The 44,140-nt window shown below is 50.9% G+C and carries 35 protein-coding genes and 3 tRNA genes (1 of these 38 running past the window's edge); 18 read left to right on the top strand and 20 right to left on the bottom strand.

The window, feature by feature from the left end:
- Nucleotides 1-1,572 (bottom strand): HAD-IC family P-type ATPase (locus IAE27_RS24340; RefSeq protein WP_200092912.1); only part of this gene is annotated, 1,572 nt, incomplete at its 3' end.
- A gap of 50 nt (nt 1,573-1,622) precedes the next feature.
- The gene (locus IAE27_RS24335) at nt 1,623-2,054 is read right to left on the bottom strand and encodes a universal stress protein (protein ID WP_004103525.1); all 432 of its coding nucleotides are present in this window, start codon (nt 2,052-2,054) and stop codon (nt 1,623-1,625) included.
- 538 nt (nt 2,055-2,592) lie between these two features.
- Between IAE27_RS24335 and IAE27_RS24330 the strand changes: the two genes are divergently transcribed.
- The 3 genes from IAE27_RS24330 to IAE27_RS24320 are packed head-to-tail and all read left to right on the top strand — an operon-like array spanning nt 2,593 to nt 7,702.
- On the top strand, nt 2,593-3,678 hold the full coding sequence (locus IAE27_RS24330; RefSeq protein ID WP_004103530.1) for an efflux RND transporter periplasmic adaptor subunit: 1,086 nt from the start codon (nt 2,593-2,595) through the stop codon (nt 3,676-3,678).
- The gene (locus IAE27_RS24325; protein ID WP_200092911.1) at nt 3,678-6,740 is read left to right on the top strand and encodes an efflux RND transporter permease subunit; all 3,063 of its coding nucleotides are present in this window, start codon (nt 3,678-3,680) and stop codon (nt 6,738-6,740) included. Before IAE27_RS24330 ends, IAE27_RS24325 begins: the two co-directional genes overlap by 1 nt.
- Nucleotides 6,741-6,778: 38 nt before the next feature.
- Nucleotides 6,779-7,702, top strand: a complete 924-nt coding sequence (locus IAE27_RS24320) for an acyltransferase (protein ID WP_162556706.1) — start codon at nt 6,779-6,781, stop codon at nt 7,700-7,702.
- Between the two features lie 34 nt (nt 7,703-7,736).
- Here IAE27_RS24320 and pagP read toward each other — a convergent pair whose 3' ends face one another.
- Nucleotides 7,737-8,312, bottom strand: coding sequence for a lipid IV(A) palmitoyltransferase PagP (gene pagP, locus IAE27_RS24315; RefSeq protein ID WP_064398717.1), 576 nt, complete (start codon nt 8,310-8,312; stop codon nt 7,737-7,739).
- 226 nt (nt 8,313-8,538) lie between these two features.
- Between pagP and IAE27_RS24310 the strand changes: the two genes are divergently transcribed.
- Nucleotides 8,539-9,471 carry a nucleoside recognition domain-containing protein gene (locus IAE27_RS24310; RefSeq protein WP_004103538.1) on the top strand — a complete coding sequence of 311 codons (933 nt, stop codon included), beginning with the start codon at nt 8,539-8,541 and terminating at the stop codon, nt 9,469-9,471.
- On the opposite strand, the gene IAE27_RS24305 is transcribed toward IAE27_RS24310, so the two are convergent.
- Nucleotides 9,463-10,998, bottom strand: a complete 1,536-nt coding sequence (locus IAE27_RS24305) for an alpha/beta hydrolase (RefSeq protein ID WP_162556124.1) — start codon at nt 10,996-10,998, stop codon at nt 9,463-9,465. The two genes, IAE27_RS24310 and IAE27_RS24305, sit on opposite strands and share 9 nt — an antisense overlap.
- A gap of 174 nt (nt 10,999-11,172) precedes the next feature.
- Between IAE27_RS24305 and IAE27_RS24300 the strand changes: the two genes are divergently transcribed.
- The gene (locus IAE27_RS24300) at nt 11,173-11,430 is read left to right on the top strand and encodes a histidine kinase (RefSeq protein ID WP_004113872.1); all 258 of its coding nucleotides are present in this window, start codon (nt 11,173-11,175) and stop codon (nt 11,428-11,430) included.
- Between the two features lie 132 nt (nt 11,431-11,562).
- Nucleotides 11,563-13,017, top strand: coding sequence for an AMP nucleosidase (locus IAE27_RS24295; RefSeq protein WP_200092909.1), 1,455 nt, complete (start codon nt 11,563-11,565; stop codon nt 13,015-13,017).
- A gap of 819 nt (nt 13,018-13,836) precedes the next feature.
- Here IAE27_RS24295 and IAE27_RS24290 read toward each other — a convergent pair.
- The 3 genes from IAE27_RS24290 to IAE27_RS30010 form a co-directional block, all read right to left on the bottom strand.
- Nucleotides 13,837-13,912, bottom strand: a tRNA-Asn gene (locus tag IAE27_RS24290).
- A gap of 129 nt (nt 13,913-14,041) precedes the next feature.
- On the bottom strand, nt 14,042-15,493 hold the full coding sequence (locus IAE27_RS24285; protein ID WP_064371999.1) for an EmmdR/YeeO family multidrug/toxin efflux MATE transporter: 1,452 nt from the start codon (nt 15,491-15,493) through the stop codon (nt 14,042-14,044).
- An 8-nt stretch (nt 15,494-15,501) separates the two neighbouring features.
- Complete coding sequence (locus IAE27_RS30010) at nt 15,502-15,681, bottom strand: DUF5951 family protein (RefSeq protein WP_219620557.1); 180 nt, start codon at nt 15,679-15,681, stop codon at nt 15,502-15,504.
- Between the two features lie 6 nt (nt 15,682-15,687).
- On the opposite strand from IAE27_RS30010, the gene IAE27_RS24280 reads away from it, so the two are divergent.
- A tRNA-Asn gene (locus tag IAE27_RS24280) sits at nt 15,688-15,763 on the top strand.
- A 909-nt stretch (nt 15,764-16,672) separates the two neighbouring features.
- Here the strand turns inward: IAE27_RS24280 and IAE27_RS24275 are convergent.
- The 5 genes from IAE27_RS24275 to IAE27_RS24255 all read right to left on the bottom strand — a co-directional run bounded on the left by IAE27_RS24275 (nt 16,673) and on the right by IAE27_RS24255 (nt 23,903).
- Nucleotides 16,673-17,170: a MarR family winged helix-turn-helix transcriptional regulator gene (locus IAE27_RS24275; protein ID WP_004103545.1), complete on the bottom strand. Its 498-nt coding sequence runs from the start codon at nt 17,168-17,170 to the stop codon at nt 16,673-16,675.
- A gap of 114 nt (nt 17,171-17,284) precedes the next feature.
- Complete coding sequence (locus IAE27_RS24270; protein ID WP_004103546.1) at nt 17,285-17,677, bottom strand: nuclear transport factor 2 family protein; 393 nt, start codon at nt 17,675-17,677, stop codon at nt 17,285-17,287.
- A gap of 36 nt (nt 17,678-17,713) precedes the next feature.
- A complete protein-coding gene (locus tag IAE27_RS24265) occupies nt 17,714-22,084 on the bottom strand; it encodes a non-ribosomal peptide synthetase (RefSeq protein ID WP_200092907.1) in 4,371 nt (1,456 codons plus the stop codon).
- Between the two features lie 65 nt (nt 22,085-22,149).
- On the bottom strand, nt 22,150-22,380 hold the full coding sequence (locus IAE27_RS24260) for an acyl carrier protein (protein ID WP_053065005.1): 231 nt from the start codon (nt 22,378-22,380) through the stop codon (nt 22,150-22,152).
- Between the two features lie 2 nt (nt 22,381-22,382).
- Nucleotides 22,383-23,903 (bottom strand): amino acid adenylation domain-containing protein, encoded by a 1,521-nt coding sequence (locus IAE27_RS24255; protein WP_064398710.1) that lies wholly within the window; start codon nt 23,901-23,903, stop codon nt 22,383-22,385.
- 458 nt (nt 23,904-24,361) lie between these two features.
- Between IAE27_RS24255 and IAE27_RS24250 the strand changes: the two genes are divergently transcribed.
- Genes IAE27_RS24250 through IAE27_RS24230 form a run of 5 tightly spaced genes read left to right on the top strand, consistent with a single transcriptional unit; the run spans nt 24,362 to nt 30,492 of the window.
- Nucleotides 24,362-25,531 (top strand): 3-deoxy-7-phosphoheptulonate synthase, encoded by a 1,170-nt coding sequence (locus IAE27_RS24250; protein WP_200092906.1) that lies wholly within the window; start codon nt 24,362-24,364, stop codon nt 25,529-25,531.
- Nucleotides 25,521-26,306 (top strand): SDR family NAD(P)-dependent oxidoreductase, encoded by a 786-nt coding sequence (locus tag IAE27_RS24245; RefSeq protein WP_017145607.1) that lies wholly within the window; start codon nt 25,521-25,523, stop codon nt 26,304-26,306. Before IAE27_RS24250 ends, IAE27_RS24245 begins: the two co-directional genes overlap by 11 nt.
- 18 nt (nt 26,307-26,324) lie before the next feature.
- Nucleotides 26,325-26,957 carry an isochorismatase family protein gene (locus IAE27_RS24240; protein WP_004103554.1) on the top strand — a complete coding sequence of 211 codons (633 nt, stop codon included), beginning with the start codon at nt 26,325-26,327 and terminating at the stop codon, nt 26,955-26,957.
- 23 nt (nt 26,958-26,980) lie between these two features.
- A complete protein-coding gene (locus tag IAE27_RS24235) occupies nt 26,981-28,936 on the top strand; it encodes an anthranilate synthase family protein (protein WP_227685297.1) in 1,956 nt (651 codons plus the stop codon).
- A gap of 38 nt (nt 28,937-28,974) precedes the next feature.
- Nucleotides 28,975-30,492, top strand: a complete 1,518-nt coding sequence (locus IAE27_RS24230; protein ID WP_004103557.1) for a 4-hydroxyphenylacetate 3-hydroxylase family protein — start codon at nt 28,975-28,977, stop codon at nt 30,490-30,492.
- A gap of 84 nt (nt 30,493-30,576) precedes the next feature.
- On the opposite strand, the gene IAE27_RS24225 is transcribed toward IAE27_RS24230, so the two are convergent.
- The 3 genes from IAE27_RS24225 to IAE27_RS24215 form a co-directional block, all read right to left on the bottom strand.
- Complete coding sequence (locus IAE27_RS24225) at nt 30,577-32,838, bottom strand: ATP-binding cassette domain-containing protein (RefSeq protein ID WP_016808351.1); 2,262 nt, start codon at nt 32,836-32,838, stop codon at nt 30,577-30,579.
- A 4-nt stretch (nt 32,839-32,842) separates the two neighbouring features.
- Nucleotides 32,843-34,075, bottom strand: coding sequence for a multidrug effflux MFS transporter (locus tag IAE27_RS24220; RefSeq protein WP_004113876.1), 1,233 nt, complete (start codon nt 34,073-34,075; stop codon nt 32,843-32,845).
- Between the two features lie 424 nt (nt 34,076-34,499).
- Nucleotides 34,500-35,405 (bottom strand): LysR substrate-binding domain-containing protein, encoded by a 906-nt coding sequence (locus IAE27_RS24215; RefSeq protein WP_108704838.1) that lies wholly within the window; start codon nt 35,403-35,405, stop codon nt 34,500-34,502.
- A gap of 177 nt (nt 35,406-35,582) precedes the next feature.
- Here IAE27_RS24215 and IAE27_RS24210 point away from each other — a divergent pair, with 177 nt between their 5' ends.
- Nucleotides 35,583-36,191 carry a glutathione S-transferase family protein gene (locus IAE27_RS24210; RefSeq protein WP_064344574.1) on the top strand — a complete coding sequence of 203 codons (609 nt, stop codon included), beginning with the start codon at nt 35,583-35,585 and terminating at the stop codon, nt 36,189-36,191.
- A 117-nt stretch (nt 36,192-36,308) separates the two neighbouring features.
- On the opposite strand, the gene ldtA is transcribed toward IAE27_RS24210, so the two are convergent.
- From ldtA to nac, 3 genes are all read right to left on the bottom strand, one after another.
- On the bottom strand, nt 36,309-37,232 hold the full coding sequence (gene ldtA, locus IAE27_RS24205) for a L,D-transpeptidase (RefSeq protein ID WP_004103567.1): 924 nt from the start codon (nt 37,230-37,232) through the stop codon (nt 36,309-36,311).
- 78 nt (nt 37,233-37,310) lie between these two features.
- Nucleotides 37,311-38,261 (bottom strand): HTH-type transcriptional regulator Cbl, encoded by a 951-nt coding sequence (gene cbl, locus IAE27_RS24200; protein ID WP_016808354.1) that lies wholly within the window; start codon nt 38,259-38,261, stop codon nt 37,311-37,313.
- A 106-nt stretch (nt 38,262-38,367) separates the two neighbouring features.
- Entirely contained in the window at nt 38,368-39,285 is a 918-nt protein-coding gene (gene nac / locus IAE27_RS24195) for a nitrogen assimilation transcriptional regulator NAC (RefSeq protein WP_004113879.1), read from the bottom strand.
- 329 nt (nt 39,286-39,614) lie between these two features.
- Here nac and IAE27_RS24190 point away from each other — a divergent pair.
- Nucleotides 39,615-39,690, top strand: a tRNA-Asn gene (locus IAE27_RS24190).
- Nucleotides 39,691-39,846: 156 nt separating this feature from the next.
- Here IAE27_RS24190 and IAE27_RS24185 read toward each other — a convergent pair.
- Both IAE27_RS24185 and IAE27_RS24180 read right to left on the bottom strand, forming a co-directional pair.
- Entirely contained in the window at nt 39,847-40,332 is a 486-nt protein-coding gene (locus tag IAE27_RS24185) for a hypothetical protein (RefSeq protein WP_023321256.1), read from the bottom strand.
- A complete protein-coding gene (locus IAE27_RS24180) occupies nt 40,316-41,137 on the bottom strand; it encodes a winged helix-turn-helix domain-containing protein (RefSeq protein WP_200092905.1) in 822 nt (273 codons plus the stop codon). The genes IAE27_RS24185 and IAE27_RS24180 overlap by 17 nt, the downstream gene beginning before the upstream one ends.
- An 800-nt stretch (nt 41,138-41,937) precedes the next feature.
- On the opposite strand from IAE27_RS24180, the gene IAE27_RS24175 reads away from it, so the two are divergent.
- The 4 genes from IAE27_RS24175 to IAE27_RS24160 form a co-directional block, all read left to right on the top strand.
- Entirely contained in the window at nt 41,938-42,438 is a 501-nt protein-coding gene (locus IAE27_RS24175) for a helix-turn-helix transcriptional regulator (protein WP_016808355.1), read from the top strand.
- 39 nt (nt 42,439-42,477) lie between these two features.
- A complete protein-coding gene (gene fimA, locus IAE27_RS24170; protein WP_004103576.1) occupies nt 42,478-43,020 on the top strand; it encodes a type 1 fimbrial major subunit FimA in 543 nt (180 codons plus the stop codon).
- A gap of 72 nt (nt 43,021-43,092) precedes the next feature.
- Nucleotides 43,093-43,632 carry a fimbrial protein gene (locus tag IAE27_RS24165; protein WP_004103578.1) on the top strand — a complete coding sequence of 180 codons (540 nt, stop codon included), beginning with the start codon at nt 43,093-43,095 and terminating at the stop codon, nt 43,630-43,632.
- A 76-nt stretch (nt 43,633-43,708) separates the two neighbouring features.
- Nucleotides 43,709-44,140 carry the 5' portion of a fimbria/pilus periplasmic chaperone gene (locus IAE27_RS24160; RefSeq protein ID WP_181879935.1) on the top strand. It continues 252 nt past the right edge of the window, so only the first 432 of its 684 coding nucleotides appear in the window; its start codon is at nt 43,709-43,711; its stop codon lies beyond the right edge, outside the window.

The raw sequence follows: 44,140 nt of genomic DNA, 5'->3' as shown, positions 1-44,140 counted from the left end.
CTCAAACCCTTGTGGGGTCCTCCCCTTTCCCCGGGGGGGGGGGGTTTCCCCCCCCCCCGCCACCATCCGCAGCCCTTCCCGCGCATACTCTTCGATTTTGCCTTCCCAGTAAGGCTGGTCGAGCGGCTCCAGGCCATGGTCGGTTTGCTGATGCTGGCACAGGCGGAACAGGACATCGGGCGCGCCGGTAATCAAAATCATCTCTTCATCGCCGATGCGGTACAGCGTCGACATATATTTATACTGTGAATCGAAGGGGATTTTGCTGCGCAGCTCAGTGTTGAGCGCCGGGAGCGGGACTTTCGCCGCCAGCACTTTCAACGCCCCTTCGGTCGGGCCGCCGGTAATTTTCCACAGCCCGCTTTCATCTTTAATAAGCTGACTGTCATTACACAGATCGATAGTGCGCAGATAACGTTCCAGCAGCGTGCCCGACGCAACGGTTACCGGCGCAGGCTCATCGATCGGGTGAATATTCCCTATCGGCTCGTAGCTGTCACCCTCCACCCGATAGATTCTATCGGCGGTTATCACGGCTTTCACCGTCATCTCGTTCATGGTTAGCGTGCCGGTTTTATCCGAGCAGATCACCGTCATGGCCCCGAGGGTTTCCACCGTAGGCAGCTTGCGGATAATCGCCTTCTGACGGGCCATGGTCTGCACGCCGAGCGAGAGAATAATGGAGATAATTGCCGGTAAACCTTCCGGTACCGACGCCACCGCGAGGCTAATCAACGACAGCATCAGCTCAGAAACCGGCATATCGCGGAACAGCAGGCTAAAGACAAACAGCGCGGCCATCATCACCAGGATGATGATAAAAATGGCTTTACCGAGCTTATCCATCTGCACCAGCAGCGGCGTTCGGTGTTTTTCGATATCCGACATCATCTGGTTGATATGACCCAGCTCGGTATCGCCGCCGGTGGCCACCACCAGACCTTTTCCGCCGCCCGAACTCACCGTGGTGCCGGAAAACAGCAGATTGGTACGATCGCCAAGCGGCAGCTCGCCGCTAAGCGCCTCGGTGCTTTTCTCCACCACCGTCGATTCGCCGGTCAGAATCGCCTCTTCCACCCGCAGGTTATGCGCTTCGATAACCCGAAGGTCAGCAGGGATGCGATCGCCGGCGCGGATCACGACGATATCGCCGGGTACCAGAGCGGTTGTCGGGATCGTTTCATGGTTGCCCTGACGAACGACCACCGCTTCGCTGGAAAGCATGTTGCGAATGCTCTGAAGCGATTTTTCCGCGTTGCTCTCCTGAATATGGCCGATCAGGGCGTTAATCACCGCCACGCCCAGGATCACCAGGGTATCCACCCAGTGCCCCATGACCGCCGTCAGCAGCGCCGCCGCCAGCAGCACATAGATCAGCACATCGTTAAAATGCGCCAGAAAGCGCAGCCATGCCGGCTTTCCTGCTTTTTGCGGTAGAGCATTCTCGCCGTACTGCTGCAAGCGCGCTGCCGCTTCAGCACCGCTGATGCCGTCCGGGGTACTGTTGGTGCTGGTCAGGGTTTCTTCGACGGAGAGCTGATAGAACGGGCCGCCCGGTTTTTCTGTATTCATAGTTATCTCCTCACTCCTGTATCGGAAATCAGGACAGCCTCAGGCCGTCCTTAGCGCACCACAAAAACCGGAACATGGGCATAGCGAACGATCCCTGCCGCCTCCGACCCCAGCAGATGCGTCTGAATATTCGGGTTACGCGAGCCGATTATCACCACATCCGCCTTCAGCTCATCGGCCAGTTTGGTCACTTCATCGCGAATGTTGCCGCTGCGAATGTGAATCTGCATATCGTTTTCCGCCAGCGTGAGTTTTTTAACCAGTTCAACCAGCTTTTCCTTAGAAGTATTCATCAGATAATCTTCCATTTTCCGTGCATCGGAAATAAAGCCGCGCGTCAGCACTGGAGAAAAAGCGGGAATCACGTGAAGAAGATGAATCTTTCCGGAGGAGCTTTGTGCTAGGAATTGGGCGTGGGACAAGGCCTTGTCCGCCAGACCGATTTCAAACACATCAACCGGCACGAGGATATTTTTATACATAGAGACAATCCTTTTATTACCTATAAAAAAGGTGGTGAAAACAGCCCAGGCACTGGCGCTGGTACTGAGGAGGAAATCTCAAGAACAAAATTTGCTGGACGTGTAGGTATAATTAAACGTAGCACACCACGGTTAACATGATTAACCCGCCAATTAATATATTGAAAAATATCACAGAGTCAGGCACAGCCAGACAATTCAACTGCCAACCCGGTAAAATCGTCGCCATCACCGTAATTTTTGCTCTTTTTAACATTTCTGTTTTACTGCGACTATCCTCATTATCAGTGGCTTGTTCACTTTCTGCCGCCCCACAATAATTATTATGATAAGAATTTACTTAGCTAAGCATTAGAGCTAAAGGAGGAACAATGTTCGGTTACAGTCTGTTTCGCCTGAGCCTGTTTATTGCCCTGGCAATAATCGCCTGTACGGCTACCGGGTTAATTACTTATTGGGTTGTTTCGGCCCTCGCTGAATAAACACAGCGATTGTGAATAATATGTAAAAGATAGCCTTTTACTTCGAGGGGAATACAGTGAACCGTTATTTTTCTCTCATCCCGCTTGTTATTTTAATAACAACGGCTTGCGATCGGAAAGCGCCAGAAATTACGCCGTTACCGCGGATGGTTAAGGTCGCTGAGGTGGTGGCCATCGGCGAGTCACAGCAGCGCGTATTCCCCGCCCGCATTGAGTCCGGAGACTCTACTGACCTCTCTTTCAAACGCGGCGGCCAGATCGAATCTCTTGATGTGCGCCAGGGAGCTAATGTGACTCAGGGGCAGACACTTGCCCGACTTAACGCCCGGGAAGCGCAGCAGCGGGTGAATGAGCGGCAAACCGCCGCCACCCTCGCCCAGCGGCAATTCGATCGATTCCAGACCCTGGCCGGTCGTCAGGCGATTTCAAAAGCGGAAATGGATATCCAGCGAGCCAACCGCGACTCCGCTAATGCCGCGCTAAAAATAGCCCGGGAAGAGCTGTCGCAAACGACGCTAACCGCACCGTTCAGCGGCGTAGCCGCCAACGTTCCGGTACGTAACCATCAGGTGGTCGCCGCCGGACAGCCGATTGTCACCCTGACGCGAACCGATCTGCTCGACGTGGTGTTTAGCGTTCCGGAAAACCTCTTTACTGCGCTGGATATTCGCAACGCGCAGTATCGTCCGGTGGTTAAAATTAACGCCATGCCGGATCGCCAGTTTACCGCCGAATACAAAGAACATACCGGCAGCAGCGACAGCAGCACGCTCACCTGGCAAATCATACTGACCATGCCGCGACCTGCCGACTTTCCCTCGGTCGGCGGCGTGAGCGGAACGGTGACGGTTAATCTGGCGAACCTGCCCGCCAGCGCCGGCAAAAATGCGGTCGTGGTGCCTGTCGAAGCGGTGTTTAATCCGGATAATCGCCCGCGCAACGAACCCCACGTGTGGGTGGTTCAGGGCAGCGGCGATCGGCTCCATCTGGAAGAACGCAAAGTTGGCGTGGGTCAGATCACCTCACAGGGCGTGGTGATTACCGAAGGGCTCAGCGTCGGCGAACGCGTGGTGGCGGCGGGCGTCAGCGAATTACATGCGCAACAACCGGTTCGAATCTGGACGCGTGAACGAGGTTTGTAATGGATATCTCCCGCCAGTTTATTAACAATCCAATCCGCGTCTGGCTGACTATTTTACTGCTGGGCATCGGCGGGATCTTCGCTCTGCTGAACATCGGCCGGCTGGAAGATCCGGCGTTTACCATCAAAACCGCGGTGGTGGTTACCCATTATCCCGGCGCTTCAGCGCAGCAGGTGGAAGAAGAAGTCACCCTGCCGCTGGAGAACGCGCTGCAGCAGCTGCCCTATCTCGATAACGTCAGCTCCATTTCCTCTAACGGCCTGTCGCAAATTACCGTCAACATCGCCTCGCACTACCACTCCAGCGAGCTGCCGCAAATCTGGGATGAACTGCGCCGCCGGGTTGGCGACGCCGCTCGCCAGTTCCCGCCCGGTGTCGCTTCTCCGTTCGTGAATGACGATTTTGGCGATGTCTTTGGCTTCTTCTTCGCCCTCTCCGGCGAGAGCTTTACCAACCCTGAGCTGGTTCGCTATGCCGAGCAGCTGCGCCGTGAACTGGTGCTGGTGCCCGGGGTCGGTAAAGTCGCCATCGGCGGGGCGATCCCCCAGCAAATCAACATTGATATCTCATTGGCGAAAATGGCCGCCCGCGGGATTACGCTCAACCAGCTGGCGGCGATCCTCAGCCGGTTGAACGTCGTCTCTAACGCCGGAGAAATTAAATCCGGCAGCGAATCGATCCGCCTGCATCCCACGGGCGAGTTTGCCAACCTCGACGAGCTGGGCGATCTGTTAATCAGCCCGCACGGTTCGGGAACGGCGACGCGGCTGCGCGATATTGCCACGCTCTCGCGCGGGCTGAGCGAAACGCCCTCCAGCATTTACCACGCCAACGGTCGCCAGGCGGTCACCATGGGGGTGTCGTTTATCCCCGGAGTTAACGTGATTGATGTTGGCCGTGCGCTGCAAAACAAACTGGCGCAGATGTCGGCGGAAAAACCGGCCGGGATCAACATTGACCTGTTCTACGATCAGGCGGCGGAAGTCGCCCATTCGGTCAACGGTTTTATCACCAACTTTCTGATGGCGCTGGCGATTGTCGTTGGCGTACTACTGATCTTTATGGGCGTACGCAGCGGTATTATTATCGCCCTGTCGCTGGCGCTCAACGTACTCGGCACGCTGCTGATTATGTATCTGTGGGGGATCGAGCTGCAGCGTATTTCGCTGGGGGCATTGATTATCGCCCTGAGCATGCTGGTCGATAACGCTATCGTTATCGTCGAAGGCGTGCTGATCGCCCGCCAGCAGGGATCGACGCTACTTACGGCAATTAATTATGTGATTCGCCGTTCTGCCCTGCCGCTGCTGGGGGCCACGGTGATTGCGATTCTTGCCTTTGCGCCGATTGGGCTATCGCAGGACTCGACCGGGGAATATTGTAAATCGCTGTTCCAGGTACTGCTGATTTCGCTCATGCTGAGCTGGTTCTCGGCGCTGACCATTACCCCGGTGCTCATTAAGTGGTGGCTGTTTAAGCCTCAATCTCAGCCGGTGGCGCAGGCCGATGCTAACCCGTACGGCGGACGCTTTTACCGCCTGTATCAGCTGACTCTGCAGGCCCTTCTGCTGCGCAAAACCGTCACCCTGACCGTCATGGCGGCGCTGCTGGCCGCCGCTATCTGGGGGTTTGGTGCGGTGCGACAAAACTTTTTCCCCTCTTCAAACACGCCCATTTTCTTTGTCGATCTCTGGCTTCCCTACGGTACCGATATTGCGACCACTGAAAAGATGACCAGCGATATTGAGACTGCCATTAACGGCCAGCCCGGAGTCGTCACCACCGTGGCTACCGTCGGCCAGGGCAGTATGCGGTTTATCCTGACCTACAGCGGGCAACGGCAGTACAGCAACTATGCGCAGATCATGGTGCGAATGGACGACCAGCGCAGCATTGCCGCCCTGACGCAGCATGTAGATCGCTATATTGCGCGTAACTATCCGCAGGTGAACGCCAGCACAAAACGCGTGATGTTCGGCCCTTCCGGCGACAGCGCCATCGAGGTGCGGATCAAAGGTCCCGACCCAGACAGACTGCGCCTGATCGCCAGCCAGGTTGGCGATATCCTCTCCGCAGACCCGGCCACCGATGGTGTTCGCAACGACTGGCAAAACCGCAGTAAAGTTATCCGTCCCCAGTACTCCACCGCCCTTGGGCGCGAACTGGGCGTCGATAAACAGGATATCGATAACGCGCTGGAGATGAACTTCTCCGGCAGCCGCGCGGGACTGTACCGTGAGGGTGCCGACCTGCTGCCGGTGATAGTCCGCCCTCCCGCCGCCGAGCGCCAGGATGCGAATCACTTAAATAACGTGCTGGTCTGGAGCCAAAGCCGCCAGCAGTATATTCCACTCAGTAACGTGGTCAGCGGCTTTCACCTTGAATGGGAAGATCCGCTGATCCTGCGCCGCGACCGCAGCCGCGTGCTGACGGTGCAGACCGATCCCGACCCGCTCAGCAACCAGACCTCCGGGGATATCCTCTCCCGCGTGAAACCGCAGATCGATGCGCTGGTGCTGCCGCACGGCTACAGCATCGAGTGGGGCGGTGATGCGGAAAACTCCAGCGAGGCGCAGCAGGGACTGTTCACAACCCTGCCGCTGGGTTACCTGGTGATGTTTATCATCACCGTACTAATGTTCAGTTCGCTGAAAAATGCGATTGCCATCTGGTTGACCGTACCGCTGGCGCTGATTGGCGTAACGCCGGGCTTTTTAATCACCGGCATCCCCTTTGGTTTTATGGCGCTGATAGGTCTGCTCAGCCTGAGTGGAATGCTGATCCGTAACGGCATCGTGCTGGTTGAGGAGATTGAACAGCAGAAGCAGGAAAAAGAGCAGCAGGAGGCGATTATTTATGCCGCCACGTCGCGTTTGCGCCCTATCCTGCTGACGGCGTTTACCACCGTGCTTGGCCTGGCGCCTTTACTACTGGACGTTTTCTTCCAGAGCATGGCGGTTGTTATCATGTTTGGTCTGGGTTTTGCTACTATTCTGACGCTGCTGGTTCTGCCGGTAATTTACGCCTGTTTCCACAATAAGGACATGAAGCGACAACCATGAATAGTACCGGGTTAAATATTATCAAAACGCTGGGATGCATGACGGCGGTGACCTTCTTCACCATCTACAACACCTGGGATAGCTATGATTACGACTATCACTGGATCCTCGGGTTTTTGACGTTTATTTCGACTATCGCCACGCCGCTGTTTTTTGTGGTGGCTGGTTATCTCGACTCGCAGTCCCGCCACGATTCGCAGTGGCAAATGGGCAAAATCAAAAGCGTGGTTATCGTCTTTCTGTTCTGGATGACGGTGTACTATCTGTGGGAGCCTTATCAGCGCGGCTATCTTATCCAGCCGTGGTTTGTCTTTGCGTTTATCGTGATTTACACCTTTCACCCGGTCATCGAGTGGCTCAGCCAGCGGCGTAAACTGTTTTTTGCTGCAGTTTTCTCGCTGCTGCTGCTCTCGTATGGGTACGATCTTTTGTCCGCGCTGTACCCTGATATCCATGCGCTGAGCCTGGCGCCGCAGTATCGGCTATGGACATGGCTGCTGTTTTATCTGACCGGTCAGCTGTTCAGCGATCCGCTCGTCGCCGGCTGGCTCAGGCGCGAAAAAGTGGTTAAAGGGGCGATGATCGCCATCCCGTTTATTTATCTTTTCACCTGGTTTTACGAGCGCCATTTCTTTTTCGCCCTGTTTAAGGCCGACAGAAATGCCTTCATTCTTACCGGTTCACAAATTTATATTCTGGTCGTCGCGCTGGTGATTGCGGCCAACGGCGTTCGGTTTCGTAAAAACAGCGAGTTTAAAGAGGCCGTTCTCGCCACCATCAGCAAAACGATGACCGGCGTCTATATTCTCCACTACTCCATTTTTCACCTGCTCACCGCCTTTATCCCAATTAACTCACTGGGCACCAAATTAATGCTGATTGTTCTCACGTTTATCACTTCGGTACTGATTTCAATGCTGGCGCTGTCAAATTCGGTGGTGAAAAAAGTGATTACCATTTGACGTTCGCCGATTCAGGCCATGACCGCCAGCGCATTTAAAAACCGTAGCGCAGCCAGGCAAACAGCACGTTGCCGTTATTATAGGTGCCGGGAATATAGGTGAACTGCACGCTCAGACGGCGATAGCTGGCGGAAAAAAGCGGCAAAATAATCGGCAGGGGTACGTAGTTGGCAAAGTCATCGCGGGCGGTGATCCCGGCGGTAACGCCAAGTCCCAGACGAAAATCGCGGCGACTATCAAGATACCACCCCTTCTCCCAGCCGTAGCCGATTATCGGCTGCCACTCGTTATGCGAATCCTTGAACATCATGGCGTAGAGAGAACTCCAGTTGCCCTCTGCGTTATATCTGGAAACGCCAAAACCCCCGCCCCACGGCATTTCATTATAATTATCCGTTTTCTCTTTATCGTACATAAAGCGGTTATGCCAGCTGAGAAACGGAAGATACAGATCGTAGTTTTGCGGCTCATTCCAGGTCTGCGAGACATCGTCTTTTAACCAGCTCCACCAGCCGCTGATGCGCTGCTCGCCATATATCTTCGTTTCAGCCTGTACCGAAAAGGCGAAAATAAACACAATTCCCCACGCTACCCGTAGACAACGTTGCATAGTTTTATCCTTAAAGAAAACCGCCCGGTGTTAATTCAGTTTGAGAACAAAAAACAGGCTTTGCAAATATCGGCCAAGAAATTTTGTGCGCTGGCTGGCGATAATGGCAAGTCCAGTTGCGGCCCCATTTCAGGACAGAGAGAGCCGCTGCGGTGATTTCATTTCCTTGCTGGTGGGATTATGATGACGCTAATTATCCTTTCTGTCCGCAGTGATTGAGAAATAGATGGATTTCATCAGCATTATTATGTCGGCGGGAAAAACCTCCGTCGATGTGGCCCTTTATACGCTGCTGCCAATCATGGTTGTCATGCTCATCGTAATGAAATATCTGGAAGTACGCGGGGTGCTGGATGTCATCGTGCGCTGGCTCGCGCCGCTGCTTAAGCCGTTCGGCTTAACCGGAATGAGCGCATTTGCGTTGATTCAGATGAATTTTGTCAGCTTTGCCGCCCCGCTGGCGACCCTCGCCATTATGGATAAACGCGGCGCCTCGGACCGGCAAATGGCCGCTACGCTGGCAATGCTGTTTGCCATGGGGCAAGGCAACGTATTCTATCCATTAACGCCCTTTGGCCTGCACTGGCTGGCCTCTATCGTTATCTCCATTGTCGGCGGACTGTGCGCCGCCGCGGTGACCTGGCATATCACCGGCCGCAGGCTATCGATGGTTGAAAACGCGCGGGCCGAAGCGCTGCCCGAGGCGGAACAGAACAGCCAGGGGATTATCGCCGTGATTAACAGCGCCGGCTCTGACGCGATTCGCCTGGCGCTCGGCGCGGTGCCCATGCTGATCCTGTCGCTGGCTATCGTCGGGTTTATGCAGGCGGCGGGCCTGATTGAGATGCTCCAGCGTCTGCTCCTGCCGCTGCTGCTGTGGCTGAACATCCCGGTTAACTTCGTGCTCCCGGCGCTGGTCAAATGCGTGGCTGGTGGGACGGCCTATTTCGGCGTGATCTCTGAACTCGTGCAGCAGGGAAAAGTGACCATCAGCCAGATCAACGCCTCGGCAGGTCTGTTAGTACAGACGTTTGACCTCCCGGGTATCGGTATCTTTCTGGGCGTCAGCTCGCGCTTCGTGCGCCTGTTCCGCTTCGCCGCCGCCGGCGCTATCGCCGGGATCGCCATCCGCACCGTGATGCACCTGACGCTATTCTGATGCCACCGGCTCCGGACGGAGGCAGGCAGCGACATCAGCCTGCTCGCTGCAGGCAATATGATGGTCAATTCTCACCATCATCCAGGGGAAAAACGGGTTGGAGGTCACGCGCATCAGCGTATCCAGCCCGACGCTCAGCGTCGAGGTTTCCCCACGCAAAGAGATCGTGCCGATGCTGATCCCGTAGCGATTTTTCTCCGCCGGTTCCCGGCCATAGAGCGAATCGGTCAGCGGGAACGGCACCGCCACGTGCGACAGCGAATACATATCCTGCGGCCAGGCAAGATGCAGCGGCGTCACGGTTTCGCTTCGCGTTCCGGCAAGCGTGGTGCGGGCCACCGTCTCGTAGGTGTCAGGGGCAGCGTTAGTAATCACCGTGGTGGCATAGGGCCGCGGCGCCGGCGGCAATAACGTATTCACCGCCGAATAGAGCGAGGGACGGAATAGCGCGCGTAGATTCGCCGCCTGGTTAATATCGAAAATCACCAGCTCGCTTCCGTTATCCGGCAGATAGCGATACAGCGACTCTACCACCGCCCGGGTGCTCACCGTGGAGTCCATCACCGACTGAAACGTTAACACCGGCGCCAGTTCGGAAAGCCGATGATTTTGCGCCTCCTGCACGATTTGCTGCTGCAGCGCCTGCGACAACAGCCATGACTGCCTTGCGGCCTTAACCGGGAACGAATTGTATTTATAGGGATTGAATTCCGGGACGATATTCAGCCATGCCGCGCGGGCAAAAGCCGGAAATACCGAGGGTAAACCGGCCAGTCCGGCAAAACGCGCAAAGGCGGTGACGCCAATCATCGGCGACAGCAGGATTATCTGCTGCGGCCGGCGCAGCGCTTTATCCTCCAGACTATCGAGAGCGTATTTTAGCGCCAGCGCCCCGCCGTTGGAGTAGCCAACCACGTGCAGCGGCACGTTATCCCCGGCCAGGCGCGTCGCTTCGCGCACCGCAAGACGGGTTGTCGCTATCCACGCCTCGCGGTCCACGGCGGTGAGCGCGCCCGGAGCCGTACCGTGCCCGGGCAGCCGCGGGGCGACGGCGACAAATCCCTGCTGCTGATAGCGCTGCGCCAGATAATGCACGCTATAGGGAGAGTCCGTCAGGCCGTGCAGCAGCACCACCGCGCCGCGCGGTTTGCCCTGCGGCAGCAAAATAAAGGAGCGATTCCAGTCCGGATGAAACTTATCCGGATAGACCAGGCTTTGTGCGTAAAAACGGTTAATCGCCGTTTTTTCATCGTCGCTCAGCGCATCGGTAATGTGGCTTTTCATATCGCGGAAAATCGTCGCTTCCCGCGTCTGGTAGTCAGCAAAAGTGGCGTGGTCAATCTCGCTGGCGGTCATTTCATTCGCCGTCCAGGTGTGCCAGCGGTGCAGCGCCGGGCCGCGCTGCGATTCGTAAATGCGGCCAATAAAAAAGACCACCACCACCACCAGTAGACCAATGATGGCTTTTTTCGCCATCGAGACCATTCTTAAGCCCGACTTATTCAGCAGCCGGGTAAAACGCATCATTGCCATATTTCTGTCCGAATTATCTCTTTATCCACCGGGTGGGATTATTACCCAGAGCGCAGCAGATCCTGCGATTCTCTTTTTAAACATAGACTAAACCAACTGCCTGTTCTTATTGTCAGATGAGATGCAAACAGGAATTATCGCCGGGAGTAACCGGTCAGGAATTAACAAATGGAATGGTGGATTAAAAAACTACGCGAGGCCACAACATCTACACATACCTGGGCGGTTCTGCAAAGCGGCCAGTTAACGATTGTGGCGGAACTGACTCCCTGCGCCCGGCGTCTACAGGAAGGCGATAAGCTGACGCCGTTGGCGGACGCGCTTTACTGCATTAATAACGATAAAACCCTCACCGTAAAGGTGCTCAACGCCACCCATTTTAGCGCCGATCGCTGGGCCGCTATCGTCAATGCCTCCACCGGTTAATGGATAGTATCCAGCTTCAACGGGTTCTAATCTCAGTACTTTCTTAGCTAAGCGGGGTAAATTGTCCGACGCCTGTTTCAGTCTGTGACATACTAAGCACAACGTCAGCAGAGCAGAAATAAGGAGTAGGTCATGAACCAGAAAGCCGCCAGGCTGACCCCAGAAGAAGCGCTCACGCAGCTCGAAGCGCTCTATGCAAAATCGGTCAATGCGCTGCGTAAAGCTATCGGCGAATATATTCACCATAATACGCTTCCCGATAATAGCGCCCGTGCGGAAGGACTGTTCGTTTACCCGGAGCTGTCGGTATCGTGGGACGGCTCGGAGCATAAAGCCTTAAAAACCCGGGCCTGGGGCCGTTTTACCCATACCGGCTGCTATACCACCACCATTACCAACCCTAAACTGTTTCGCGCCTATTTGCTGGAACAGCTCACCATGCTGTATCAGGATTACGATGCCTGCATTACCGTCGGGCTATCGCAGCATGAGATCCCCTATCCGTACGTGATTGATGGCTCCGAGCTCACGCTCGACCGTTCAATGAGCGCCGGCTTAACGCGTTTTTTTCCCACCACCGAGCTGTCGCAAATTGGCGATGAGACTGCCGATGGCCTGTTCCATTCCACGGAATACTATCCCCTGTCGCACTTCGACGCCCGCCGCGTCGATTTCTCGCTGGCGCGCCTGCGTCATTACACCGGCACGCCGGTTGAGCATTTCCAGCCGTATATGCTATTTACCAACTATACCCGCTACGTCGATGAGTTCGTGCGCTGGGGCTGTAGCCAAATTCTCGCTCCCGATAGCCCCTATATCGCCCTCTCCTGCGCGGGCGGGATCTGGATAACGGCGGACACAGAGGCCCCGGAAGAGGCAATTTCCGATCTGGCGTGGAAAAAGCATCAGATGCCGGCCTGGCACCTGATCACCAAAGAGGGTCAGGGGATCACGCTGATTAACATTGGCGTAGGCCCGGCTAACGCTAAAAACATCTGCGACCATCTGGCGGTGCTGCGCCCGGACGTCTGGCTGATGATTGGCCACTGCGGCGGCCTGCGCGAAAGCCAGACGATTGGCGACTACGTGCTGGCTCACGCCTATCTGCGCGATGACCATGTGCTGGATGCGGTGCTACCGCCGGATATCCCTATTCCGAGCATCGCCGAAGTTCAGCGCGCGCTTTACGACGCCACCAAGCAGGTTAGCGGAATGCCCGGCGAAGAGGTTAAGCAGCGGCTGCGTACCGGAACGGTGGTTACCACCGACGATCGTAACTGGGAACTGCGCTACTCGGCCTCGGCGCTGCGCTTTAACCTCAGCCGCGCGGTGGCTATCGATATGGAAAGCGCGACCATTGCCGCGCAGGGTTATCGCTTCCGCGTTCCCTACGGTACCCTGCTGTGCGTCTCCGATAAGCCGCTGCACGGTGAGATCAAGCTGCCGGGACAGGCTAACCGCTTCTATGAAGGGGCGATTTCCGAACATTTGCAGATTGGTATTCGGGCGATTGACCTACTACGCGCCGAAGGCGACCATATGCATTCGCGCAAGCTGAGAACCTTCAACGAACCGCCGTTCCGTTAAGCGCATAGATAACACGAGCAGAATAAACTCAGTCCGGATGGCGTGACATATTTACGCGGCCACCCGCCGGACTGAGCGTTAGAGAAAGAGAGTCATTCGGACCAGGGGATAATCACCATTACCCTTTCGCTATAAATTAAAACATTTATTTCTTTAGTGCTAACCATTTCTCTGACCGTAGCCACACTGCTTGTCTCAAAATATTATTGTGCTAATTTCCGCAATTAAAAACTGCCACGCCGATTATAAAAGTAAATATTCCATTAACATATCTATATCAATTGCCGCATGGTCATATAACGCACAATAGCAGACTGGGTAACACTTGAATTACGTCTCATAACCCCTTAAATTAATTAAAAAATTTATGTGTAACAAAACTGCCATACAGAACAGGCAGCGCTCAAGAGAGATCAAAATAATCAAAGAGTTATCTATGGCCGCTACTCTGCTATCGAATCATCATTTAATAGCGTCAGGTTACTTACAACAAATATCTTGTTACTCAACCACAACAGATAAAATTGCACATGTCGCCAATATGCAATCATGGATAAGCTTATCGGTCGCCATCAGCAATGTACTATTTTCGTAAAAGTATGGAAGACAGTTTTATGAAATTAACCATAGGGAATATCCGCCTGTTTATTTTAATAGCAACTATATTTTTCTGGACGGTCGCGATCGGGCTCGTTTCCCTTGTGGTATCCTGGTTTTAAAACCGTGTTCGAAGGCAAGGCCCCGGCGTTGCCACAATCGTGACTATGCAAGAGAAAGCAAAAAGCCCGCTTAAGTTTCCTTAAGCGGGCTTCTTAAATTTGGCTCCTCTGACTGGACTCGAACCAGTGACATACGGATTAACAGTCCGCCGTTCTACCGACTGAACTACAGAGGAATCGTTTGAACGAGGCGCATATTATCGATGACGCCCGATCTTGTCAAAGGCTGTTTGCACATTTCAAACCGTTTGCCGAAAAATCCTCCACTTTGCGCAAAAAGTAGCGTTTATCCGCTTATCACTCGCCTATTCAGCCTGCGCCTGACTCTCCTCTACCTGCAATTTGGTACGTGGATACTTCCACAGCCACCGCCCGCTGACCATTCGGCAGTAAAACAAAACGCCGCGCACCGCCCAGTCAAGCACCATCCCCAACCAGACGCCAATCACTCCCATACCCAGCACAATCCCCAGCGTGTAGCCCGCCACGACGCGACAGCCCCACATGCCGAGCATGGATACCCACATGGTGTAGCGCACGTCACGTGCGCCTTTAAAGGCGCACGGCAGCGTCCAGGCCATCGCCCAAATCGGCATAAAGAAGGCGTTGAGCCACAGCAGCTCTTTCACCACCACCTTGACATCCTCTTCGCTGGTATAGAACGAAGCGATCAGGCCAGCAAACGGTGCGGTTCCCCAGGCGATCAGCGTCAATACGATCGTCGATAGCCAGAAGACGTGCCACGCCTGACGTTCAGCCTGGCCGATCTGACCTTTTCCGAGACGCCTGCCGGTAATAATTGTCGATGCGGAACCCAGGGCGTTCCCGGGCAGGTTAATCAGCGCAGCCACGGAGAAGGCGATAAAGTTGCCAGCAATCACGTTAGTCCCCATCCCGGCAACGAACATCTGAGTCAGCAGCTTGCCGCCGTTGAACAAAACCGATTCAATGCTGGCGGGAATACCAATGCCCATCACTTCCCAGATAATGGCGAAGTTGAACGGCTTAAAGTAGCTCTTCAGCGAAATGCGCAGCGCCGGGTTAAAGCCGATCATTAATACCCAGATAGTAGCCACCGCGCCAATATAGCGGGCGATGGTTAATCCCAGACCCGCGCCGACAAACCCCATGCCGGGCCACGAAAAAATGCCGTAAATCAGGATGCTGCTGATAATGATATTCAGAATATTCATCCCGCCGTTGATCAACAGCGGAATTTTAGTGGTTCCGGCTCCGCGCAGCGCACCGCTGCCGATCAGGGCGATTGCCGCTGCCGGATAGCTCAATACCGTTAGCTCAAGATAGGTCAGCGCCAGGCCTTTCACTTCTTCTGTCGCATCTCCGGCGACAAAATTAATAATTTCCGCGCCAAAAGCATGGATAACCGCAGCGAGAATAATCGAGAACAGGGTCATTATCGCCAGCGACTGTCGCGCTGCCGCCCTTGCCCGCCGCCGGTCACGCTTGCCCAGACTGAAGGCTACCACCACGGTCGTACCGAGATCGATGGCGGCAAAAAAGGACATGATCACCATGTTGAAGCTATCGGCCAGGCCAACGCCCGCCATCGCTTCTTTACCGAGCCAGCTGACCAAAAAAGTACTCAGCACGCCCATCAGCAACACGCAAGCGTTTTCCAGCAAAATCGGGACCGCAAGAGGACTGATTTCACGCCAGTAGAGGACGCGATAGGTCTTGCGTTTTTTAAACCAGGACGTGCGTTCGACGGACTGGCGTAATGCGGAGGTGACGTTCAAGGGAGACCTTAGTGAGAAAAGTTGAAACTACATTTCAAATGATGATAGAGAAAAGCTAATCCTGCAAAGCATTTTTCCCGATAGATTGTCGCTAATAACAACAATTTGTTGATGGATGCGCCAGTTGCGCGGCGGAAGGCGAATTGATGTTTGACAAAAGTTTTTTCGCCGCTAAGATACGACTCCACAACGATTCCTCTGTAGTTCAGTCGGTAGAACGGCGGACTGTTAATCCGTATGTCACTGGTTCGAGTCCAGTCAGAGGAGCCAAATTCCTGTTTTCAGCTATCCTTGCGAATCTTTTTCAGATATTGATTCAACAGGCTAGCATGGGAACGCATCTCGGTGCATTTCTGGTTTTTTCTCCTCCGTGCCGGGAAATGCGGGCACTATCTTTGTTGCGCATAGCATGTCCCACTTCTCCCTTAACAACACGCCAATTGTCAGCCTGAAGCCTGCGAAGATTTTCACATAGCACGAACGTTATCTTCTGGTTAATCCTGACGGCAGATCTGCATCGAGTGGCCGTTCCGTGCTTGAGCACCTCAGATGCACCCGGTAGCGGGATCATTTCTCTGTACGCAAGAGCTGAATCGATCATTATCAGCAGGGGCAATCATTTACTCGGCTGTCTGTTTTGCGGGGGCAATGAAGGAAGAGAACAAAATGCACCAGTTGCATACCTGCTACTTTCACATTTATTCATCGATATATTGAAAGTAAAGAAATATCTGCTACAGGTATTCGCCAAAACTCCTGTGCTCACCAGACGTAGTGCGAGAATACGCTAAACGAGAGGATACGATTGAAGGCTATTATGTGAAAAATAAAAACTGCGGCCATGATCCGAGCAATGGCCTGCTCCCATTATCGCCAGTATGCCAGACAGCTTTGATTTTATATTGACAGAAAACTATCCGCTCAAGCCTGTTTCGGGCACATCAACGCACGTTGCAATGAGACAAGGTTTTAGCAAACAAAATATTAACGATACGAATCAGCATTTTTTTACCATCTGCGGTAAAAATCTTTCCTTAGTATCGGAGTATCGGGTCCACTTTCACCATCGTCGCATAGCAACATTTTAGCAAAATTCCAATGCCATATATTCGATTCCATATTCGGCAAAGAGAATACCACGCCAGCGCTCCGTTTAACGCTTCATCACCATAAACTTTATTAATTTTCACTGGTATCTTCGAGTTTACCTTTAATATTCTCGTGTAATATATTGGCAGCCCTTGTACAAAGCTCAGCGAAAATAGCAATCTCTCCCTGCGACATACAGGATGCCACCTGCTCAGCCATTATGCGCCTGCTGGACTCTGCAGAATTCAGGAATTCAATACCCTTTTCCGTAATCCTCGTCAGCATTTCTCGCTTGTCGCTTTCTGCCGACTCCTGCTCAACAAAGTGCTTATCTTTCAACATCCGCAGGATCTTGGACATTTTACTACGCGCAAATCCGAGCTTTTCACCAATTGCGCTTGGAGTCATCGGCTGGAACTGACGTAAAATATACAACGTATCGTATTGCGGCCAGTTAATACCATCAGGATTAATCAACGATCGACGTGCAACAAGTACGCATTGCAAATTCCCTAAAGCATCTTCAAATTGACGATTCAATGATATTTCGCGCTCGGAACCACTAGCCACTTTTTTATTCATTTCCATACATTCTCCTGATGCCGTATACAATAAGTTAAGCTTACCATTTTACCATAACCCTTCAAGGAATGAAAAGTTATCATAACCTTCGCCCCTATTAATAACATAAGAATCATCCTGCTAATCCTGAAAGATATATTCTCTGTTCAAAACATCCTCATAATCTATTAATTCAGTTATCTTGCCATCATTTATTTCAATCACATTAACATATAACAAAGAGAACTGTTTCCCATCTGGCAGAGTATTCCCATGTAGTTTATATTCAACAATGACGACATCGGGATTATTCGTATAGTGGAATCGTTCATCCTCTATAGAGGTAAAGCGTAAGGGCGCAACGCCAAAGCCATTAGCATAGTGTAAGCGAATATTTTCACGGCCAACAATCACCTCTCTATTGCGACGGAAAGGCAACGACAAACGTCCATTAACAGAGAAAAGGGATGCCAGCTTATCCGATGACTTCTCCATCACTGCCGAAATATATTTATCAAATAGTGCTGGAACCATTGTATTATCCTCTTGATGAAATTGATAAACGGTTTGCTAGACAATTTCTTTCTGCCGCTGGAAATAAACAATCATACGTTTGAAAGTCTCCTCCGACAGTTCAGGAAAGCGCAAGCCCAGTTGTGTAATACGCTTAGTCGTCTCTGGATTACCATAGGCGTTATCGCCAGTATCCAACAAATTCTCTTTAAAGAGATGAATGACCGGCCCCAGCGCAACCTCGCGCCCTTGGGTGACACACAGCTCAAGTTGTTGCAACCACTCGCCGTCAGAAGTCGTTTCTAACGGATAGCCCAGAGAACGAATCGCCCGATACACCGGGTCAAACCGGATGCTCTGAGGATGGAAAATATGGAAGTTCTCCTGTCGAGTAGCCTCTGAACGCGCTAAAGCAACTATCGCTTCAGCGACAAAGTCGACAGGCAGCAGGTCCGTTGACAGGGAAGACGGATCGGGCGCCAATCCCATCTGGATAAAGCTTTTTATCTGTCGCCACAAAAAATCATCGCTCTGGCAGGCCCCAGTTCGATTGTCTCCGCCAATACGTCCGATGCGAAATACGTTAGCATCAAGTCCTTGTTCTCTGGCCTGTATAACATAGCGTTCAGCCACCCACTTACTTTGCGTATAACCAATCGACAGTGCTTCCGGATGCCCCGGCACACAATGTTCCACGATAGGCGATTCAGGATAGCGTGGAGAAAATACGGCGATAGTGGATAAATAGTGGAGCGTTTTTCGTCCGCCACAACCGCAGAAAGCTAAAATATTTAGCGTACCCTGCACATTTGACTGTTTAACAGAAGAATAAGAGAGCAAAAAATTAATCTGTGCGGCTGCATGGAATACCGTGTCCACTCGCTCTGCCAACCGACTATACGCGTCAGGGCTTAATCCTAAATCGCGCTGACCAATATCACCGAGACAAACTTCAACCCGGGAAAAATCAATCTCATCGGCGATTCCGTAGCGCATCGCATTTTCACGTAAACGAGCCAATGCGTGCTTATCTGTCCTGGCTCTTACCAGGCAAATCACGGATTGGGTCCCGGCCAATAGCAGTGAACGCAGCAGGTAGATGCCTAAAAATCCTGTCGCCCCGGTGAGCAACGTCAGCCCAGGGGTTGAACACTCTCCCCCCTGCCAATGTATGCGTTCGTATCCATCCTGAACAAAGGAACGATCAACGGTATCGACGGGCCCCTTTTCACTGACAACATAGCCGTCGATGCACTCTGCCATAGCCAACAACGTCGGATGATTAAATAACAAACGTAGAGGAATATCGCAATTGAATGCCTTACGGAGCAGAAAAACCAGCTGCGTAGCCAACAAGGAATGTCCGCCAATGGCGAAAAAATCATCGTGCAGTGCGATGTGACGACCCGGAAATAGCGTTTCCCATAGCGCCCTGACCTGCTCCTGCGTTTTCGTCAGAGACCGTTCTGGCATCTGCGCGGATGATTCAACGATAATATCCACCTTAAGCAACGCCTTACGATCGATTTTCCCACTAGGGGTAGTAGGCAGCTTATCCAGAAAGACCAACTCTGTGGGAACCATATACTCCGGCAGAACCAGGCGAAGGCCGCGTTTGATCTTATCCTTTTGATTGCTTTTATCATCCATTAAGCCAGCAATAAAAGCGACGAGCTGCTTGCTTCCTGAAGTATCTGCCCTGCCAACTACCGCTGAAACCTGCACGCCTTCCAGGGCATTGATGGCCGCTTCTACTTCAGACGGTTCGATCCTAAAACCGCGAATTTTTAACTGATTGTCTATCCTGCCAAGATAGCTGAACCGATCGTCATGCTCCAGCCTCACCAGATCACCGGTACGATACGCGTGGCAACTTTGTGTGGCAAAGCCCTCAGCAGAGATAAAACGTCGAGCGCTTTCTTCACTTTTATTGTGATAGCCGGGAGAGAGAAAATCGCTAACGATGAGCAGTTCACCGGCGACACCGGCGGGAACCAGCTGCAAATGCTCATCCACCACCAACAACGTAAATCCGGGTAGAGGGTAACCAATGGACGCTGCATCTCCCCATTTATCGCTTTCCGGTGGCAGCACATACGCGGAACAGACGTGACTTTCTGAGGGACCATAGAGATTAATCAGGCGAACGGGTTGCCTGAAAAAATGTTTAATATCCGCGGTGAGTACGAGCTGTTCCCCGGTGGAGTAGACCTCTTTTAAACTCGGGAATTGCCTGTTGGCCAATACGCTCAAATGCGCGAACTGTTGCAAAGCAACATAGGGAAAATAGAGACGATTAATCCCCTGCTCCTGGATAACCTCTTGCAGAAGATCCAGATCTCTCCGTTCTTCTTCACTGGCAATATATAAGCACCCACCGCCAGCTAACGTGCCGAAGATCTCCTGAACCGAGACATCAAAAGAAAGTGACATAAAATGCAGAGTACAATCTCCTTGATCGCACTCAGAAACATCTCGTTGCCACTTAATCAGGTTATTGAGCGTTTTATTTAATAACCGTACTCCCTTGGGCTGCCCGGTTGAACCTGATGTATAAATGATATACAGCTCATCGTCGGGCATTCTTTTGATATAAGAGTATTCCCCAGGGTACTCCGGGGGAATATCATCGATTAACAACAGAGGTACGGAGCCAGACACTGGGAATTTTGCTACCAGCGATCGCGTCGTAGCGATGCAATCCACACTGGCGTCCTGCAACATGTAACCAATTCGCTCTTGCGGGTATTGCGGATCGATCGGAATGTAGGCCGCGCCGGTTTTTAACACGCCAAACAGAGTGGCAATCGCCTCGGCATTCCTTTCCAGTAATAATGCAACACGTTTGCCAGGTGCGATATTTAACTGCTGCTGTAGGTAAGCGGCAATCTGCCCTGAACGTTCCGCTAACCAACCATACGATCGTGTGCCATTAGCGGTAATTAACGCAGTATCCGCAGAGTGGCTTATAGCATGCTGATTGAAAGCCGCCAGGGCGTCAAATCGCCAGGCCTCCGTGCACGATTTAAGACTAGATCGAACAACCAGTTCACGACTTAACGGTGCATCCAACAGCCTCAGGGATGACAGTAATACCTCGCCGTCCTCACCCATCGCGCTTAATAAATGGCGAAAGATTTTCAACCAGTAGTCAATGGTCTGCGGGTGATACAACGCCGTCTTATACTCCAGCGTCAGCTTCCACTGCGGTTGCGCTTCAAAGAACAGCGTCAGATCGTATTTTGCCATCTGGCTAAAATAGTCATCCAGCATGACTTTAAAAGGCAAGTCGTTGAAAATATCGCCCCGGGTATCGGGCATAACCAACAGTGTTCTGAATAGAGGACTGTCCTGCCCCGCGTTTTCACGCGACAGTGCGACAATTTCATTGAAAGGGAGCAGCTTATTGAAATGTGCGCCAATAAAAGATTGACGTACCTTTGCAGCCAGCGTGCTGACCGTGTCATCTTCATTGACCTGCACGCGAACCGGCAGAGTATTGATCATATATCCCGGCGTTTCGGCAAACTCGCTGCGATCCCGCAGAGTAAAAGGCACGCCAACGGTAATATCGTTCTGCCCGCTCATACGGCTGAGGAAAAATTGCCAGCACATGGACATATACATAAATGGAGTCATTGACAACGATCTCGCGTGCCGCTGCAGTGAGTCCGCTTCCTGTTCGTTCAGCGCCAGCATGGTATAGGCGGCTTTGGTATCTTCCCGAAGACGACGGGGAAAATCGACCGGGAGGTCCGACAAGGGTGGAGCTGGATGTAGTGCCTGTCGCCAATAAACCCGCATATCTTCGCACTCAGCCGCCGCAAGGGACGCGGCCTGCCAACGAGTAAATTCCTGATAGCTTCCCGTGCCGTTAAACGCTGGCAGAACGCGCTTCTCGTCAAGCGCACAATAGATTCGCAGCAAATCATGCAAGACAATACGTACTGAGGGGGCATCAATAATGATGTGGTGGAAGCAGCATGCTAACCAGGTTGTACCTGAGTCTGAACTGAGCATATTAATGATACTCAGCGGCCCCTCAGCTAATGATAAACGGCTAGCCGCCAGTTGTGCCGTGACGGATTCAGGGGTTTCCGTCTGCTCTGGTTGTCGATGGGAAAAAGAGAGATATCCATCAGCGCCGATACGCTGTTGTAATTTACCGTCAAGATAAACAAAACGCGTTCTGAATATTTCATGGCGCAAGGTCAGCTCAGCCACAGCGCGCTGCATAATATCAGCGTCCAGTGTCGCATTAACGGTCAGCAGCACCGGCACGTTATAGCATTGGGGCTGCTCCAGCGTATTATCCAGCCACCACATTGCCTGCTGCCCGGGCGTAGCTGGCAGATACGTTACCGCACTTTCTCCACACTCCTTGTTCAAACAGCCCTTTTTTGACTCGCCGCTATTGAATGATGGCATTTTATCCCCCTCTTAAAATTCCCTGTAAAATCCTTCCTGTTTGCTGGTAGTCCCAACTCCAGGTATTAGAGCTTTTGCCGTTGCCGAATGGTCTGAGCCAGCGCAGCAATAGTTCCGGCAGTGAAAATGTCCGCCGGCGAGACAGACAAATTAAATGTCTTGCTTACCATTGACGCCAACTTTATGAAATGTAATGAGTTACCACCCTGGTCTAGTAAATTTTCGTGCGGGTTAATCGCCTCTGAATGAATAATCGCCTGCCAAATCGAGAGTAGCTGTTGCTCAACGTTGTCCATATTTACACCTGCTCCAGTAAAGAATTTTTTAACCGTAAACGATCTTTTTTACCGTTAGCGGTCATTGGCAGTACCGCCAGACGGCTAAATTTTTCAGGTATCATCCAGGCAGGAGCATGCATTGCGAGGTGATTCTTTAAATCCGCTACGGATAGCCCGTCATCCTGCGTGACATAACAAGCATGTAATCGCGGTTCATCCGGCGTCTCCTCTACCACAATCAGCACATCTTCTACAGCGTGATGTAAGCGCAACAGGTGCTCAATACCGGCGATATTGATGCGGAAGCCACGTATTTTACAAATATGGTTGCCTCGTCCGACCAGGACGATATTGCAATCCTGGTCGTAAGTTGCCCGATCATCGGTACGATAGAAAAGCACGTCAGTGCCTTGATACGGTATGGTGATAAACCTTTCCGCCGTCAGTTGCGGATCGGAATACCCCAGAGCCACTCCAGCCCCTGCGATAAATAATTCCCCATATTCACCGCAGGTACAGGGTTGCAACCGTTCATTGAATACCACCATCTCAACCAGAGGGAGTGGAGTACCAACCGGCACAGGAGATTCACTGGATAATTGCTCCTCCGACTGAATATGATAGAGAGACGAGATCGCTGAATTTTCCGTGCATCCTAATCCATTAAATATTTTGGCTTTACCGGCCTGCACCGCCACGCTAAATAAGCGAGGATTGACAAAGTCTCCCGACACCACCACACAATCAGGTATATGCAGTGTTTCGACCGAAACCTCGACAAATAGCCGGAACAGCCCGCCAGAGAGGAATAGCATCGTCACGTTATCCGATTCGATCTGCCGTGCCAGGGCCATTAAATCCGGCAAGCCAGGCGGCGCAATCGCGAGACATGCTCCGGTCAATAAAGCCATCCAGATTTCATTAGCTGAGGCAGCGAAAGAAATATCTGCAATTTGCAAATAGCAGTCCCGCTCGCTATTCCCCAACGCCGGTACCGGCAGACCCAGTCTGGCAATCCCGCGATGAGCAATCAGTACGCTTTTCGGTTTTCCTGTTGAACCAGAGGTCATCAATATGAGCGCCGGATCATCAGCACTTAATACCGGGTAATTCCCGCTTCTTTGTTGCGTGCAGTTTTGTATCAGCGTCCTGCTCGACAAGACGTGCCATGCTCCGCCGGGCACGCTTGTTACATCATCGCTAATCAGGTATCTGGCTCCCGCCGCACTTAAAACCTCACCAATATAGCGTTCGGGACTATTCGAGTTCACGGGAACCATAACAGCGCCTATTTTCATGAGCGCCAGCATAAAAATATATAACTCCGGGCTACGTTCTATTTTTATTGCAACGATATCGCCTTTTATCAGGCAATTATTTTGCAACACAGCAGCCAGCGCTGAACATTGCTCAGCAAGTTCTCGATAGGTTATTTTTCTTTGATCGAAAATTAACGCAACCCTGTCCGGAAAACGTTGCGAAATCTCATCAAATATATCAGGGACAGCCTTTAACTGATAGACATATGCTGAATGCGTCATCACTCTCTCCTGGAGAATTAGGAACGTTCACACGCATAAAATCTTCTCTTGAAGAAGAAATTAAAGATCTAAAGAAATGCCGCCAGCTTACCGTGAGATGCCTCTAAGCAAACACCGCAAAACAAGCAACATATAAGCAACACAAGCATAACTAAGCGTTGCTTTCAATAGTCTATCTTCGAACCTCACCCTCAGTCAATTTGATTTCCAAAAAAAAATCATATAGCAAAAAATAAAAAACAAACAAAAATAATAACCATAAAAATCAATAACATGAAAAAAACATAAATCAAATATAATTTTTTTTGATTGACACAAGGCACCCATTGGCGTGCAATATTTGTGCAAACCGTATCGTCTTTCATGTCCAGTAAACAGACAAGGAATAGCACTTTCTCATCGCTTTTTTGTTAAAAAACAAACGAAAAACCTGTTAAATTTCGAGTGAGAGATTAGAAATGACATCATTTCCTGGCAATAAGTCCAACTGGCAACAGCCGTTCTGGAGCGATAAGGACATGCTTGCCCTGGTCAAAAGTGAATTAGACAATCTTCCAGAATTATTAAGTTTTGCAGAAATAAGTGAACTCAATAAAGCATTAGCCGCCGTTTATGCAGGAAAAACAATGATATTTCAGGCCGGCGACTGCGCTGAAAGAATTTGCGAATCTGGCGCGTTACATGTACGGAAAAAATTGATCTTCCTTGAGCAAATGTCCCGCGAATTCTCAACACAGACGGGGCTGCCGATATTGACGGTAGGTAGAATTGCCGGTCAATATGCTAAACCCCGCTCGCAACAAAACGAAGTCGATGGCGACAGGGTACTTCCCGTGTGGCGCGGTGATTCAGTCAACCGGCCCGAAGCGACACCAGAAGCCAGGCGTAACGATCCGCAACGGATGCTGCTGAGCTATCGTGCTGCTGCGGAAACGCTGGCCGAAATTAAACGTTACGAACGGGAATATCCCCGCGATATTCATCACATTTGGACCAGCCATGAAGCGCTGTTGCTGGACTACGAAACCACTCAAATCCGCACTAATCCCTACGGAGAATCATACTTAGCAAGCACCCATTGGCCCTGGATCGGCATTCGTACTCTTGCGCCTGACAGCCCACATATCGCCATGCTGGCGAATATCGCCAACCCTGTTGCCTGCAAGATTGACGCCAGCGTAACGCCATCGTTCATCGCGACACTTTGCCGACAGCTCAATCCTCAGCGTATTCCTGGGCGTCTGACTTTTATTTCGCGTTTTGGCCGTACACACATTCATCGGTTGGGCGCGTTGATTCAGGCCGCACAAGCAACCGAAACGCCGGTGTTATGGATGTGCGATCCAATGCATGGGAATACCGGGAAAACGCGGGCGGGCAATAAACGCCGCGAGCTTAGCGACATGATGGCTGAAATCTCCGGTTTCCTGAGGCAGGTGAAATCACATAACGCCTGCGCCGCTGGACTCCATCTGGAAGCAACGCCGAATCCGGTCATCGAATGCTTCTGTGAAAATAATCACCCTGAAGAACATGAACTTAAGCAAATTCTCTGCGACCCACGCCTGAACGTAGCGCAAACGCAGATGTTATTAACTCACTGGAAAGAGGGACAACATGACTTTTGATAAAGATTATATTGCCGTTATTACCGGCGCATGCGGTGGCATTGGCGAATCCGTTGCCCACGCGCTGGCGAAAGAAGGGCTGTCACTAGCGCTTCTTGATAATAACGCCACTCAGCTGGCAACCCTTGTAGCCACACTACAAGATAACCATCCGCAGCCCATTGCAGGCTTTACTGTAGACGTTGCCGACGACCGCTGCGTAGCAGAGGCCTTTACCGCAGTCGGTCATCAACTGGGCCCGGTAGGGTATCTGGTCAACGGCGCCGGCGTACTGTGCCACGCCAGCGTGGCCGAAACACAACCTCAGGATTGGGCGAAAACATTTGCCGTCAACGCGACTGGCGTATTTAACACCAGCCGCCATGCGGCCAATCTGATGATGGCTCAGCGTAAAGGCAGCATCGTAACTATCGCCTCAAATGCAGCGCGCGTGCCGCGGGCGACGATGGCCGCCTACTGCGCTTCAAAAGCCGCTGCCCAGGCATTTACCTATGCTCTGGGGCTGGAGGTCGCTCCGTATGGGATCCGTTGTAATGTTGTCGCTCCCGGCTCAACCGATACGCCGATGCTGCGCGGCATGTGGCATAGCGAAAGTGACAAGCAAAACACGCTCAACGGTAACCCACAACAATTTCGCATTGGTATTCCACTCAACAAAGTCGCTACGGCGGAAGAAATTGCTGCCGCGGTCTGCTTTTACCTGTGCGAAGAATCAGGGCAAACCACGCTATCAACGTTATTGGTCGACGGTGGTGCCGCACTCGGCAGCTGCTAAGCGTACAAGGAGAATAACATGGAAAAGATACGGCCCTATCCATTGCCGACAGAACGTCAATTACCCAAATCAATTGCAGACTGGCGACCCAACAGTTCAAGAGCGGCGCTACTCATACATGATATGCAGCGTTATTTTCTCGATTTTTACACTGCTGACGCCTCGCCGATAGCGCAGGTCATCGACAACATCTACCGCTTGCTTAGCGTCGCCCGACGTCTGCATATTCCAGTATTTTATACTGCCCAACCCGGCGACATGACGCCACAACAGCGCGGCTTGCTGCACAGTCTATGGGGTTCAGGCATGAACGGCAGCCAGGAACATAAACAGATTGTTCCTCCGTTGACGCCTCTGGAAAATGAGTGGGTATTAACGAAGTGGCGTTACAGCGCCTTCTTTAACTCTCCTCTTCTGAGTACTTTGCACGAACTCAAATGCGATCAGCTGATCGTCTGCGGCGTTTACGCCCATATCGGTTGTTTGTGCACAGCGCAAGAGGCCTATTCCAATGATATCGAGACATTTTTTATTGCCGATGCGCTCGCCGATTTCTCCGAAGAAAAGCATCGTCTAGCGCTTGAGCTAGCTGCGGAAACCAGCTCAGTCGTGCTGTCAACCCGACAAGCTATCGACGCATTGGAACATTAAAGATCCTCACGGCACTTCAGGAGATGATGATGTTATCTAAAGATTCAGCAAATCCCGACGAGCTTTCGGCTCATCTGGCCAATCTTGATAGACCCTTTGCCTGTATTTACCGCCCCCAATGCGAACCTATCAACGCAGTATTGTTTCTTGAAGGGGATATTGAGCTAAGCCAGTCCCTTTCAGAATTAGCGCTGGATCCTCCCCTGGACGCGACGGGCAAATGCTCATTTAACAAATTGATATTATTGCCATTTAATCAGCTGAAAGAAAAAGGATATGCCTGCATTGACGATGGTGAACAGACGATCGTAATGCACATTGAGCGGCAAGACTATTATCCTATAGATTCATTTATCGCAGCCATTAATGACCATGATATCAAGCCACGAAACCTGCACTTCGATCTTGATGACCAAACGTATGGCGACATTGTTGATACCGTGATTGATCAGGAAATCAGCTCCGGGGAAGGCAGCAACTTTGTGATTTCACGCAGCCTGGAGGGCGATATAACCGACTTTAGTATCCGCCACGCGCTGACGCTGTACAAACGGCTGCTGCAATCTGAATGCGGATCATACTGGACATGGATGATCTTTACCGGCAGCCGCTATTTCATGGGTAGTACGCCTGAACAGCATATCCAGGTTGATGAGCAGAACGTGGCGATGAATCCTATCAGCGGCACATTAAAATACCCCGATACCGGGAATATGGCGCACGTGCTGGATGATTTTCTGCAGGATAAAAAAGAGCGCGACGAACTATTTATGGTGGTAGATGAAGAACTCAAAATGATGAGTAACATCTGTCAGCGTGATATTCAGGTATCCGGGCCGAAGCTCAAGGCTATGTCGCACATCGCGCATACCGAATATTTTCTCCATGGCAAATCAGATCGCAGTCTGAAAGAAATCATCAGGCAATCGCTATTTGCGCCAACAGTGACCGGCAGCCCAATAGAAAGCGCCTGTAAAGTTATCGCCCGGCGAGAACGCCGCGGACGCGGTTATTACAGCGGCATCGTTGCTATAACGGGTGCGCAAGAAGGTAAACGCTATCTGGACTCGGCCATCATGATCCGCACGGCCGATATTTCCGCTCAGGGACATTTTCGGCTTACGGCGGGTTCAACCATCGTCAGAAGTTCCATCGCGCAAAGTGAAGCCGGTGAAACACGCGCCAAATTACAAGGGCTAATGCATTCGTTCTTCTCTGAACCAAGCGCCGGGACGCCAAACCGGACAGGATTGTCTGCAGAACTTTGCCATCGGGCTGACCAGATACTGGCACAACGGAATGCACGCGCCTCCGCCTTTTGGCTGGATAACTCGCAATTGGGCCCGCGCACTCTACTCTCTCATCATGCCATCACACTGATCGACATGGAGGACAACTTCACCGCCATGATTGCCTATCAGTTACGCAGCGCGGGTTGCGCCGTCACCCTCATTCCCTGGTATGACTGTCCGAGCAAGCTAACGCAACTCACCGATCGCGACATCGTATTCATTGGTCCCGGGCCTGGCGATCCAACCAATATACAACTCGAAAAAATACGCGTGGGCCGAAAAATTATTGCGCAACGGCTCCGGGAGCAGCGTCCGCTAATCGGAACTTGTCTGGGACATCAGTTAATTTGCGCCGAATTAGGCATTCCGATCGAGCGGCTGGTCAATAACCGTCAGGGTAGCCAACATCAGATATCCATTCAGGGAAAACCTCATACCGTTGGTTTCTATAACAGTTTCTCCGCACTACATCAGCGGCCATGCTGGTACAGCCCGGAGCATGACAAAACAGTCCAGCTGGAGCGACTTCCTTCCGGTGAAATTGTCGCATTATCGTCAGGCAATGTTGCCTCCATACAATTTCATAACGAATCATTCCTGACGCAAGACGCATTTTCTATTTATCAATGGCTGATACAGAACGCCTTAACAACAACGGCAACTCTTAGCCAACAAGATGCCGTTTAAAAGGAAGTGTTGAAAACCGACATTCGGAGAGAGCTGACATGGAAAATAAATCAGTATCATTACCTACCGGTAATGACTTTTTAGCGGGTCTAAATGATGGGCGAGAAATATGGGCTTATGGTGAAAAGGTGGACAATGTTATTACACATCCAGCGTTTCGCAATTCAGCACTGTCCATAGCTAAATTATACGACGCGCTCCATGACGAAAAGTATCAGGCTATATTAACCACGCCTTGTGATACCGGCAGCGGTGGTGTCACCCATCCGTTCTTCCGCGTTCCTCATTCTGTTGAGGATCTGATACGCGATCGCGACGCAATCGCGCAGTGGGCACGGCTTAGCTATGGCTGGTTGGGAAGAAGCCCTGATTTCAAAGCGTCGTTTCTTACGACTCTGGGCGCCAATCCCGAGGCCTACGGCGAATATACGGATAACGCCAGGCACTGGTACAAACGTTCGCAAGAGGAGCTACTTTACTGGAATCATGCCATCATTAACCCCCCTATCGACCGCAATCTCCCGCCCGACCAGATTGAAGATATCTGCATTCACGTCGAAAAAGAGTGTGATGATGGCGTAATTGTTAGCGGTGCCAAGGTGGTTGCTACCGGCTCAGCTTTGACGCATTACAATTTCATCGCGCATTACGGTTTACCTGTCAAAAAAAGAGAATTTGCCCTGGTATGCACATTACCCATGAATGCCCCAGGACTGAAGCTGGTTTGCCGCCCCTCTTACTCCTTAGCCGCCGAAAAGGTCGGCAGTCCTTTTGACTATCCACTATCCTCACGCTATGACGAGAATGACATGATCTTCATTCTGGATAAGGTGAAGATTCCCTGGGAAAACATTTTTATTTACGGCGATACCGCTAAAGCGGCCACGTTTTTACCCAGTTCTGGCTTCCTGCACCGCTCAACCTTCCACGGAGTGACGCGTCTGGCGGTAAAAATTGATTTTATTTGTGGTTTATTCATTAAAGGCGTGGAAGCCACCGGCGTAGCCGATTTCCGCGGCATACAGACGCGCGTCGGGGAAATGCTGGCCTGGCGCAACCTCTTCTGGGCCATAAGTGATGCTATGGCTAAATCGCCGAACCCCTGGCACAACGGCGCCCTCCTGCCTAACCTGGATTATGGTTTAGCCTACCGTTGGTTTATGAGTCTCGGCTATCCACGGATCAAAGAAATTATTGAACAAGATCTTGGCAGCGCGCTTATTTATATCAATTCGCATGCCAAAGATTTCGCTGCGCCGGAACTGGAACCTTATCTGAAAAAATATATGCGGGGCTCCAACGGTATGGATGCCGTTGAACGCGTCAAGCTCATGAAGCTAATCTGGGACTCCGTAGGAACAGAATTCGCCAGCAGACACGAACTCTATGAACGAAATTATACCGGTAGTCATGAAAATGTTCGTATCGAGCTGTTACTCGCCGCACAGATGTCGGGGCAGGTACAAGAATATAAAGGTTTCGCCGAACAATGTATGATGGATTATGACCTGGATGGCTGGCTGGATCGCGATTACCACTGGCCTTTAGACGAATAAGATTAACGGGACAATACATCAGTATAATAATGGGCATGCATCACATTATTGCCAGTCTCTACTGGCTGTCCCGACCACCATTTCTCACTCTATCCGGCAATGTTTGCGCAACCATTCTGCGGTTAATGAATGGCGACAGGCCAGCATCGATTCGGGTGTACCGCTAAACAATAATTCCCCCCCTTCTTGCCCGGCATAAGGTCCAATATCAATAATCCAGTCAGCCTGAGCGATCAACTCCATATTATGTTCAATAATAATGACGGTGTTTCCGCGCGCTACCAGTCGGTTAAATAGTTTCAACAGCGAGGCCACATCACTGGGATGAAGACCCGTGGTTGGCTCATCGAAAATATACATGTCACTATCATGATTTAATTGTGACGCTAACTTCAGCCGCTGGCATTCACCGCCTGAAAGATGATTTAACGATTCACCCAAGCGTAAATATCCCAACCCGACTTCGACCAGGCTACGAAAAATTGGCCTGAGCTGTGGCTCATTCAGGAAAAATTCGCCGGCATCATTAATCGACAGGGATAATACCTCAGCAATACTTTTTCCCTGATAACGATATTTCAGCGCTTGTGGGTTATAGCGCTGCCCCTGGCAGGCCTCACATGGCAACGTAACCGTATCCATAAATGCCAGATCGGTTTGTATTACCCCTAGCCCATTACATTCCGGACAAGCCCCTTTGGCGTTAGCGCTAAACCACGACGCTGACACATGGTTTTTTTCGGCAAACAGCGAACGGATCGTATCAAATGCACCGCACCAGGAAGCAATATGCGATCGAATTGAGGTATGTATCGGTTTTTGATCGATAACGATCGCCTCCGGACATTGTGGCGCCAGGGCCCCCATAACGAATGAACTTTTGCCCGATCCAGCGACTCCCGTCACAGCAACCATAACGCTTAAAGGCACGTCTACCGATAAGTTATGCAGATTATGCAATGTGGCGTTTCTTACCGAAATATAACCTTTGGCACATCTCGGTTTCTTATTTATCTCTGCCCGTGAAGAGAAATATCGACCCGTCAAGGTTTGGGATTGCTTAAGTGCCGACAGGTCGCCCTCAAAGACAATATTCCCGCCTTGCTTACCCGCTCCTGGCCCTAAATCAATAACATGCTCGGCTATCGCTATCATGTCCGGGTCGTGCTCCACCATCAGAATGGTATTGCCTTTGTCGCGTAGTTTTCCAATTAAAACATTCAATTTCACTATATCTGCTGGATGCAGGCCGGTACTGGGTTCATCAATTATATAAACGATCCCGGTCAGACTACTTCCCAGATGTCGGACCATTTTCAACCGCTGGGATTCACCGCCCGATAAGCTAGGGGTCGTACGGTTCAAATCCAGATATCCCAAGCCTACTGCACACATGGCATCCAACCTTTCCAGTAATGCTTCGATCAGCGGCCTGACTTCAGGATAATCGAGCTTTTCTACAAACAGCTTTAACTCTGTGACAGGCAGCGTTGCGCATTCGCCAATATTTTTCCCTCTAATCCGGCAGGAAAGTATTTCCTCGTTAAGCCTCATACCCTGACAAGAAGGGCAAACCTGCAAACTAACGACGCGCTGAAATTCCTCAGTTTTAGTATCTTTAGTTTCTTGTTTTAAATAACTTCGCGTAAAGCGCGTAATGACGCCTTCAAACTTTGCACTCTTAGGCCAACCGGCTAACGGCGCTTCAGGAGTGAGATTATCCGCATAAAGTAATAATTCTCGCTCCTCTTTTGAATAATCCGCGATTTTTTTATCGGCATCAAAAAGCCCTGAATAAACATAACGTTTCCAGCGCCATGAGCCTGGCGCAAAAGAAGGATAACGAATAGCGCCTTCATTTAACGACAGATTTGAATCAATCAGATGGTTGATATCAATAGTACTGGCAATGCCCAACCCGTCGCATGTCGCACACATCCCCGCAGGATGATTGAATGAAAAAACATTCGAATAACCTACGAAAGGTTCGCCGACACGAGAAAAGAGTAGCCGTAGCAGGGTATAAATATCTGATGCGGTGCCCACCGTCGAACGTGCGTTGCCACCAATACGTTTTTGGTCAATAATAATGGCCACCGACAGGTTTTCAATTTCATCGACTTCAGGATTACCATAATGTGGTAAGCGATGGCGAATAAAAGGTGGAAACGTGTCATTTAACTGTCGCTGAGATTCCGCTGCTATAGTTCCGAATACTAAAGAACTTTTTCCCGATCCGGAAACACCGGTAAAAACTGTTATTTTATTTTTAGGGACCTCTACATCAATATCTTGCAAATTATTTTGCCTTGCACCAATGATTTTTATAGCGTCATGGGTTTTCATCACACTATCCTTTTTTACCTGTCAATAACAATGCCATGATGGCAATTAAACAACATCCCGCGATAATCAGCGACATCGGCAGTAATGACAACGGGTCTCCAAATCCAAGCAGTGACGGGGTTATCGCAGCGATACCAAACTGAAAAGCCCCTAAAATAGCAGAACCCGTTCCCTTTAAGTGAGAGGATGCCGCCATGGCCATACTCGCGGCATTGCCAAATGTCAAAGCCATAGTAAACATCATCATTAACAGTAGTACCGCCGCGATCTCAAACTGGAAATGAGAAATATTGTCAACGATACAAAGCAATATAGATATCACCAGCGTGCTTATCACCCCCATTGTTATGAGGTTATCTTCACCAAATTTCATAACATAGCGAGCGCTGACTATACTACCAAACATCATTGCTCCGGCGTTGATAGAGAATATTACAGCGAACATTCCTGAGGATAAATCGAATGCCGATTGATAGATAAATGGTGATGCTGATATATAAGCAAATAGCGCCCCAAACTGGATTGAAAAAATTAGAGTATAACCAATATATTTCTTATTGCTTAGCAACTCGATAAACTGACTGATAAACTCATTCAGATTGAAAGGTAATCGCTGATGACGGGGTAAGGTTTCGCTAATAAAATGACTACTGAGCAGAGTGGAGACTAATGATATTGTAGCCATAAAAACAAAAACTACCGGCCAGATAAACCATGCAGCCACTCCACCAAGTAATGGTGCAATAACAGGGGCGATCCCCTGTATCGCTAGCACCAGGTTAAAATATCGAGCGGCTTTAGTCCCCGGGCACAGATCAGAAATAATTGCTCGGGAAAGAACGATACCAGCAGCTCCTCCCAGTCCCTGAAAGAACCGTGTAACAATGAGCAGCTGAATGTTCGTAGATATAGCGCCTGCTAATGAAGCGATGGTTAATAGGGCCATCCCGCCCAGCAATAATTTACGTCTGCCGTAATGATCGGATAATGGTCCAATAAACAGCTGCCCAATACCTAAGCCCACCATAAAAGCGGTAATGCTAAGCTGAACTTTGTCAGGCGTCGTATGCAGATCGCTGGCGATAGCTGGAAATAAAGGCAAGTACATATCAGTGGATAATGCAGCAACGGCGCTAAGTAAACCCAGAACAATAACGACTTTACTGGAAAGCAAACCTCTACTTTCATCTCTGAACATCGTACTGACTGCCGATGCCTGAACTTCTTTCGGTCGCATGATGAGCGTAATCCTTTTACCATCTGTGGTCTGTAATAACTATACCACCAGCGAAAGTAATTGCAAAAAAGAAATCAAAATTCATAGATTACAAACTTAAATCGATATAAAACAATAAGATAAATAAATAATGCTTGTCTGCTTTCAAATTTAATTACCAAAAAGACATATAATGCATGTTACACTCACTCAGATGTAAATTATTGAAAGTCGCGATATCAATAACTTTTTTCGTTATGAGGAGTGCTCTTGAGCAAGGAACAGATAACCACGACATAGTTCATAATGACCGAGGTCCTGGAGTGTCATACATCCGGAAGGGTAGCGCTGTGCGCAGCTGAAGGTGAAAGCTCACTTACGCGGAATGATGTTGCGGGAGCCGTCAGAAAAACACTCACCTTCACTGTTTACCAAAAAACGTCTCTTATCTCTCTTCTACCGTTGCCGTTTGCTGACGCCAGGCGACAACCTCCTCACTAAGCCAGTCCTTAAAAAGCACAGCTTCGTTTTTCTTTTCTGCAACTTGCGATGAGACCAGCCAGTAAGGCCACGGATAAGGCGCGGTGAAAGGGGTAAGCTGTTCCAGCTCTCCTCGGGCAATAGCATCCTGGACTAAAGAGCGGCGTTCCAGCGCAACACCTTTACCGAGCCGGACGGCCTCCAGCACCAGATTTGAGTCGTTTATGCATAGCCCGCCGGGCACAATCTCTCTTTCAAGCCCAGCCTTGATACACCAGGTTTTCCACGATTCCATGGAAAAGATAATCTTGCTCTGCGCTATCTCTGACGGCGTACGGGGTAGCTCACCGCCGTTATAAGATGGAGCAGCCACAACGATAAGTTCATCGGAGAAAAGATAATGACTCTCCGTGCCTTCCCAGTCCCCTTTTCCCATGCGGATGGCCAAATCTGCCCCTTCCTGCTGCAGATGAGTGACCGCCAGGTTTGCCTGTATTCGCAGCGTGATTTGAGGGTATTTCACCCGAAACCGCTCAAGACGAGGCAAAAGCCAGTGGCCTCCAAAAGAGGGTACCACCGCTATCGTCAGCTCCTGTCTGCGGGGCTTTACCTGCACCAGTCGGGTGGCGTCAGCGATATGGTTAAGGGCCTCGCGTACCTGCAAGGCGTAGAGTCGTCCCTCTTCATTAATCTGCAGGCCGCGACCGTGACGAATAAACAGCTTTAAGCCGACCCTCTCCTCCAGCACTTTAATCTGCTGACTGATAGCTGAGTGCGTAACGTGTAGTTCTTTCGCCGCCAGCGTAACGCTGCCAAGACGAGCCACGGCTTCAAAACTACGTAAACTCGCAATTGGGGGAAAATCCGCCATGTTACTACTCCCTCACCGTGACGCTTAAAAGGTGACCCATAACCTGTCAGTAATACTAACCTAACCCGTAAGATACTGAAGATATTCGCCTGAATGAATTTACTGTACTGTCTTTTCATCGTCAGTAATGAAGCGTTAATCCCCAGCATATTTCACCAGCACAGGAAAACAGGAATCATGAATAAGCTTATTGGCATGATGGACTCTCCTTATGTAAGGCGCGTGGCGATTTCTCTTGAACTTTACGGCGTCGAGTTTGAAAGCCATCCGCTGTCGGTATTCAGCAGCTTTGACGCGTTTTCGCGGATCAACCCTGCGGTCAAAGCGCCGACGTTGGTGCTGGATAACGGAATACGCCTGATGGATTCATCGCTGATACTGGACTATTTCGAAGCACAGGCAGCCGGGGAGCGAAAACTCCTGCCGATCGCTGCGGATGCGCTGGCAAGAGACCTGCAGGTACTGGGCTTTATGCTCGCCGCGGGTGAGAAGGCGGTGCAAAATGTGTATGAACATCAACTTCGCCCGACGGAAAAACAGCATCATCCGTGGATAGAGCGCATTACCCGTCAACTGCTAGCGGCCTGCAGGGAATGGAATACGCTACTGGAAGATCGTCCGATTGCCACGGACCCCGATCAGGTTGCCGTGACGAGTACGGTTATCTGGACCTTTATTCAGGCCAGGATCCCCGATATTGTTGATGCGCAAGAGTTTCGTCACATTCAGTCGCTTGCCGAATTATTTGAAAATCATGCTGCGTTTAAAAAACATCCCTATCGCTGAGATGAGTTAAAGCGAAATAATAAAGAGCGCTATTCACGACAACCGATGGCGCCCGAAAACCACGGGCGCGTTCTGTTGCTGCGAGTTTGCAGGAAAAGGCGACCAGCCGCTGCTGGCTTACAACGCTGAACGGCCAATCTCCACCGGCATACCGGAGCGGCGTTCAAGCGCTTGCCCGGCGCGATTCACATCAACGCCCTCGCCCTTCACAAAAGCCTGCATCGCCGGCGTGACGGGAAGCGGTACCTTGCGGTCCGATTCATACTCCGCGCGGTTTCGCGACAGCGGCTCATGAACTTCAACCCAGCGGCTACCGTCCGGCTCGGCGGTATATTTCACCGGCTGATCGATAATCTGCACCCGCGTGCCTACCGGAACGGTATCAAACAGGTACTTGATGTCGTCATTGCGCAAGCGAATGCAGCCCTGGCTCACCCGCAGGCCAATGCCGAAATTGGCGTTGGTGCCATGAATGGCGTACAGCCTGCCGATATAAATGGCGTACAGTCCCATCGGGTTATCCGGCCCGGCTGGCACAAATGCCGGCAGACTTTCGCCCCGGCTGGCATATTCCCGGCGAGTATTGGCGGTTGGCGTCCAGGTTGGCGCCTCCTGCTTACGCTCAACGGCGGTCACCCAGTTACGCGGGGTTTCACGCCCTGCCTGGCCAATACCAATCGGCAGAACCTCGACCGTTGTGCCTTCAGGCGGATAGTAGTAAAGGCGCATTTCAGCAACGTTGATCACAATGCCGTTACGAACCGTGGCGGGCAGGATAAGCTGCTGCGGCACCACCAGCGTGGTGCCCGATTTGGGCAGGAACACATCGACGCCCGGGTTGGCCTCCAGCATATTGCTCAGGCCCTGGCCGTACTGAGCGGCAAAGGCCTCAAGCGGCTGGGTATTGTTCTGCGGAATCGTGATGGTCAACGGGCTGCCTACCAGACGGCTTCCTTCCGGCGGCAGCGGGTAGCTCACCGCCAGAGCGCTCTGGCTGGTGAGAAGCATAATAAAAGAACAAAGCAGTTTCACGCGCCGCACAATTTCCCTTCCTCTGTGGCGATTATCGTGAATGAATTATAGCTTCGTTTGCTATGTCATATCTGATTTATCATCCTGCTAAATTTGATAATCGATTGCCGCCTCTTCCGGCTCCATCGCCTGGCGTTTAATCTCCTCCAGCGACAGGCCTGCATTACAGAGTTCAATAAAACGCCAGACGTAATTTCGCTGTAGCTGTCCGCGCTTCAGGCCCAGCCAGACGGTATTGGCATCGAACAGATGGCGGGTATCAAGACGCGTAAAGGTATCAGACTCCCGCTCATCTCCCGACTGTTCCGCCACCAGCCCCACGCCCAGCCCCAGCTCAACGTAGGTTTTGATGACGTCTGAGTCCTGTGCGCTCAATACAATATCCGGCATCAACCCTTTGCGGTTAAAGGCTTCATCGATGCGTGAACGGCCGGTTATGCCCTGGCGATAGGTGATGAGCGGCCAACGGGCAATCGCCTCGAGGGTCAACGGCGTCACCTGGGTCAGCGGATGATCTTTGGGAACCAGCAGACTGTGGTGCCAGCGGAACCAGGGAAAAGCCACCAGTGTCGGATCGTTGCTCAGACGCTCGCTGGCGATACCAATATCCGCGCCGCCGTTGTGCAGCAGCGTTTCAATTTCCTGCGGCGTTCCCTGAACCAGTTCAAGACGGACATCAGAAAAGAGTTCACGGAAGGCTTTAATCACCGGCGGCAGGCTATAGCGCGCCTGGGTATGCGTAGTGGCGATGGTTAAGACGCCGGAGGCATCGTTGGTAAACAGGTCCGCCAGGCGACGAACGTTGCTGGCTTCATTGAGGATACGCTCGGCAATCGACAGCAACGCTTTACCAGGCTCGGTCATCCCCAGCAGACGTTTGCCGCGGCGGATAAAAATCTCGATCCCCAGCTCTTCTTCCAGTTCACGAATATGGCGGCTAACGCCCGACTGCGATGTATAGAGCATATTGGCGACTTCCGTCAGGTTGTAATCCTGACGGGCCGCTTCACGAATAATTTTGAGCTGCTGGAAGTTCACCCTTTCCTCCGGGCTATCAGACATAACATATGCTCTATTGTTAAAGTCTGTTGTCCTTGCTAACAAATAATAAAAACCAGCAACTTATTCCATTCAGGAATATAGCTCAACTGACTAACTGTAATTCACGATTCTCCAGCGACGGGCGACTCACCAGCGACATCAGGATCTCCTTCACCGCCTGCGCCTGCGGCGACAGACTGCCGCGAGCCGACATATTGAGCGACAGCGACAGGCTCATTGACGGCGTGCTGATGCGCGCCATCCAGCCGTTGGCCGCGCTGCACAACGAACGGGCGGCGGACTCCGGCAGAACGGTGACGCCCATGCCGCTGGCAATGGCTGCCGTCAGGGTGGTAATGGATTCAATTTCACCGATAATTTTGGCCGATAAGCGACGCAGGGTGAAGGCTTCGGTCACTCTTGCGCGAACGGCGCTGTAATCGCGCGGCAAGAACAGATTCATCTCCGCGACCGCCGTCAGATCCACGCTTTGCCCGGGACAATCCCGGGTACCGACCAGGTAGAGATCTTCTTTTAGCAGCGGCTGGCTGATGATCCCGGCAACCGGGGAACGTTCATAAAGTACGGCCATATCCAGCTGACCGTCGATAAGCTTATCGTTGAGGAGGGTTCCGCTACTTTCCTGGAGATAGACCATCACTTCCGGCAGCTCGTTACGCACCGTTTGCAGCAGCGGCATAGTGATGGCCGAAGCCGCCGTGCCCGGGGCCAGGCCAATCGATACCTGGCCGCTTAGCGTTTGACCGACATTATTTACCGCCAGCTGCGCCTGCTCGCACTGGCGCAGAATAGTACGGGCGTGGGTATACAAGATCTTGCCCGCTTCGGTCGGCGTGACGCCGCGTTTGGTGCGAATCAACAACTGCTGGTCCAGCTCGCCTTCCAGGGTCGCAACCTGCTGGCTCAGCGCTGGTTGTGCGATGTGCAAGACTTCAGCGGCCTGGGTCAGACTGCCGATATCGACGATTTTTACGAAATACTTCAGTCGTCTTAAGTTCATTTTGCCTCCTGTAAGGAACACCAGTACCAACACTGGCCGTTTAGATGCAGAAGGTTTTGCAATTTGCTTGCCAGCTTTTGGCCGGAGAGCTAAACGCCGCTGTAAGCCGCGTAATAAGGGATAGTGATAGCAGAGCGCGTTTTTTTGCCCGGTCAGCGGATTGCGGTATGCCCCATTAGGGGTATAAATGCACTGCAACGGTGCATGACGCGGCATGACGCAGAAAAAACGGGCACTCTGTTGAAATTGTCAGCAAACAAACGACCTTAGCCGATTCACCCTTTGACAAGGCGGAAGGGCATCGTTAATATGCGCCCCGTTCACACGATTCCTCTGTAGTTCAGTCGGTAGAACGGCGGACTGTTAATCCGTATGTCACTGGTTCGAGTCCAGTCAGAGGAGCCAGATTTAAGAAGCCTGCTTTTGAAGCAGGCTTTTTGCTTTCTGAGATATCTGACAGAGAAACGGCCTTCTTTAATATGAAAGCGCCTTAGCGCGGATCGCATACGAGGAGAGCGTCACTCCCCTGGCAACAACACCATGATCTAAAAACCTTTATCTTCAATTGGTTACACAGATAAACGAAGGGGAATACAGACTTTGAACGATCCAGGCGTTTTTCATCTTTTGTATCTTGATATAGCGTCCTGAATCCGGATCGGGACTAAAAAAGACTTTCTGCATCATACCCTCGATCATGGTGTCGGCCTTTCTCTTAGAGACTGTGGTATTGGTTAGGTGATAAATATTATTCGCTTTCTTTTCATAGTTGAAATGGTACGCCCTTTCAACGTTGTACTTCACGTCATCGACTAGCACCTTCCCGGATACATCAAAATAGCCGGTATTATTTTCCCGCATAAGCAAGAAGGTTTTAAATTTTGCATCAAAGGCAAATGAAGTCGATTCAATTCTCAGGTTGGCTGAGCAATCAAAGTCGTCTTTGCGATAAAGATGCCCTACCAGCCAGAGAAAAATCAACCCTATCACCAACACCAGAAATAGAATGTAAATGCTTTTGGTCCTGATTTTATCCTGGTATTTCATAATCTGGCCTGTAATAGTTTTCACATGAATACCAATCACCTTTCTTAACTTTTGAGTTAATGCAGTGGGCTAAAAATACTCTTGCTTCAGAGGCTTTTAATACAGACTCTGATACATTAAAGTAAAAAACACTATTGCCTGTGCACAGCATTCCTTGTTTCTTAATAAGCTTCTGAGCCAGGGCCATCATCTTTGGCTTCTGCTCTTGAGGTATTACGTTAAAAGTTCTGACCGGGCATGAATCGACGCTCCCCAGTAAATAGATTTCATCCTCGTCTGCGGCAAAGAGTGGGCGATACAGTTCGCCTTGAATGCTCAGAAAAAGCATGACTAACGCGCACAGCGCAAGTAGTGCATAGCGGGCCTTTTTAACCCCCCCGGCAGAATATGTCTCGCTCTCCTCATTTGAACCGATGCCCCGACCGACAACCGCCGCTTCTCCTTCGCTTTCGTCATTTACCGCGAGAGCAGGATAATCCATTCTTTCAATAACAATGGCTGCAGATATCATAAAACCCACCCGCGGAACGGTAACGATAATCTCCTCGGTGCAGCCCAGGTTTCTGAAAACGGCTCTCAGATCTGAAATATACTTATTGAGGCTATGACTGGACGTCCGCAGCCCATGTGCGTCCCACACTTTTTCAAGTATCTCATTCCTGTAAATCACATGCTCTCTGTGGTCTAAAAGGAACTTAAGCAGGCGACCGGTGGTTGCTGTTAGCGTGACGGATGCATCCTCATCAAGCCACATCAGGCCGTCATCACTTCTGAAATAGATCGTCCCTTGAATTTTGTACATCATAAACTAGCCTTACAAATTATCCTCAGCCGCACACCGTCCGCAAAACATCTGCACACATAGCATTTTATGCTGTATATAACGGTATTTTACTTGTAAATTAAATTATAGCTCCTAAAAATCGATAAAACAGAATACATATAACTAAAATAAATCACAATGGTACTATAGCTCTCATCGAAACCAGCGGCGCGCCGGGCTTATCAGTATTAACTGAACGCAGAAATAACCGTATCGAGTGAGTGGGGTTTCGTGAAATCTGAGCTGAAAATGCTCCGGAGGTGTAGAAAAGAGAAATTTAAAGGCTAATGGAATGATAACGTCGCGTAATTAATTTCATGACGTATGAAATTATCTACGATGATATTATCACCCTCATGATTAACGTTCTAAATTTAGCGGGAGAGGTCACTTCCCGAGTCTCTTGTCGGGATATTTTCAGTAATTAAAAAAAACCGGATACGCTAAAGATAAAAATCATCGCGTTTACTCAAGGAATATTCCCTAAGAAAATTCCAATACAAAGAGTGTGACTATTGTTCAGGGTTTAACGATAAGTACACCCTATCATTTTTAATTTATAAAAATCTATTTTATATGCAACACGTAAAATTAAACACCAAACAAACAACAAAAACTCGAATAATAAAACACAATAAACCTATATCTACAGCCGTTATCTCTTTTAGAGCATCGACCGCATGCCTCATTGAGGTGGGCAATGTTAGATTACTCTTAATTCGCTGAATGGTTTTATTAACGTTGAGTTAAAGGTCAACCCAAGGATGAGATCGCGTTCAGATATGACTCTATCAACTAATATTTTATCTAAGGATAAATATTTTACTCTGGGCCTGATTGAACTGCTTGGAGAAGAATTTATTGACAATTTCTTTTTGATTATAGATCTCGACTCTAACGATCTTACGGGTTCGGAGTGGATTTACTTCTCGAATAAGAACATTGTCGCCTTTGCATCCAGCGACCTGGCTTTTTATAAGTCCGAACTATTTGAAAAAATAACCGTACTTGATAAGAAAAGTAATACCCGAAGTATCCTGAATTTCTTTTTAAAGAAAGAGACCTCAGGAAATTACCATACTAAATTCCGGCTAAGTCTGCGTGAAAAGCAGATGTTAAGCATGTTAAGCAGAGGGGAAAGCAACCAGGAGATCGCAGAAGAGTTTGGCGTGAAACTTAAGACTATTTATACGCATCGCCGCAACCTGATGAATAAATTAGGCTGTAAAAATAGGATTACGTTTCAAAAATTATTTTTCAACAATAAATGTCTTTTCAAGTGAAGCATAGCTTCAGGATTATTCATAAACAGGAGTTTTACCATGAACAAATTAGCACTTATCGTTATTTCAGCATTGTCCCTGAGTTCTGCTGCGGCTCTGGCCGATACCGTTACGGTGAACGGCGGTACGGTGCATTTTAAAGGGGAAGTGGTTAATGCGGCCTGCGCAGTTGATGCCGGTTCTCTCGATCAAACCGTGCAGTTAGGCCAGGTGCGCTCAGCGAAACTTGCCACCGCGGGTAGCACCAGCTCTCCTGTTGGCTTCAACATCCAACTGAATGATTGCGATATCACCGTTTCCGAGAAGGCCGCGATCGCTTTTGCTGGCACGGCGATTAACAGTACAAACCCAACGGTACTGGCCCTGCAGGGTTCTGCCGCAGGCGGCGCGACTAACGTCGGCGTACAGATCCTTGACCGTACCGGCACCCCGCTGGCGCTGGATGGCGCGTCTTTCGGCGCACAAACCACGCTTAGCAATGGTACCAACGTCATCCCATTCCAGGCACGCTACTTTGCAACAGGCGTCGCGACTGCCGGTACCGCTAACGCGGACGCCACCTTTAAAGTGCAGTACGAGTAATTTCTTCATCAGGCAGGGAGGCACATCGGGCCAGGAAGGCCCGTTATCCGAAAAAGACTGAGGGTAATAACGATGCAAAGGATGAAGTCAGGTCTGTTGATATTCCTGCTCCCGCCGCTGGCGCTGGCCGGTAACCAGTGGAACGTTATGCTGCCCGGCGGAAACATGCGCTTTCAGGGGATAGTTATTGCCGAGTCGTGCCGCGTTGAAGCGGGCGACCGCCAGATGACGGTCAATATGGGACAAATCAGCAGCAATCGGTTTCATTCGGCCGGGGAAGACACTAACCCCGTCCCCTTCGATATCCACCTGCAGGAGTGCAGCACCGCCGTCAGCCAGCGCGTTGGCGTGGCGTTTTACGGCGTTGCCGATGGTAAAAACCCGGACGTGCTCTCGGTGGGTGAAGGACCGGGGATCGCGACCGGCGTGGGCGTCGCTCTGTTTGATAAAACCGGCAGCCAGATCCCGCTCAATGCGCCGCCAGGAAGCTGGTCGCCGCTGCACACCGGCCCGACCACCCTGCATTTTGTCGCTAAATATCGAGCCACCGGGAATCAGGTAACCGGGGGAGCGGCCAACGCTCAGGCATGGTTCTCCCTGACCTACCAGTAAACAGCGCCGGTAACAGGAAATAATTTTGAAAAAGAAAGAGATAAGCATGAAATACACACTGGCTACCCGGCGCGGGATGCGCGGTTTACTGGCGGCTCTATTACTGCTCGCCACCAGCGGTTTTAGCGCTCAGGCCCAGGCCGGCGTGGCGCTGGGAGCGACCCGCGTCATCTATCCTGCCGGGCAAAAGCAGGTTCAGCTGGCGGTCACCAACAACGACGAAAAGAGCACTTATTTGATTCAGTCATGGGTGGAGAATGCCGACGGCGCGAAGGACGGCCGCTTTGTCATCACCCCGCCGCTGTTCGCCATGCAGGGAAAAAAAGAGAATACCCTGCGCATCATTGATGCCACCAGCAACCAGCTGCCGCAGGATCGGGAAACGCTGTTCTGGATGAACGTCAAAGCGATCCCGTCGATGGATAAATCAAAGCTCAGCGACAACACGCTACAGCTGGCGATCATCAGCCGCATCAAGCTCTATTACCGTCCGGCAAAGCTGGCGCTG

Source organism: Klebsiella sp. S69, assembly GCF_016516145.1.
Taxonomy (GTDB): Bacteria; Pseudomonadota; Gammaproteobacteria; order Enterobacterales; family Enterobacteriaceae; genus Klebsiella; species Klebsiella oxytoca.
This window is presented reverse-complemented; position numbering and strand designations above follow the sequence as displayed.

Excerpts from the sequence above, each read along its gene's own strand:
- IAE27_RS24335 (WP_004103525.1), bottom strand. The coding sequence starts at position 2,054 with ATGTATAAAAATATCCTCGTGCCGGTTGATGTGTTTGAAATCGGTCTG.
- IAE27_RS24325 (WP_200092911.1), top strand. The coding sequence starts at position 3,678 with ATGGATATCTCCCGCCAGTTTATTAACAATCCAATCCGCGTCTGGCTG.
- IAE27_RS24320 (WP_162556706.1), top strand. The coding sequence starts at position 6,779 with ATGACGGCGGTGACCTTCTTCACCATCTACAACACCTGGGATAGCTAT.
- pagP (WP_064398717.1), bottom strand. The coding sequence starts at position 8,312 with ATGCAACGTTGTCTACGGGTAGCGTGGGGAATTGTGTTTATTTTCGCC.
- IAE27_RS24310 (WP_004103538.1), top strand. The coding sequence starts at position 8,539 with ATGGATTTCATCAGCATTATTATGTCGGCGGGAAAAACCTCCGTCGAT.
- IAE27_RS24305 (WP_162556124.1), bottom strand. The coding sequence starts at position 10,998 with ATGATGCGTTTTACCCGGCTGCTGAATAAGTCGGGCTTAAGAATGGTC.
- IAE27_RS24300 (WP_004113872.1), top strand. The coding sequence starts at position 11,173 with ATGGAATGGTGGATTAAAAAACTACGCGAGGCCACAACATCTACACAT.
- IAE27_RS24295 (WP_200092909.1), top strand. The coding sequence starts at position 11,563 with ATGAACCAGAAAGCCGCCAGGCTGACCCCAGAAGAAGCGCTCACGCAG.
- IAE27_RS24275 (WP_004103545.1), bottom strand. The coding sequence starts at position 17,170 with ATGGAAATGAATAAAAAAGTGGCTAGTGGTTCCGAGCGCGAAATATCA.
- IAE27_RS24270 (WP_004103546.1), bottom strand. The coding sequence starts at position 17,677 with ATGGTTCCAGCACTATTTGATAAATATATTTCGGCAGTGATGGAGAAG.
- IAE27_RS24265 (WP_200092907.1), bottom strand. The coding sequence starts at position 22,084 with ATGCCATCATTCAATAGCGGCGAGTCAAAAAAGGGCTGTTTGAACAAG.
- IAE27_RS24260 (WP_053065005.1), bottom strand. The coding sequence starts at position 22,380 with ATGGACAACGTTGAGCAACAGCTACTCTCGATTTGGCAGGCGATTATT.
- IAE27_RS24255 (WP_064398710.1), bottom strand. The coding sequence starts at position 23,903 with ATGACGCATTCAGCATATGTCTATCAGTTAAAGGCTGTCCCTGATATA.
- IAE27_RS24250 (WP_200092906.1), top strand. The coding sequence starts at position 24,362 with ATGACATCATTTCCTGGCAATAAGTCCAACTGGCAACAGCCGTTCTGG.
- IAE27_RS24245 (WP_017145607.1), top strand. The coding sequence starts at position 25,521 with ATGACTTTTGATAAAGATTATATTGCCGTTATTACCGGCGCATGCGGT.
- IAE27_RS24240 (WP_004103554.1), top strand. The coding sequence starts at position 26,325 with ATGGAAAAGATACGGCCCTATCCATTGCCGACAGAACGTCAATTACCC.
- IAE27_RS24235 (WP_227685297.1), top strand. The coding sequence starts at position 26,981 with ATGATGATGTTATCTAAAGATTCAGCAAATCCCGACGAGCTTTCGGCT.
- IAE27_RS24230 (WP_004103557.1), top strand. The coding sequence starts at position 28,975 with ATGGAAAATAAATCAGTATCATTACCTACCGGTAATGACTTTTTAGCG.
- IAE27_RS24225 (WP_016808351.1), bottom strand. The coding sequence starts at position 32,838 with ATGAAAACCCATGACGCTATAAAAATCATTGGTGCAAGGCAAAATAAT.
- IAE27_RS24220 (WP_004113876.1), bottom strand. The coding sequence starts at position 34,075 with ATGCGACCGAAAGAAGTTCAGGCATCGGCAGTCAGTACGATGTTCAGA.
- IAE27_RS24215 (WP_108704838.1), bottom strand. The coding sequence starts at position 35,405 with ATGGCGGATTTTCCCCCAATTGCGAGTTTACGTAGTTTTGAAGCCGTG.
- IAE27_RS24210 (WP_064344574.1), top strand. The coding sequence starts at position 35,583 with ATGAATAAGCTTATTGGCATGATGGACTCTCCTTATGTAAGGCGCGTG.
- nac (WP_004113879.1), bottom strand. The coding sequence starts at position 39,285 with ATGAACTTAAGACGACTGAAGTATTTCGTAAAAATCGTCGATATCGGC.
- IAE27_RS24185 (WP_023321256.1), bottom strand. The coding sequence starts at position 40,332 with ATGAAATACCAGGATAAAATCAGGACCAAAAGCATTTACATTCTATTT.
- IAE27_RS24180 (WP_200092905.1), bottom strand. The coding sequence starts at position 41,137 with ATGATGTACAAAATTCAAGGGACGATCTATTTCAGAAGTGATGACGGC.
- IAE27_RS24175 (WP_016808355.1), top strand. The coding sequence starts at position 41,938 with ATGACTCTATCAACTAATATTTTATCTAAGGATAAATATTTTACTCTG.
- fimA (WP_004103576.1), top strand. The coding sequence starts at position 42,478 with ATGAACAAATTAGCACTTATCGTTATTTCAGCATTGTCCCTGAGTTCT.
- IAE27_RS24165 (WP_004103578.1), top strand. The coding sequence starts at position 43,093 with ATGCAAAGGATGAAGTCAGGTCTGTTGATATTCCTGCTCCCGCCGCTG.